Origin of the sequence: Halovenus rubra, assembly GCF_026586665.1 — an archaeon.
Lineage (GTDB): Archaea > Halobacteriota > Halobacteria > Halobacteriales > Haloarculaceae > Halovenus > Halovenus rubra.
This window is the reverse complement of sequence record NZ_JAODIY010000045.1, coordinates 1-45401: the sequence shown is the minus strand read 5'-3', so window position 1 is coordinate 45401 and position 45401 is coordinate 1. Positions and strand designations below refer to the sequence as shown.

Below are 45401 nucleotides of genomic sequence, written 5' to 3'. Positions count from 1 at the left end.
TTTTCGTTGCGCTCTGCCTCCGGGTTGTCATTGCAATCACCAACTATGAGCGAGGAAACGAACCGGGCTGTGAGAAGCTATGAGATGGATTCTATGACAGGCTCATACATAGACCTATGCTTCCCCGGTAGTTAACGTTCGGGACTCCCGTGTTTACAGGAATTACTCCAACAGGAAATGGTCTGAGCAGCTCCACCCTCGTAGAGCAAATCAGCGGATCCGTTGTAACTCAAGGACAATTCTGGGCTGGTGGTGTTTATTGCCCCCGAGAGGGGTGCGGGGGTCACCGAACCGCCCGCGAGCAACGAATGAACGGGAATGTACCTATGGCCAGTTCGGAATCGGTTCCAGTCGCATCGCCAGGTCAGGCTCACCGAGACGCAGTCGAATACGTCGGCTTCCGCGCCGACGGCCAAGCCGTCGTCCTGAACTTCTCGGAGCATCGGCGGCTCTCCCTCGCACGCAGTCTCGACCTCGTTAACCACAGTTCGCGTATCCAACCGAAGCTACTTACGTGATACAGGCGTATCACAGCATATGAGCACTGACAGCGACGCCGGCGGCGACGGTGAAATGGAGAAGATCAACGTCCGGGTGCCACAGTCGCTACTGGCACAGGTCGACGACGTCTGGGAGAAACGTGGCTACGCGAACAAATCCGAGTTCATCCGCGACGCGCTTCGGGACGCTGTCAACCCGCCAACGCAGCTGTCCGAGGAAGCGCTGGAGCATCTGGCCGAAAGCCGCAAGCAGCGGGAGCAGGGCGAGACGGTGTCGCAGGACGACGTGAAGGACCGGCTGGGAATCGATGACTGAGATCGAGTGGACACCGAAAGCACTCGATTTGCTGGAGGGACTCGAATCGGAAGCGCAAGAGCGGTTAGTGAAGAAACTCGACGAGGCGAAAGACTGGACCTCTCATCGTCTCGAAAAACTCAGCGGGTATCCGTACTACAAGCTTCGTGCCGGTGACTACCGTGCGATCATCACGTGGGACCGGGATGAGGATGTCCTGATCGTTGAGGCGGTTGGGCATCGCCGGAATATCTACGACCGTCACCTCCCACCATAACTTGCATTTGAACCGGCGCGAGAATGTGTCGCCGATTCTGACCCCGAAATCGAGCTGATTCTAGCCTGTATACGAACCCTGAAACGGATACAATAGTCAAGGTGTACGTTTCGTAATGCGGTACGCTTGCTCTTCGTATAGGAACTGGGCTGTCCCATCGTCGTAACCAACGGTCCAGTCAGCCGTTCGGTCGTCTGTGCGAAGGACGACACGCTCCACGTCCGAGGCAACAAACGCGAGGGTATTCCGATACCCGCGATAGCGGCGGCGCATCACCTGTTCGGCGATAAGCCGTCGGTTAGCATTGCCTACCGGTTCGAGCACAAGGGACACGCGTGAACGTCCCTCAGAGTCGGGAGCCGTTCGCCAGCGATCCGAGGTCGCCGTCACTGTTCCGCTGTCACGCTGGGTCGTGACATCATCGGTCGGGACGACAGTCACTGGTGGCGCGTCAATCTCGACGAGGGCTCCACTTTGGGCTGTCGCGTGACCGTAGCCCGCGACGGCGGCGTAACGTCCGCCGCCGAGGAACGGATAGCTCTGCGCCTCACACGGAGCCATCTCGGAAGTCGCAGCCCGCAGAGCCCAGGTTTCTGCATGTCCGGGTGAGAGGCGATGGCAGACAGCATCCTGAACGTACGGACCGAGGTGGAACCATTCTCCACCCTGAAGTTTGTAGACGTTCCAGTGGCCACACCCCTCCGCCTCCCGAGCCCGATTAATGAACGTGAACTCGATACGGGCAGGTAAACTCGTCTGCTCGGTGCTTGGGCGGACGAACGTCGGGGAACTCGCGTCAGCGTTGTGGAACCATGCCGTATCGCTGTCACCCGGAAGCGCAGGAACCGACATGCCTGCGAACTGCGAGTCGGTGGCTGGGCCGGGCGAGTCGGTCGGCCAAACAGCCACTCGAAGCGGCCGCTCGCCCGCTCGGGAGAACTCGTAGACGCCTGGTGGCCGTCCACGTCCCACCCCTTCGGCGCGACCGACCAGAGCGTACTCTCCATGGATAGTTTCACCCGGCGAAAGGCGAACTCGCTCGGGGAGTTCCGGGGTTGTATCAGAGGCAAGTCGCCAGTAGCCATCGTCGGCACGCTGGATGTCAGGCGGATCCTCGACGAGATCGTGGTTCGCCGTCGGGGCAAATATCAACCCGACACGATACGTAAAGTCGCCACTCCGTTCTCCCATCGGATGGGGGATATCGCTAAAGAGTCGCCCGAAAGGGGGCGTCCAGTCCAACCGAAATGTGTTCTCGAAGGGGTTCTCGTTGGTGAGCGTTGCTTCGACCGTCGCAGGACCCTCCGATGTCGCCGTCGACGAGAACCGCATCCTGATGCTTGCGCCATCGTCGGAGCGATAGCGGAGAGGCGCAAGTGCATAGGTACGGTTGGCTGTCGTCAGGTCGATGATGCTCGCGGCCCCGAGCTCCCATTCCTCGTTTTCACTGGGATCATTGGAGGTCGGTGTCGGTGATTCAGTTGGCTGTTCGGTTGGTGTCGTAGTCGGTGTCTCCGTTGTCCCGCCGAGCGTTGTACTACACCCGGCAAGTGATCCGATGCCGGCAGTGAGACTTGCGAGGACAGTGCGGCGGCGCATAGTTCCCTGTTTTCAAGCGGCTGATAAATGTTTTCTGGAGAGTCAAAGAGCCGCTTGAACAGCCGCCATTACTGCGGCAGAGAGGTTTATTTCCCCCTTGAAGGGGGCGGGAGTCCCTTAACGGACACTTTCGAACACAGCTATGACAGATGCACATCACCCCTGGCGAGACGAATCGCTCCTCCACGAACTCTACTGGAAACAGGAGCTGAGCACGGTCAAGATCGCGGATGAACTAGGCTGTACACAACAGACGGTCTCGAAGTGGATGCAGAAGTTCGACATTCCTCGTCGAGACCCACGCGAGGCGACCCCGAACCGGCGAGGAGCTCGACGCCGCGATGGCGACCCTCCCGACGATGTCGTCGACCTCCCCGACGGCGGACGGCCGTCGCCGACGCTCCCCGAGAACTGGCGAACCGTCTCCCGTCCGGACCGGCGGGTCTTCCAGCGCGCTGATCGCGACCACTACATCGTACTCGGGGATGGAAGCGACGAGTGGCTGGTCGTGCTCTGCAGTCAGGGCGACCGTGCATATCCTGCCCTGCTCGCACATCGGACGGTTGCCGAGGATGCTGACGTAGAACGGGTAATCTGGGAACTCGCTGGAGAGAGCAACGACCTCATCGAACCTCCGAAGGGGGAGCACTGGTGGAGACGCTTCGACTGGCGCGAGCCACCCACCAGCTCCTCGAACGTGGTGTCGAGGCGCTCGAGAAAATCGGGCGCGAACTGAGCGGTACAACGACCGACAGGAGCGCACCGACGACACTGGCTCGCGACTCTACACAGTCTCTAGACCAAATTCAGAGTGCCTGCTTCCAGTATACCCCCACTCCCGAGCAGATTGCCCGTATACAGAGAAACTGAAGAGCAAAATCTGACCAGATTTGATACAATATTGTGATTTCTTTGGCTTAAACCTATGTTGAAAGAGACACGAGTTGGTAATATGGCGACAAGGATGGCCACCCGGCTCGAGAACTTCTTCGAGCAACGAACTGACGGGAATCTCCGGAGTATCGTGAAATACGAGGGAGACACGTACGAAATCGTCCATCTCAGGGATGACGTCGCTGAGCAATATACGACAGACGAACTCGAATCAGCAATTGACGAGTCCCGAATGGAATCGTTGACGGCGCCAATATACGAGAATACCTTTTCAGAAGATCACGGACAGCTCACCTGCCTTGTGCAGTGCTTCGAGAACGTTATCGAGATGAATTTCGTTCTCGAAGACGGGATTGGAGCCGCCGTCGCTCTTGATGCGGAAGCAATGTCCGATGCCCACGGACTTGTCGCTGAAGCAAGGCGGATCGCCCTCGAAGAACGAGAATAGTCGCGGGCAGAAGGCCATCCAACTGTCTTTTGTGAAATTCGTCACGCCTATCAGCGAAGTATTCGATTAACCAACAATTCCCGGGTTACAGAGGTGATGTTGGTTAATGAGGTGTTATTATTGCGCTCGAGAAAAGGCGCCCAGGGCACCAGACAATGCAATCGCGAATCGGTGGGCGTTGCTGCTTCAGGTGACCGAAACGACAGATCAAGAACCCATATATTCAGCTTCCGAGCCGTAGACCTCTACAAAGGACTGAATCACGCGGTGTAGGACGATTCTATCCGGAGACTTCCCTTATGTTTATGAGATTCGCATTAGGTGGTTGTTATAGATTCACGAATGGACGCTGAAGATCAATTTCTCCAAAACGTGTTTGCGGGCGAGAAGCAGTTCGTCATACCGGTTTTTCAACGGAACTATTCATGGGGACAAGAGGAATTAGAAGCCCTCTGGTCTGATATCCAGAATCTCTTAGAAGCCGACTCAATCTCGGAAGAACACTTCATTGGAACCTTCGTCGTTATGCCCGGCAACCACCGACCCGGGACAGTTCCCGAATATCTCGTGATTGACGGACAGCAGCGCCTCATTTCACTCACGCTGTTTTTGAGCGCCATTCGTGACTACGCAGCCGAAATCGGGGGCGAACAGTACACGAACTTCGCTGAGGAGATCAACAAGAAGTATCTTATTGACGAGTTCAAAGACGGGGTTGAGAAATTCAAGGTCGTCTCCCGCGCTGAGGATCGAGACGCCCTCTTCGCAATCGTTGAGCAGGAATCGGTGGATGGGGATTTGGCGGACACTTCAATCTATAGCAGCTACGAGTTCCTCTATGAACGGATTGACGACCTCAACGGCGACGACGAACTACAAACCTTAGATCGGCTCAAACAAATCATCATCCAGCAGCTTCCACTGGTGATGATTACGACGTCAGAAGATGAGAATCCCTATGCGATTTTTGAGACGTTGAACGAGCGTGGACTCCAGCTTGAGGAATCGGATCTTATCCGGAATCACGTCTTTATGCAGCTATCTCTGACCGAACAGGACCAGTTCAACGATGATCACTGGATGCCATTCGAGCAAAAATTCGAAGAAACAGACCGTCATGGCGGGGTGGATCTCACTGAGTTCTATCGGGATTACATGATGCGAAACGGTGAATACGTCCAGAAGAATGAGATCTATCATCAGTTCAAGCAACGAACCGCAGACCTGACTCCCCACGAATTGGTTGACAAACTATCGTACTATGCCGATCTGTACCTCTGGATCCATCGGCCTGGGACAGCACCCCGTGAGGAACTGACGGATGCGCTAGAACGCATCCAGTATCTGGAAATCGGGACTGCCCACCAATTGATCCTGAATTTGCTTGATCGGTGGAACTCCGATGAGCTCAGCCTTGATGAGCTCCTCGACATCCTTCACGGACTAGAGAGCTTCGTGCTCCGTCGATTCATCTGCGGTCGTAGTACTCGAGGGTACTATCGGACGTTCCCAATTGCGGCCCGTTCAATCGAAGATGGCAACGAGAAAGAATCGCTGTTCGCCTATCTGGAGAGTCAAGGGTGGCCTGATGAGGCAGAACTCTTCGATAATATCAATCGGTTCGATATGTACAACCGGGATAAGAAGAAAACGTGGCTTATTCTCTGGACGCTCGAAGAGCAGTTCGGCCACCAAGAGCCAGTACAGTACGATGAATTAACCATAGAGCATGTGATGCCCCAGACCATCGATGACAACGAGTGGGGTGACGAATGGAAGGATATGCTCGGCGAAGAGTGGGAGCGTATTCATGACCAGTGGTTACACGCACTAGGAAACTTGACTCTCAGCGGGTACAACCCCGAACTCTCGAATCGGCCGTTCGCGGAGAAACGAGAACTGCTTATGGAAAGCCACGTCGAACTAAACAGCTACTTCGAGGATTTGGAACGCTGGACTGAGGACAATATCCGGGAACGTAATCAAGATCTCGCAGACCGCATCGCCTCAATCTGGAGAACTCCAGATATCGACGATTCGTAGCGTCTGTTTTGCGCCTGCGATGGGTGCAGGCGCGATTCGGAACGCATTGCGCCTGTAGGATGGAATCCATGAAAGACCCAGAGACAGCTACGGTTTTCGCAGGACTCGATGGACGCACAGACACAGAACTTCCGAGTTGGTATGCCGACCGAAAGGAAAAAATCCAGCCAGTCAGTTTCAGTAAGGCCGTTCGTGATCTCCCACAAGCTGTCGACACCAAAGTCGCGTACCGCAATCCGTACACCGATGAGTGGGTCGAAACGGATCGATTCAACGCAATCGTCGAGCCATCGCGATTGCAAGCAGAAGCAGACGGTAACGCCGAGACGGAGTCGTTATTTCACATCCCGACTGACAGTTACGCGATCATCAATCCGGTTGACGTCTATAGCCCACTGGAGGAGGTTCTCCGCGAGGAGACCATCGACGGGACGCCGCTGGGCGAGGTGATGTTCGGCGAGATTCGGCGCTACCGGGGCGGCGGCGAGGTCCACATGGACATCATGTTCGACGGCCTCGAGGTACGCCTCCCTGGCCGGTCGGACCCGATCACGATGGGAGTCACGTCGGGGTACGACTTCTTCGGCGAGCACGCCGTCTACGTGGAAGGCTTCGCGCAGGACGGTTACTGTTCGAACACGATGCGCTCGCTCACCGACAAGGAGGTGATCAAGCACGTCGGCGACGTACGGAACTTCCAGACGTGGTGGGAGGAACTCCTCGCACAGGTCGAACTCATCGCCGACGACCTTTTCGAGTTCATCCGGGACGCACAGGACATCGACCTCGACTTCTCGGAGCTCCCGTTCACCGTCACGGAGTTCTACAGCCTGCTTGGTTTCCCGGACTACCTGGCCGAGCGTGCCGCCGGCGATGCAGAAGCAAATGCGGCGTCACCCTTCGAGATCGATATGTGGACGCTGCATTCCGGCGCGACGTACGCGCTCACCCACTTCTTCCAAGGGAAGGAAGGCGCATCCCTCGATCAGTACGTCCGCACAGCCAACGACATCCTGTTCAATCCGGAAGGCACGATCGAGCGCGTCGAACGAGCCTACGAGGAGCAGCTGGAGGCGGACGGAGATGAGGGATCGCAGGCGTCGCTGGCCGGCGAGCGGGCGCTCGCGAGCATCGAGCGTGTGAACGAGGACCTGCAGGCCAACGTTGAGCAGTTCGAGGAGCGTGAGGATGCGCTCCGTGAGCGGTTCCAAGATGCGATGAGCTGATTGTCGGAGCGGCGTTCACTGAAACGATCCTCAAATAGCAGCTTACGTGAGCGGTTCCGGTTCCTCGTTATATTCGACTGCTAATTCGACATCCTCAGGACCGGGTTCATCGCGTTCCGCTTCCAGCGTCTCAAGAGCGTCTTTGACCGGGAAGAAATCCGGCTTCTCGAGTGCATCTTCTGTCGCCCAGGCGTATCGAATCGTTTGCTCGGAATCGATAAGGAACACGGCACGCTGCGGGACGCGCTCGTGGTTCTCCCATTCGTCATAACAGACATCATACGACTCGGCAACCCGCCCGGAACTATCACTAAGTAACGGGAAATTGAGGCCGTATTCCTCGGCGAATGCTCGGTGGGCGTAGACGCTGTCACCAGAAATTGCCCAGACATCGAGCGCCGGCGTCAGCTGAAACCACTCTGCATCGCGAATCGCACACAGTTCGTTTGTACAAACAGGACTGAAATCAAACGGGTAAAATACCAGCAACGCAGCCCGATCATCCGCAGTTGTCTCATCCAGGCTGTACTCGGTTTGTTCTCCGTCACGGAGACCTGGAAGAGTAAATGACGGTGCAGACGCTCCCTCGTTCATCATGCGTCACAGTAGCACACGAAGAAACGATAGTCTTGGGGCTAACACCCCCACCTGAATGGAGGAGCCTCAGATGTGGGATGTAATTCACTGGAGTCCGTATGTCAGGAGTTCGCCGTCGCCCACTCAAGAAGGGGTTCTAATCTCGAACGAATCTCATCCCCCTCGTCAGTTAGCGCGTATTCGACGCGTGGCGGAATTTCGTTGTACTGCGTCCGTGAGACGAGTCCTGCCTCCTCGAACTCGTCGAGACGTTTCGAGATTGTCGAGGTGCTCGCTGTCGGAAGGTGGTCTTCGATCTCCGCGAACCGCAGTGAGTCGTGTGCGCCGATGATGCTGACGAGTTGCATCGCGTATTTTCGGCTCAACGTGTCGATAACTCCTGTGAGCGGACAGTAGCACGTCCCCTCAACATCGCACGTTGGCGCCGGTGAAGTAGTATCTGCCATAGCTTCGTAGCCTCCAACCTACTCCATAGCTTCGGACTCTGGAGTATAAGAACTTCCCGTCATAAAGTATCAGTATAGATGACTCACACCTCCGACTATGATCTCGTGATTCTCGGTGGGGGCGCCGCAGCCTTCGCCGCGATCACTGAAGCGAGCCGACGGGACCTCTCGACGGCGATGGTGAATACCGGCTTGCCCATCGGCGGGACATGCGTGAACGTCGGCTGTGTCCCGAGTAAGCATCTACTCGCCGTCGCCGAGAGTGGCGCTGCAGCGTCGGAGAACCCCTTCGACGCCGTCACATATCCCGAAGAGCCGACTGTCGACTGGGCCGACGCCCTCGACGGCACCAACGAACTCGTCGAGCGGTTCCGGCAGGAGAACTACGTCGACGTCGCCGAGCACTTCGAGACCGACATCTACGAGGGCTACGGCCAGCTGGTGGACGACACGACCATTGAGGTCGTCGACGGCGCCGACGAGGGCGCGCACATTACTGGGAAGAAGGCGCTCGTCGCGACTGGAAGCTCACCGTGGGCGCCACCCATCGACGGCCTCGACGACATCGACTACTACACGAGCGAGACAATCCTCGAGGAGCGCGACCTTCCCGAGAGTATTCTGATAGTCGGCGGCGGGTACATCGCGCTGGAGTGGGGCCAGATCCTCCACCGTGTCGGCGTCGACGTGAGGGTTCTCCAGCGCTCCGGTCACGTGCTCTCAGGTATGGAAGGCCAGCTCGGCCGGGAGATGGAACGAGCCTTCCGCGAGGAAGGGATCGACATCATGACCGGTAACGACTTCCAGCAGGTTCAGGGTGTGGCTACCGACAGTAGTGCTGACTCTGGTCAGCAGGGCGTCGCTGTGGAGACTGTCATTGAGGGCGAGAAACGAGCGTTCACCGCCGAGGCGTTGTTCGTCGCGACAGGCGTCCAGCCCAACAGCGAGGACATCGGCTTGGAAGCAGTCAGCGTCGAGACCGAATCCGATGGCGCGATTCGCGTCGACGAGCATTTCCAGACGACGAATCCCGACGTCTACGCAGCGGGCGACGTGATCGGCGAGCCCGAACTGGAGACGGTCGCCGCCAAGGAGGGCAATCACGCCGTCAAGAACGTCTTCGGCAACGAGGGCGTCAGCATCGACTACGATACAGTCCCCGCAGTCGTGTTCACCAGCCCGGAAGTCGCAGCCGTCGGGACGACAGAACGCGAGTATATGGACGAGCACGGCACCTGTTCGTGCCAGACCATCCAGATGGCGGATGTCCCGCGGGCGAAGGCAGTCAAGAACACGGATGGCCTCGTCCAGGTCGTCAAACACCACGAGACCGACGAGATCGTCGGCGTCCACATGGTCGGACCTCGTGCCGCCGACATGATCATGGAAGCCACGCTGGCGGTGACGTTCGGCCTCACCGTCGACGACATCATCGACACCGTCCACCCGTTCCCGACGTTCAGCGAGGCGTTCAAACACACCTGTCAGGCGTTCCGACGGGACACGTCGACAATGAGCTGCTGTATCGAATGAATCTCACTCCGGGTCGGCCGGCGCAGTACTGCGGAGGAGCATCGTCTTCACGCGACCGACCCCATCGAAATCACGGAGCCGATACACGAGTTCCCGCACCCGCGCCGCATCGCCATGACAGAAGACGGTCTCTAAACACCACTCGCCCTGGTGGGTGTGGCTCATCGTCTCGATGACGTCCTGAAACTGGTGCTGGGCAGTATGGAGATCGTGAATCACCTCGTGGTGCTGGTAATCGAACGCCAGTACAGCGACGACCTCACCCGAAACCGCTTCGAGTTGTGAGTGCCCCTCGATGTATTCCTGCATCGCTTCACGAATCGCCCGCGAGCGGGAATCCAACCCCTCAGCCTGCCACGTCTCGTCGAACTCCTCGAGAATGTCCTCAGACACGTTCAAGCTCGTGCGCATACTCCCCAATTGATCCCCTACTGTCTTGAACGGGACGAGCGGAAGCCCATCTCTTCGGGGGTGGGTCTGAGCGACAGCACGGCCCGTCAGTCTACGCGCTACGATTCATCTGGATGTGCCACGCTTTCAAGTCCTCGCTCAAGCAGTTCGGAGTACGCTTCGGATAGCTCCATCTCCTTGTCCTCGGCGTAGTCTTTGATTCGACCGTGCAACGTGTGGGTGATGTCTATGTTGGGACGCATCGACCAATAGACTTTAAGACGTTGAGACGTAAATAGATACTGTCGTGAGGCGAACCAACACGTTCGCGATCCGCCCACTCTCCGAGGAGGACGAGCACCTGCTCCGCGAGTTGTTGGATGCCTCGGCCAGCCTGTGGAACGAGTTGAACTACGAACGCCGCCAGCGTTTCTTCGACGGCGACAGCGTGTGGGACACCGCCGACTACCGCAAACAGTACGTCGGCGTTCTCGGCTCTGCCACCGCACAGCAGGTGATTCGAAAGAACACATCGGCTTGGCAGTCGTTCTTCGCCGCCCGCGAAAACGGCGAGGACACCGCCCCACCGGGCTACTGGGGTAACGAAGACGATGGCAGGGAATTGCGGACGTACATCCGAAACGACCAATATACGCTGGAAATCAGCGAGCGCTCACGGCTGGAAATCCCGGTCGGCCAAGCCCTCAAAGACGAGTACGGACTTGGCTATCACGACCGCCTTCGCCTCGAAGTGTGCGGCGCTCCGAAATGGGACGGCGAACAGGGCCGCTTGGAGATACAGTACGACGAGGTGACCGACACGTTCAGGGCCTTTCAGCCTGTTACTGTGCCCGATTCTCGACAGGATTCACCACTGGCTTCAGAAGCAGCCGCGCTGGACGTGGGCGCGAACAATCTCGTCGCCTGTACTACCACCACCGGCCAGCAGTACTGCTACGACGGCCGCGACCTGTTCGCCCGCTTCCGCGAAACCACCGAGCACATCGCCCGCTTGCAGTCGAAACTCCGCGAGGGACGGTATAGTAGTCGCCGGATTCGACGTTTGTACCGCAAGCGAACGCGACGGCGTGACCACGCACAGGAAGCCCTCGTGCGAGATTTGATGGAACGGTTGTACGACGAAGGCGTGGCGACGGTGTACGTGGGCGACCTCACCGATGTCCTCTCGACACACTGGAGCGCCGAGGTGAACGAGAAGACCCACCAGTTCTGGGCGTATCGCTCGTTCATCGACCGGCTTGCGACGACCGCCGAGGAGTACGGCATCACAGTCGAAGTGCGATCGGAAGCGTACACGACGGCGGAGTGTCCGATGTGTGGTGAACGCGACGATACAAACCGAGACGGCGACGTGTTTCGGTGTTCGTGCGGCTACAGGGGACACGCCGACCTCGACGCTTCGCGGACGTTCCTCGAACGACAGGCTGGCGAATCGGACGTCGGGCCGATGGCACGGCCCGTGCGCCTCAAGTGGGACGACCACAACTGGTCGGAGGCATCATCCTCTCCCGAGAGGGTACGTCCCAACGAGGAGCGCACAAACCGGAGTACCGGCAACGGGAAACTTGCCTCCATGAGTGGATAGCCACCATCCCCACCGGAGGAATTCCACGGCTTCAGCCGCGGGAGGATGTCAACCCTCGATTATTACGGAATTCCCATTTCGGTCTTAACAACCGCTATACAGCGCAGGGATAGAGAGATAGATGAATGCTCCACGGCGAGGCGTTACCAGTATTGGTCGGCGCGATTGCTCTCGGATTTGTACACGGCATCGAGCCCGGACACGGATGGCCGGTCGCTGCGAGCTATGCGCTCGATCAATCCAACAAGTGGCTCTACGGACTCGCCAGCAGCTTGCTAATCGGCATCGGCCACCTCATTAGCAGTCTGGCGATGGTCGGCGTGTTCTTTTACGCGAAATCCTACTTTCAGTTGACGCAGGTGAACGAGCCGATCTCGATTCTTGGCGGCGTTTCCATCGGCGGTCCGGTCAGCATCGTCGCAGGCATCTTACTCATCGGACTCGGGATTCGAGAGTACACACACGGCCATTCTCACCAGCACGAGGACGACCACGATGGGCATACTGAGGAGCAGTCGACCCACCACAGTCACGGCACGTCACCCACGCACGAACACGCCTCGGATGGGCTTCTTATACGGGTGAAAACTCGGCTTGGAGAAATCGGAGGGGACTCCCACGAGCACAGGACCGATCCGGCTACTGACACCGACCACGGGCTACTCGGAATCGCCTGGTTCGCATTCGTCCTCGGGTTCGCTCACGAGGAGGAGTTCGAGATTATCGGCCTCTGTGCCGGTTCGACGTACTGTCTGGAACTGATGACCGCATATGCGCTGACGGTCATCGTCGGCATCGTCGGGTTAACGATGCTCCTCATCGCCGGCTATCAGGAGTACGAAGAAACGGTGGAGAAGTACACACCGTACCTGCCGCTGTTCTCAGCGATCGTCCTCGTCGTCATGGGACTCGGCTTCATCGCCGGCGTCTTCTGAATCACGCCGAACGCTCTCCACCGTCCCATTCTCAGTGAGGTCTATAAGCGCGCGATTTAGCAGTTCCCGGAGGACGAACTCCTCGTAATGCTGTGTTGCACAGTACTCGCAGGGCTTCATTTCTCGTGCCACCGCTTCGATCTCGTCGCCGTGCTCCCCATAGAGCGTCTCCACGAGTCCTGCTAATTCGGCTGTCGCGGTTTCCTGCGCCCCAGCGAGCGTCTGCTCGGCGTCCTCTGGAAGGTCATACGAGAAAATCCGCGTGTTCGACTTGTAGAACTTCCGCGTTCCGCCGCCAGCTTCCTCAAGACGGGCGATCTCAACCATCCCTGCGTCCTTCAGGACGTTCACGTGGTGGCGCACCGTCGTCTCGGCCTTCTCCTCACCGCGACGATGCAGTTCGTCGTGGATCTCCTCGATCGTCATTTCTTCGGCAGCGAGCATATCGAGGATCTTCGCCCGGACGTTGTTCTCCAACGCTTTCGCTTTCTCCGGGGCCGTCGTCACGACTTCACGAATCGGCACGTCGGATTCGAGGAGCGCCATTCTTGTGAGGACGTATGGGAACAACGATAGTAAGAGTAACGCTACATATTCGATAGCAGTCTTAGTTGTTCGATACCGCTATAATACTAGTCGTAATGGTTATCCACTTCGCTGGGTAACTAGCGACCACGATGGGAACGACACACGAACAATTCGACGTCGGGGGAATGTCCTGCTCGTTCTGTGCCGAGAGTATCAAGAAGGCCTACAGCCGGACCGTTGGTGTCGAGGATGTCGACGTAAGTCTCGCCCACGAGGAGGTTCTCGTTCAGTATGACGACGACCGCCTGAGCGAGGTCGAGGTGAAGGACACGCTTCGGGATCTCGGCTATACCATCCGCGACCCGGACAAAGCGAAGCGATACGAGCAACAGCAGGCCGAGCTCGCCGACGGCAAGCGCCGCCTCCTGCTCGCCGGCGGCGCATCCATCGTCGTTGCTGTGCTGATGGGCTGGATGATTCTCGTAATGGGACGCTTCGAGTCAGCGTCACCGGCGATGGATCTGGTGGCCTTTGGGCTGGCCCTCGGGACGATGTTCGGTCCCGGTCGCTACATCAAACAGAAGGCGTTCCAGAGCCTTCGCCGGGGGATCTTCAACCAGCACGTCCTCCTAGAGGCGGGCGCCTTCGCAGGGCTCCTCGGTGGGTTACTCGGCCTGTTTGTCTTCCCAAGCTTCCCGACCGTCCACTTCTTCGCCGTCTCCGTGTTCATCACCACCTACCACATCCTCTCCGAATATACGAGCCTCATCGTCCGCACACGAACCTCACAGGCCGTGCAGAACCTGCTCGACCTCCAGCCCGACACAGCACGCCGCGTCAGTGATGACGGTGACGTCGAGGAAGTCCCCCTCGACGACCTCGACGTCGGCGACTACGTCCGGGTCAAGCCCGGCGAGAACATCCCCGTCGACGGTGAGGTCGTCGAGGGTAAATCCACAGTCGACGAGTCGGTTGCCACCGGTGAGTCCATCCCCGAGGAGAAGGCGAAGGGCGACGGAGTGATCGGCGGCAGCGTCAACGAGACCGGGACGCTGCTCATCAAGGTAACTGCAACGGGCGAGGACGCGTTCCTGAACCAGGTGGCCCGCGAAATCGAGGAAGCACGCGCTATGAAGCCCGGCATCATTCAGCTCGCCGACCGCGTCCTCAAGTACTTCGTCCCAGGCGTCTTGACGATTGCCGCGCTCTCGTTCCTCTTCTGGGTGGTCGCACCGCTTGCGTGGGGTGCAGCCCCCAACGTCCAGCGCGGGGCGTTCGCAGCGCTGGCGGTCCTCGTGCTCGGCTATCCATGTGCCCTCGGGATGGCGACACCGCTCGCGCTAATTCGGGGTGGCGGGAAGGCGGCGAACCGCGGCATCCTGATGCGCTCCGGTGACGCCTTCCAGATCTTCCCCGACGTCGACCACATCGTGTTGGACAAGACTGGCACGATCACCGTCGGCGAACCCGCCGTCAGTGAGGTCGTCGCCTTCGGTGCCGACGAGGTGGATGTACTCACGACTGCGGCCAGCGCGGAGGCGTTCTCCGAACATCCACTTGCCGATGCGATCCTCGAGGCCGCCGACGAGCAAGGCTTCGAGTACGGAGACCCCGATGCCTTCGATTCCGTGACCGGCAAGGGCGTCCGGGTAACCGTGGCCAGCGACGACGTGCTGGTCGGGAAACCGGGATGGCTCAGCGACGAGGGGATCGACTTGTCGAAGGGAGACGCCGATATTGAGCGACTCCAAGGCCGCGGCCTCACCGTTGCTGGAGTTGTTCGTGGCGGTGACCTCATCGGCCTGATCGGTATCGGTGATGAGGTCAAGAGCGACGCCGCTGCGACCGTCCAGCGGATGACAGAGGTCGGCATTACGCCCGTGATGATCACCGGGGACAACGAGCGCACCGCGAACGCGGTCGCCGAGGAGGTCGGCATCGACCGCGTTATGGCAGACGTGCTGCCCGACGAGAAACGCGAAGAGATCGGTCGCCTGCAGGACGAGGGTTACCGCGTCGCGATGGTCGGCGACGGCATCAACGACGCTCCCGCACTCACGCAGGCGGACATTGGTATCGCCATCGGCGCAGGGACCGATATCGCCATCGAGTCAGCGGATATCGTCCTGATGGGCGACCGGCTTGGTGGCGTGATGGACACCTACGAGATCGGGAAAGAGAGCTACCGGAAGACCCGTCAGAACCTCGCGACGGCCTTCGCGTTCAACGGCATCGGCGTCGCCGCCGCGACCACAGGGCTCGTTCACCCAGTGTTCGCGATGCTTGCGATGGTGTTGTCTGTCTCGGCCGTCCTCGCCAACAGCTTCGCTGGTCAGCTCCTCTCCGGCGAGGGTGTCAACACCAAGTTCGCCCTAGAAGAACGGACCGACCGCGAACGTGGAGACAGCCGAGTGACGGCCGACTAAGCCACTACGTCGTAGCCAGCCTGTTCGATTGCCGCGTTCACGTCGGCGTCTGCGACTCCATCCTCGAGGACCACGTTGACCGTGTCAGCTTCGTGGTCGGCCTCGACCCGACTCACACCGTCGAGGTTTCGCAGGGCGGTCTCAACGTTCTGTTCGCACCCGTTGCACGACATCCCGTTGACGGAAATCGTCTTTCGCTCCATACGGGCCTGTAAACACTCGCGGGGAATGACCATTACGGTAACTATTGTATCGGTTTTATCTCTATTAGAGATGGGGCGTTATCGTCCAGAGAGGTGTTTGTGTCGGCCCCAAAGGGGTGGAGGCTCTTCGAGATGGGGACCACTGACGACGAAGAGAGTAACGAATTCCCTCCAGAGAAGCGTCTCGAAGCATCGAACACGCGTCTGATCAAGGCAGGGATCGCGACGATCCCGGATATGGAAACCCTCCAGGAGTGTGTTGCCTACGAGAACGCCCACCAGAACCGAACGCAGATCCTGCGCCGGCTCAAGGTGAAAGCAGCCGAGTTACGGGCCCAAGAATGACACGTAACTACTCGAAGAAATCACAAAGAGGAGTTTAACTTGTCGTCCCAGAATCTGCGTGCTCATTCCCCGATGCAGCCTGTGGCGGTTTACAATAGCACCCCGTTGCATCGGTATGGATGATTCACCCGTGCGGGTGTACGCGGATTATGCCTGCCCGTTCTGTTACCTCACCCACCACAACGTCGAGACGCTCCGAGCGGGCGGCCACACGGTCGATTTCGACTGGCATCCGTACGATTTGCGGGCTGAGCGGCGAGACACAAGCGGCCGGCTCGACCCGACACGGATCCAGTACCCGGCCGCAGTTGCACAGCGGATCGATCAGCTGCGCAACGAGGCAGGAGCCAAAGAGATGCTCCCCGTCCAGGAGGTACCGAAGGTGGATTCGTTCAACGCGCAGCTGCTCTCGCTGTACAGTCAGGCGGAGCACCCGGATCTGTGGGCCGACATTGACGCGGGACTGTTCGAGGCGCTCTGGCAGAACGGCCGCGACATCGCCGACGCCGATGTGCTGACCGATATCGCGGTGACCGCCGGAGTTGACGCGTCGACGCTGCCCGCAGCCCTCGGTGATGAACAGCTCCGTGATCGACTGTCCGAGCGGTTCGCGGCTGCACGTCGAAACGGCGTCACCGACGTACCGACGTTCGTCACCGAGAGCCGGACTATCGCGGAGTACCTTCCAGCTGAAGAACTACAACAGCTGTTCAGCGCCGAGTAGCACGACTCCACAGCGTGAAAGACAGTTGCTGAACCCCTGCTAGGAGTACCCCGGCTCTGGGGCTCGCCATGCAACCACGATTCCACAGATGGCGAGACCTCCAGCGAGTAGAAAGGCCGTATCGAACCCCGCCTGGTCGACAACAACGCCGCCCGCAATCGGGGCAAGGAACGCCCCCGCTAACCCAACACTCGTCTGGAACGCGACGGCTGTCGCAGCGACCCTCGAATCGACAACCTCCCGGACGTACGTGAAGGACAGCCCCAGCGTCAACTGAACCGCAAACCCGGTGAGCAGCAGCAGCGCAACGAGCAGTGGAAGTGACCGGAACTGAGTGAACACCAGCACGAGCGGAGCCGCAACTGCGAAGGACCCGAAAACGATGGGTTGGCGGCGACCACCGAAGACGCGGTCAGACAGGAGGCCACTACTGATTCTAGAGACGACCCCGATTGCGGGGAACACTGCCACCAGAAGCCCACTCACTGCAAGTGACAAGCCAAGCTCAGTTGTGAGATACGACGCACCCCAGCTATTCACGAACAGGTACAGCGAATAGCCGAGAAACCCGAGCAACCCGACTGACCAGACCTCCCGGTTCCGAAGAACTGCACCGAACTCCTGAACCGAGGGAGCATCTCCTCGGCTCGTCCCGATTCCTCGACTCGCTGGCCAGAATACGACGAGACCGATGACTGTGAGCCCCGTGAACGCGATAAAGATTGTAGGCCACCCGAATCGATGCGCAATCACTGGGCCAGTCCCTTGCCCGAGCGCGAATCCGATCGGGCCACTCGCGGTGAAGATGCCCACAGCCGTTGCCCGGTTCTCGCTGGTCGCTGCTCGACTCACGATATCGATGCCAGCGTTCCACACGACGACGTAGGCGACCCCACCGAGCGCTCGTGATGCAATCACTGATCGATAGTCCCCTCGTCGCCCAGCGATCCATCCCCACGTCCCGGCGACAACGAGTGTCAGCACTGCGAGTGCCATCGCAGTCCTGGAATCCGCCCGATCGAGCGCCGCTCCAGCTGGGAGGCTTGCGATCACCGCGGTGCCGAACATAACCCCGACCAGGAACCCTGCGATCGTCGGTCCAATATTCAGTGCGTCGCGAATGAGCGGGGTAACACTCGCCGGGACGATCTCATAGGCTGCGAGCCCCGTCGAGATTAGACTCGCTCCAGCGACGAGTCTCCACGCCGACTGGCGCTGCTGTTGCGGTTCGTTGCTCGTGCTGTCTTCGGGATGCGTGGTGGGAGGTCGGGTAGTCATTCCTCGAGAGTTTAGTCGGATAGCGGAACGCTGGAATCGGGAAGAGTTGGTCGACCACAAGAATCCCGATAATCGCATTTCCATATACCGTATCGCGCCCCCTATCGCAAGGGGTTAAACAACAAACGTCTTTGGCGCGGGGCGGTTAGATAGTTAACTAGCAATGGACGTACATTCCGATCCGGGCCAGTACCGGAGCTGGAGGCGAGTTCGCATCGGCACCGAGAGGACCATTCGCCGTCCCTCAATGGTCGAATAATGACCGCTACCCCACCCATTCTGGATGCGTCGACGGTGTTGCTCGTCGGGACAGACGACTGGCTCACACAATTCGCCACGACGCTCGAGAAACGGACTGATGCCAGCGTACACCACGTTCGAACCAAGACGGAAGCAATCGACACCATCCGGACGCACTCTACGGACTGCCTCATTACTGAGTACGCACTCGAAGAGACAACCGGACTCGACCTCCTCCGAGAAATCCGCGAGGAATCGCCTGCGCTCCCGGTCCTCCTCGGGACTACTGCCGGGAGCGAAGCCATCGCCAGCGAGGCCATCAAAGCCGGTGTCACCGATTACATCGCGCTCCCGGATCCGCCAGCACAGATGACTGACGAACTCATCGAACGAACCGAGCGTGCGATCCGGGCCGCACAGCGGTCGGCCACGCAACGGGACCGGGCCAGACAGTTCGACGCGATCTTCAACGATTCACGAACTGCGACGTGGGTGCTCGACCCGGATGGTGCACTTGCCCGTGTGAATGAAACAGCACGAGAGATGGTCGATGAAGCCATCGACACGCTCGTCGGCGAACCGTTCTGGACGCTTCCGTGGTGGTCACAAGCTGGTACAACGAACACGGATGTCCAAAAACTCGTGGAGAAAGCACTCGACGGGACGTTCGGCAACGCGGTCGTCCCACAGCTGCCAGACGCCGATGATCCGCGCGTTATCGATCTCTCCGTGCGCCCGGTCGAAAACGAGCGCGGCGATCTCGTCTCTATCGTCGTCGAAGGCGTCGACATCACCGAGCGCGTCGATCTCGAACGGAATCTCAGAGAATCCGAAGAACTGCACCGGGTCACGCTCAACAACATGACCGATACCGTCCTCATCACGGACGAAGCCGGCGAGTACACCTACGTTTGTCCCAACGTCCACTTTATCTTCGGCTACACAGTCGATGAGATCCGGAATCTCGGAACGATCAATGACCTCCTCGGCGACGACCTCTTCGACCGGGAGGAACTCGCAGAAGACGGCGTCCTCAAGAACATCGAGACGACGGCGACCGATAAAGCCGGGCGCGAGCACACGCTCCTCGTCAACGTCCGCGAAGTCTCGATTCAGGACGGGACCCTCCTCTTCAGCTGTCGTGATATCACGAAACGCAAGCAACGCGAGGAGGCCCTCGCCACGCTCCACGAGACAGCCCGCGATTTCCTCTACGCCGAAACCCACCAGGAGATCACCCAGCACGTCGTCGACGACACCTCTGGTGTGCTCAATCTCGATGCGAGTGCGGTCTACCTCTTCGACGGTGAGGCCAACAACCTTCGGCCCGCAGCTCACTCGGCGACGATGACCGAGCTGAACGGGCCACTCCCGACCGTGCACGCCGACGGTGAAACGCTCCCGAGCTACAGTTTCGTCGAAGATGAGGCGCTGTTCTTCGACGACGTTCACGACGCAGATCGGCTCGAAAATCGAGCAACTGACCTCCGAAGTGCGGCCTACATCCCGCTCGGCAACCACGGCGTGTTCGTTGCGGGATCGGACCAAGTCGGTGCGTTCGATGAGGTGACGCGAGAGTTGGCCGATCTGCTCGCGGCCACCGCCGAGGCAGCCCTCGACCGCGTCACACGGGAATCACGGCTCCGGGAACAGGATCGAACACTCCAGACGCAAAACGAGCAGCTTTCCGCCCTGAACCGGATCAACGAGACGATCCGAGAAATCGATCAAGCTCTCGTACAGGCGGAGACGCGCGAGGAAATCGATCACACGGTCTGTGAACTGCTGACCGCCGACGACCGGTTCCGGTTCGCCTGGATCGGGACGATCGATCCGACGACCGATACCCTGGAGCCTCGGGCCTGGGCAGGGACCGAACAGGGGTACTTGGATAGTCAGTCGTTCGCCGTCCAGGCGTCGGGTGCAGAACCGGCCGGACAAACCGCAGCCACTGGCGATGTGACGATGGTGACGAACGTCGCTGCTGGTCTCCGTGACGAGGCGTGGCGGAAAGACGCCATCTCCCGGGACTACCTGTCCGTATTGAGCATCCCGCTCGTGTACAACGACCTTACCCACGGTGTGTTGACGGTGTACGCACCGACCCAGGATGCGTTCGACGAGACGGCGAAGGCCGTCCTGGGAGAACTCGGCGAAACCATCGCGTCCGCTCTCAGTGCGATCGAACGGAAGAATGCCTTGCTCACGACGTCGATGACACGTGTCGAGTTCACCATCGACGACCCGAAATTTGTCCTCTCACGGCTGGCACAGGACGCGGAGTGCACCCTCTCGTATCAGGGTGGCGTCCAGCAGTCCACGGAAGGCAGCTACGTGTTCGTGACCGTCGAAGACCGGCCGGTAACTGACGTGGCAGACGCGGCCTCGCAACTGGTCGGTATCGACGACGTGCAGCAAATCAGCGCGGACGGCGAGGGGGGTGTTCTACGGCTCCGGCTCACACAACCGTTCCTCGCCTTGGAGCTGGCCGATCACGGTGCCGTCTTCCGCGAAGCGACCGCTGATCCAACCACGACGACGCTCGTCATCGATATCCCGGACAGCATCGACGTCCGAACGATCACGCAGCTCGTCCGTGAGACGTTCGCTGGCGCTGAACTCCGTGCCAAGCAGACGCTCGATCAGACCGCAGAACACAATCTCTACTCGAAGTTCCTCGATTCAGTGACGGAGCGGCAACTGGAGGTGATCCAGACGGCGTACTACAGTGGGTTCTTCGAGTCGCCCCGTGAGAGCACGGGCGAAGACGTAGCGGAGACACTCGGCATCTCCCCACCCGCGTTCTATCAACACGCGCGGACCGTCCAACGGAAACTGTTTGCTGCACTCTTCGAAGAGAACAATCTCCCGGTGGCGGCCCAAGCGGAGACAGTTCAATAACAAACCCACTGGTTGGAGTGCTGTTTGGTAGTCAACAGCCGAGTATTACCTTATACACTTATTACACCTTATAGAGTGCGCCACTCCACCTGGCGGCACTCGTGAACTCACAATGAAAGATGTCGACCCTGAATCAGACGAAGAAACCCCCTACGAGTGCTTCGAATGTGGCAAAATCATCATCGCGGAGGATAGCCCGGGCCAGTGTCCCGACTGTAGCGGCCCGATGCGAAACCGTCGAATGCCGCTCGAATGACCATGGCATCGAAATCTGATAGTACCCGCGACGAGTCAGACGACGAGGCGGCAGATTCGACCGAACCCGAATCTGCGCTCGAAACCGCCCGCCGCCAGTTGTACCATGCTGCTACTCATCTCGATATTGATCAGAACATCGTCGAACGGCTCAAACACCCAAAGAAAGTCCACGAAGTCACCGTTCCTATCGAACGTGACGACGGGACGGTCGAGGTGTTCACGGGCTACCGAGCCCAACACGACAGTGTTAGAGGACCGTATAAAGGGGGGCTCCGGTATCACCCCGAGGTGACGCGGGACGAGTGTGTCGGCCTCGGCATGTGGATGACCTGGAAATGCGCCGTTATGGATCTCCCGTTCGGGGGTGCCAAAGGCGGCGTTGCGGTCAATCCGAAGGAGTTGAGTTCGGCTGAGAAAGAGCGGCTCACCCGACGGTTTGCCCAAGAGATCCGCGGAGCGATCGGCCCGACAGTAGACATTCCCGCGCCAGATATGGGGACAAATCCACAGACGATGGCGTGGTTGATGGACGCCTATTCGATGCAGGAAGGCGAGACCATTCCCGGTGTCGTCACGGGGAAGCCACCTGTCATCGGGGGCAGTAAAGGCCGTGACGAAGCGCCTGGCCGGAGCGTTGCCATCATCGTTCGGGAGGCAATCAAGCACTACGAGAAGGATATTAACGAAGCGAGTGTCGCCATCCAAGGATACGGAAGCGTTGGCTCGAATGCTGCACGGTTACTCGACGACTGGGGAGCGAACATCGTTGCGGTCAGTGACGTCAACGGTGGTGTCTATGACACGAACGGCCTCGATACCCATTCGATTCCATCACACCACGAAGAACCCGAGGCTGTGATGGGTCACAACGCTCCAGAAACCGTCACCAACGCGGAACTGCTTGAACTTGACGTAGACGTTCTCGTGCCTGCCGCCTTGGGGAACGTCCTTACAGCCGAGAACGCCGAGGATGTGCGGGCGGATATCATCGTCGAGGGAGCGAACGGACCAACGACGAGCGAAGCTGATCGTATTTTTACTGAGCGAGGGATACCTGTTATTCCGGATATATTGGCGAATGCCGGTGGCGTCACAGTGAGTTACTTCGAGTGGCTACAAGATATCAATCGCCGTACGTGGTCGTTGGAACGGGTACACGACGAACTCGAAGAAGAAATGTTGACGGCATGGGATGTGGTCAGAGACGAGTTCACCGATGGTGAGGTGACGTGGCGAGATGCTGCCTATATTGTTGCTCTCTCACGAATCGCTGAAGCCCACGAGGCGCGGGGGCTCTGGCCGTAGGGAGATGGATCATCGACCATTCAGACGGATTCGACAGCCAACTACTCCGCTTGAACGAGGACTGTTTCGACTGTATCAACTTGTTAGTCCCGGGACTCTGTTCGTTACTATCTGCTTTATTGGATACGTTGTCATCGGCTTCAGCTTATCCTTCGTTGGAATCTATGAACCAGCGTACCCCGTGATGGGTTTCACCGACCCATTCTTTACAATCTTGTCATTTTTGACTGGGCTTTTCATCAGTACGATGTCGGGAACGCTCGCGGTGCTTACGCTCCTGCTTAGCCCCAACGATTCGAAGGCTAATTTCGTTGTCATGGTGAGTTTCATTGCTCTTGGATTTGGGGCCGCTACGATGCGAGTTACATTCGGGGCCGTCCAAGCATGTCTCGCTGAGATAGTAATCAGTCTTCAGTAGAAGTAAAAAATTATATTTATGTAATGCAAAAAAGATTAGTTACGACGTTCGCTCTTGAGAACTGCTCAAGTGGGTCCAAACGCTGGGTCTGCTACCGATGGCCGGTCGGTTCACCGCAGAGGATACTGATTCGTCCACGGCCGGCATCGTTCAAGCGCTGCAGCGACGCTCAAAATATCTGCTTCAGCAAACCGCCGCCAACAATCTGTAATCCAACTGGAAGCCCGTTGTCGGTAATCCCAGCAGGAACTGACGCCACAGGGTGGCCAGTCATATTGAACACCCATGTCAACATCACGTCTGTCGGAACACCAATCACGGATTGACCGTTGATTTCCGTTGGATAGCCGTCGGTGGGATGCTTGCTGAACGGTGGGACGGTAAGAGTGGGTGTCACGAGAACATCGTAGCCCGTCAGCGCATCCTGAATGCCATCGTATGCATCAGTCCGTGGCGCGTTCTGTAATCGATTGTCGGCAGCGTCGGTCTCTGTTCCTAAGGCGATCGTCGATCGAACCGTGTCTTCGACATCTGCCGTCTCGAAGTCGATGCCGTACCGGTCTTCGACTCGTTGAGCGAATGCACTGAAGAAGACGCCAACCTGCGTGACGTACGCCATCGAGAGCTCTTCATACGACGGGAGCGAGACGTCCACAGTATCGACTGTCGCACCGCCGGCCGCTAGGTCCGTGACGGCAGCATCAACTGTTTCACGCACCGTCGGTGCAACTGGTTGTAAATCCATATTCGGACTGTACGCAACCGATAGCTCAGTAGTCGGCCGGTTAGTGGCCTTGACGTATTCCGTCTCTGGACGGGGCACACTAAATGGGTCTCGGTCGTCGTAGCCTGCGAGGGCATCGAGTAAGAGCGCTGTGTCCTCGACTGTCCGGGCCATCGGCCCACCCACAAAAAACGGAGAGTGGGTGCCGAATCTGTCGAACGGGATACGTTCGGGAACGAGCCCGCACGTCGGTTTTAGCCCGATGACGTTACAACAGGAGGCTGGGACCCGGAGCGAGCCACCGATATCCGATCCGGTGGCAAGCGGTACTGCACCCGCCGCAAGCGCCGCTGCCGAGCCGCCGGATGAGCCGCCAGCAGAATGATCGGAGTCGAACGGGGTCGGAGTCGCACCAACGAGCCGATTCTCTGTCTTAATAGTGTGACCGAGTGCCGGTGTGTTGGTCGTACCGACGATGACAGCACCGGCAGCTTCCAGCCGTTCGACTGTGATGGAATCCTCGTCGGCCACGTTATCGGCCAATGGAGCGAGTCCCATCGTATTCTTGACACCCTCTTTCCGGCTCCGAAGATCTTTGATTGCGACTGGCACACCGTGGAGTGGGCCGAGGTCTTCTCCACGGGCCGCTGCAGCGTCGGCCGCGTGAGCACGCTCGCGTGCCGATTCCTCAGTGACTGTGATGAACGCGTTCAACGCATCGATTGCTCCAATACGCTTTAGGGTTGAGTCGAGGAGGGTTAGCGCAGACAAACGTCCAGTACGGATTTCAGATGCGAGTTCCCGTACTGATTGTTGCGTGAAGCCGGTCATATCTGGTGGACATTTGGGCTGGTAAATCCTATTTATTCTCGACTCAGTTGAAATACTCAGAAGGTTACAGGTTCGACCGCTAGTCTGATTGCATGCAAACTCTCCCACAATCGCGGGTACTTCGGTTCGTCAAGCAGGCATTTCACTTGGCCCAGCGAGCTGTCGCTCACTATACATCGTTCCCGAAACGCCCGTACACGTGAGTAGGTCGTACTCACTCGCTGAAAGCACCCGCGACAAGCAGTGGGAAGACGAGCGTCGCTTCTGCCTCGACCTGCGTGTAATTCGTCCGCTCATCGTCTTTGATCTTCCCCCACGATACTGCCTCGTTCGGGGGTGCTCCAGAGAGTGAGCCATTCCCTTCCATACCAGTCGAGATGTAGACGACGTAATCCGCCCCGCCACGGAACAGATTTGTCATAATCGCGTGGTGTTTCGGGACGCCCCCGCCGACTGCTATCAGACCTGTCGTGTCAGCGAGCATCCCATCTTCGATGAGCGAATCATAGTCGTCGAGGATCTCGATACCAACCTTCGAGTCGTATCCCTGTCTGTAATAGTAGAGGAAGTTCCCAATCTCGGCGTCTGTCAGCGCCGGACAGTACACGGGAACGTCGTTGTCTGCTGCTTGCTTGAGGACCGAATCCGGATCGTCGAGTGTCTCTCCTAACTCGCGGGCAAATGCCGTCGGCGTCCGAACCTTTTGGTCGGCGAAGAACTCCTCGAAGAAGTCGTACAGGTATTCCTCCAACCAGACGTATCGGTCGGAAGGAACGAAGAGATTCCCTAGACGGTTGATTCCCTGTTCCCGGAGCGCGGCTTCGTCCGCATCCCAGTCCCCCATTTTGAACGGCTTCGCCGTTTTGATAACATCCTCAGCCAGCGAGCCCGCGGTCGTGATAAGCACGTCGACGTACCCTTCGCGAACGAGGTAAGCGACAACTTCACGCAGCCCTGACGAGATGATATTCGACGTGTACGTAAGGTATATCGTAGCATCGGCGTCTTGCATTTGCTCGACGATGCCGATAGCCTCCGCGAGTTGCGTTGCCTGAAAGCCCGTCGTCGCATAGGCTTCCAGCATCTCCTGAAAATCGAACTCTCCACGGAAATCGTAGCCCTGTACGTCTGGTGTGGCCAACTCTTCATCACTTCCGGGAACAACGTGGTCATGAGAGTCGTCGTCCATACCGGCAATTAGCAGGATACCGGTTTGAATCGTTCGAGATTGGTCGCTGATTCTCGATACACACAAGTCCAACATCTGCTAACTGTCTAGTATGTCCCAGCCCATGGTGGCTGTTCTCCGGCCCGACGACAGCCGTATCGTTGAGGCGGTCGAGTATCTCCAGTCACTCGATGTCTCCCCGGTTCCAGACCCAATGCTGGCAATCACACCGACCGATCAGGTTCCCCAACATGCGGACTATTGTATCTTCACGAGCGAGACCGGCGTTGACTTAGCTGCGACAGCAGGATGGGAACAACGAGAAACCACTGTTTGTGCCGTCGGAGATCAGACCGCGACCGCATTACGCAGTCGGGGCTATGCAGTCGATATCGTTCCATCAACGTTCACGTCCACAGGACTCGTCGACGAGTTATCTGCCGATGTCGAGGGCCAAACCGTTGAACTCGCCCGGAGTGCACACGGCAGCGATGTCCTCGCTGAGGGACTGGAAGCAGCAGGTGCAATTGTCAGCGAAACGCACCTGTATCGCTTGGAACGACCGGAGACTGCGGGACAATCGGTTACACTTGCGGGAGACGGTGAGCTGGATGGAATACTGTTCACCTCGCCAAAGACGGTGGAGCACTTCGTTCAAACTGCAACTGAACGTGACGCTGTCGCTGCACTACAACCCGGGCTAGAGGAGACGGTTGTTGGAGCGATAGGAGCACCGACAGAGCGTGCCCTCAACAAGTATGAGATCGCTGTCGATGTCATACCGGACACAGTGGATTTCACACAGCTTGCCGAGGTCACCGTACGTCGAATTCTGGAGATCCAACAGTAAGCACATTCTGTTTCCAATTTGCTAGGCGGCTTTGAGTATTCACAGACGTCTCACCGTGAACCACATTGCTCTGATGAGGATGGCAGCGGCACCAGAGGCTAACAGGGTTTGACGATAGCCGAACAGCGCTGCAGCCCCGACAGTGAGCGGTGGACCGATGGTTGTGCCGAGTCTGAGAACACTCGTCCGAATACTCATAATGCTCCCGCGAAATTCGTCCGGTGCTCGTTCGTTGAGTGCCGTATCCGTAATCGGTTCAGCCAGCCCTTGACCAAGTCCGAATAGAAAAAGTGCGCCAGCAACCACATATATGGAATCCGCGAGAGCTACGACGGCGAGTCCGATTCCGTAACTCACGAACCCAAGTGCGATTGATTGGAAGCTCGTGAGTACTTGAAGCACGCGATCACCTTGCATTGCGGTCAGTCCCATCGTAACCGCGGGTAATCCCACGAGAAGGCCGATACCCGCTGAAGAGAGGTGATACTCGTTGGCAAGCAGGAACGGAACGGCAGTGAGTTGCGCGCCATAGAGTATGACGAAGATACCGAAGATTGCGAGATAGAGTATGACGAAGGGAGTCATCGGTGTGGATCCGGTGAGGAGCTCACGGATACTCGAATTCGGGTTGTTCTCGTCCCGATGTGGCTCCTCGAGCAGGGTTATGCCGGGAATCGCGACGAGCAGGGCGAGGAGAAAACACGCGAAGGGAGCCGACCATGCGAGCGCACCACCGAGCAGCGGATATCCGGCAGCACCAACCGCGAGAATCGCCGCGTTGGTGCCAATCAACACCCGCCGTTGTTCACCGGTGTAGAGGTCTCACAGAAGCGTAACTGTGAGCATCGCAATCGCACTACTCGCCGCCCCCTGAATCGCTCGTAGTACCAGAATCAGGGTAAAATCGGAAATGAAGATGATACCGCCCCCACTGAGTCCGAAGACAACAAGCGCCGGGATTAGAATTGGTTTTCGACCGATGCGGTCGGTTAGCAGTCCAATCGGGAGGGTGAGAAAGATCCCGGGGAGCGTGAACGCCGACAACAAGAGGTTGGCCTGTGCCTCCGAAATGTTCCACGCCTCTTGGACCGCTGGGAGTATAGGTCTGATGAGTGAGACACCCATGACAGCGACAAGCTTACTCGCGAAAATCACGGCTGCTGCTGGCTAGTTCCGGAGCTTCCATCCATTCCATCCGTTCTATTACTCTCTCGGTAAGTGCACCCCGTAAGTCATCCGCTACAGGGCGATGGTCACGTTGATCGGTGTTGGAGGATTAGTTCTAATCCTATTGTCACAAGTACTGAAGTGGTAGTTCCTCTCGATATTGGCTGTAGATTCCAATTCAATGTACGACACGTCGAATCACGCTACGCTGAGAACGAGTTTCCCTTGTACGTGTTCTGTCTCACCTACTTCGTGTGCATGAGGTGCATTTTCGAGTGGGAATTCGGCACTGATCGTGGGCCGTACCTCCCCGGCGTCAATTAATTCGCTAATGGTGGTTAGAAGCGACGGGGAATTCGACCGCCCACTTACCACCTGTACATCAATGTCGTGGTTGGTGGTGAGCGCTCCGGATGGTTGCCCAACGACTGAAACGAGCACCCCATTTTTCCTGAGCACGTCAACTGAGCGTGCTGGGGTTTCACCCCCGACTGTATCTACCACGATATCGACATTGTCAATCACTGACTCGAAGCGCTCTTCGCGGTAGTTCACGAACTCGTCGACGCCTAACTCCCGGAGATAGTCTTCGCTGTATCCCGACGCTGTGGCAATTACGTCAGCCCCCTTCCATTTCGCCAGCTGGACGGCCATATGTCCGACACCACCGGCTGCGCCGTGGATGAGAACTCGCTGGTCGGCCGTGCAATCAGCATACTCGAATAACGCTTGCCAGGCGGTCTGCGTGACGACTGGCACGCCAGCTGCCTCCTCGTAATCGAGCGATTTGGGCTTCGGGGCGAGTTGTTCGGCAGGTGTGGCCGAATACTCCGCATAGGAACCTAACTCCGGGAACCCATTGACACCGAACACTGCATCGCCCGTCTCAAATTCGGTAACTGACGCGCCGACTTCCTCGACGACGCCTGAAACGTCCATCCCGAGAACGAGGGGAAACGGATTCTCGGGCAGCATCGACGCCATCGACATTCCCTGACGAATCCGCCAGTCGACTGGATTGACACCCGCTGCGTGAACCCGAACGAGAACGTCATCATCGAGCAGGTCCGGGCGGGGCGCATCCTCGTACATGAGAACATCCGGCGAACCGAACTCATGCATACGAACAGCATTCATTCTATCCGTCACTTGGAATCATTCCTCAGTACGTAACTCCGAGCTACAGAATCTTAACCGCTCTTCATCAGGACCACTCGATCTCAGAGAATCTGTTGTCAGCAATATTTATAAACTGACTATTCTCGTTTGATGGCCGCGCGTTGGCCTTTCTCGATCGGTGCCCCGACTGTGTTACCCCACTCGACCCACGACCCGTAGTAGTTCCGGACGTCTTCATACCCGAGTACCTCGTGGAGAACAAACCATGTCAGTGCAGACCGCTCACCGATGCGGCAGTACGTGATCACATCCGCGTCTGCATCAATACCGTGTTCTTCGTACATCGAACGAAGTTCGTCTTCGGGTTTGAAGCAGCCGGTACTCTCGACGACCTGATTCCACGGAATATTACGCGCACCGGGAATATGCCCACCACGCTGGACGCCCTCATTCCACCCGGGCGGGGCGAGTATCTCACCACGGTACTCCTCGGGTGTTCGCACGTCGACGAGTGCCGTTTCCCTCTCGATCGCATCCATGACATCGGGACGGTCAGCTCGGATGTCCAGCTGGTTCTCATCGACCACGTACGACTGCGACGTAAACTCCGGCACCTTGGTCGTGAGCGGCGCATCGCGCTCCCCCCAGAAATCTCGTCCTCCGTCAAGCAGACGGACGTCCGCGTGCCCGTAGTACGTGAAGAGCCAGTAGGCGTGCGCGGCGAACCAGTTCATCATATCACCGTAGATGACGACCGTCGAATCGGGGCGAATGCCAAATCCACCCAGAAATTCTTCAAACGCCGCTTCGGATGGCACATCGAAGGTCGTCGGGTCCTGAAGGTCGGTTCGCCAGTCCACCTTGCTCGCACCGGGGATATGTTCGTGCTCGTAGTTGCTGGGATCGATGTCGACTTCAAGTAAACGTATCGACGGGTCATCTTTCTGCACCTCGTCAAGTCGGTCGACGAGCCACCCGATGGAGACGACTGCGTCAGTGGAAGAAGTAGTCATATCCATGGATTAGTCGGCGTACGCATTAATCTCCTGCTGTCACACACCGACGTAGCTACTCGAGCCACCGCGTGGTTTCGTTTCGATCGACGTATCGGTGGATGAGAGTCGACTCGGCTTGCCGGAGCCGATAGGAGAGCGTCGACCGGGGGATGCTGAGTTCGACAGCGAGTTCGTCGAGCGTCGTTTCCCGTGGGGGATCGTAATACCCCGCCGAGACAGCTGTGCGGAGTGCAGTCTCCTGTTCCTCCGGGAGATTGAGGCCCGCCATCTGCTCCCGTCGCCATTCGCTGGCATCCCGGAGATGGCCCATTCTGAACGAGAGCCCGTTGTGGAGTCTCGCCCCGAGTTCATCGTAGAAGATGCCGATTTGCTCATCCGAGCGCATGAGAACACGCCACCAGCACGTCTCTTCTTGTCGCCGGGTCTCGAAAATCAGTCCATCAGGCAGATGCTTCCCGGCGAGCGTGTGAACGGACTCACACTGACGGATATCCGCCAGGTACGAGTACAGGACGAGTTCGTTCGTTGAACGTTCCACGACATCGTGATGACGTTCCGCCGCGCACCGCTGTTCGGTAATCGCTTCCCCACAGCAACTGTCGTCGAACCGGATGTCTTCGAGACGGTCAAGAGCCGTCTCAGGACCGGTCACGTGCTCCATCCGCCAGAAGGCGTGTTCGTCAACGACCGCGTCGAGCGAGTGCGCGCTAAGCGTCGAGTGCTCAAGAAAGACATCCATCACAGGGTCGACGCCCTTCTCGTAATCGATAGCAAACGTGAACTCCCGCATTGTACGTCGATAGTTGTCGCTCGACAATAGCGCTCCCGGTTTCTCAGAACAGCGCCTGGACGACGAAGAGCATCACCGTCGCGACGATCGCGAGGCCGGTGAGCACCACGAGAACTGGTTTGTACCCCGTGGATCGGAGATCTTCGAGTTGAATTTCGAGCCCGAGACCAGCGAACGCGGTGAGGAACGCCCAGTCGGAGAGATTCGACAGCGAAGTGGTCTGCGCGCTGTTCAGGAAGCCAAGGTTTGCGACAACCATCACGGCGAGAAAGCCAAGAACGAACTTCGGAAACGTGTCCCAGAGGAACCGCCACCCGACGGCATTTCCAGCAGTTCCACCGTCCGTCGTGACACTCTTCGATTCGATCTCAGCGGTTGTGCGGGCGTAGTAGATGGCATAGGCGATGGCCACGAGACCGATGAGCGCGTTCCGGGCGAGTTTTACGAGCAGCGCCCACTCACCAGCGGTGTTAGAGAACGCAAAGCCAGCGGCAGTGACAGGGCCGGTGCTGAACATCGTGAGGCCGGCCCAGATGCCGAAGACGATCTCAGAGAGACCGAGTGCATGGCCGACGAGCGGATAGACGAAGAGAGTCGTCGCATCGAAGAGGAGGACAGTCGCAGCGGCGTACGCGATACGGCTATCGTCAGCGGCGATGCTCTCGGCGATGGCGACGACAGCCGACACGCCACAGATACCCGAACCGGCGGCGAGAAGCGAGCCGGTTTGCTCTTGGATGGCGAAAACGGACCGTGCGAGGAGTTCGATGACGACAATAGTCGTAACGACAGTGGCGACGACGAGCAGGAGGATCGTCGGTCCGGCCGCGATGACACGGTCGAGCGCCACACTCGCACCCATGACGACGATGCCGAGTTCGAGCCAGAGTTTGTGAGTTCCGACGGCAGTCTGTGCCCAGTCCGGAATCCCATACAGATTCCCGATGAGGAGACCGAGGGCTATCGTGATGATGAGGTGGTGCACCGGGATGACAGTGGCAACGAGCCGTCCGACGAGCCCGATCGTGAGAAGGAGCGCGAGTCCTGGGAGGAACGTTCGGTTCATTCGGTCACCACGGGATCGGAACGCCAAGAGAAACGACAAGGAGTGCGAGGAAGCCGAGTAGGACTGCCTGCCAGCCGGTTTCAAGGGTCATCCACCACTGGGTGAGCGTTTCGAAGACGTTGTCGGTGTTGGTCACTGTATCATTTTCTCGGAGGAGACATCGAATGAGAGTTTGGTTGTCGTAGGACAAAAATTGTCGAGCGATAATGATCGAATTCTCGAACCCGTTCAGGAGGAAGTTCCTCGGTATCACACCCACGATGCACGATTTCTGGAATCACGAAAAGAGAGATCGTCAATCCAAGCAGATTCAATACCTGAAGAGTACGGCAATGTTTGGAGGGACAATCATGCTCCTTACTCTAGCTCGATCTGGAGCCATCGCTGACCAAGACGAGGAGGTACGAATGTCAATCCATTTCGGGTTCTGTCACAACATTCAACGTCGTCACTATTCGACAGATGGGGGCAGTCGACAGGAGTCACCTCCGTCCTGCCGACACGCCAAATCGCCGTCCAAACAAGTTTCCCACCCACAAAGACTACTATACAGTTATGACTGCTCCCGACTTCGACGAATTCAATCACGACGCACATATGCGCGAGGGCTTCGAACTCGCGCGTGAGGCCGCCGCTCGGGGCGACGAACCGTTTGGCTCCGTGCTCGTCCGCAACGATACGGTCATGATGAGTGATTCGAACCGTGAGATCACGGAAGATGACATCCGACACCATCCCGAACTCCATCTCGCGTACCGTGCGTGCCGAGAGTTCGATCCTGATGAACGTGCTGAGATAGTGATGTATACGAGCACTGAACCCTGTCCGATGTGCGCTGGCGGGGTGGCGACAGCTGGATTCGGGCGCGTCGTTTACAGTGTCGGGAGCGATGAAATTGCGGCGTTCACTGGGAACGAGCCAACGGTCCCTTCCGCGGACATCCTAGATGGTGTCAGCGACGTTGTCGGGCCAGTTTTGAACGACGAAGGGCGTCAGATCCACCAGGAATACGACTGGTGACCATGCCGGACTCCAGTCAGTGAACCGTCGCTAGTGGCCGCCAGAGACGAGGTGGAGGCCGACAATTCCGAAGACAATCACGGAGATGAAGAGGAGGCGGGCACACGTCGCCGGTTCGTCGAACAAGACGATACCGAGCGAAGCGGTCCCGACCGCCCCGATCCCCGTCCAGACAGCATACGCGGTCCCAATCGGCAGGTCTTGTATCGCTATTGCGAGTAACACCATACTGATGACGAGCGCGATGACTGTGCCCGCTGTCGGGATCGGTTCTGAGAGGCCGTCAGAATACTCCAGGCCGATCGCCCAGCCAATCTCGAACAGGCCAGCGATGAAGAGCAATATCCACGACATTCCCCTAGCTCTTGTTCACAAATTGGACTATAGCTTTCGATATCGACGGACAGCCGTCGATTCGATATCTGCTGGACGAGGGGGCTCCATTCAGCCTGCACCCTGCAGCACTGCGTCAATCTGCTGGGAGAATCAATGTGAGTGTCCTGCCTGCTGGACGGCCACCTGACGGCATAGGCCGACCGTCTCCCCGACTTTCGCGATATCATAGTAACCCCGCCAGGCAGGGACGGCACAGACATCCACCGGGAGGTTGACTACGCTGGATGTCGAACTGCCAAGATAGAGATCATCTCAACCTCCGACCTCCTCGAGGATACGGACGTCGCAGCACTGCAGCATGACTCGTTGACGTTCCCGCGAAGGCAACACTCGTGGACGTGGTTCGACGGCCAACCGGCTGGTTCAGAGCGACGATCGACGAGAACTACCCGGCACTCGGTCCAGCCCCAGACCTCCTCGACGAGTTCAAACAGCGCCACGAGGATTTCAGAATGCAGGGGCTGTGTGATGAAGGCGCCCATAATGCTGCCTGGGACGAGGTCGGATTCGAAGACCGGTACCGAACACATCTCACTGAGGTCGCGAATGCCCAAGACGCAGTCGCTGAATTCATAGACCGGGTTCGTGCGGAGGAACAGATCGTCTTCGTCTGTTTGGAGAACACCGACCAGAAACGATGTCATCGAACGCTTGTTAAAGCCCATCTCACTGCACGGCTGTAGTCTGTCATTCAGCCGGGTGCGTACCGCTCGTTGAGTTTCTCGATCCGGGTATTGATTTCGGTGAATCGCTGGATCCGTCATCGTCATTGATATCGTCGGCAGAATCCGGCAGTACGCTGAAGGGCCGCATCATGTCGTGGTCCTCGTGTTCGAGCATGTGGCAGTGCCACATATACCAGCCGATTTGGTCGTTGAATAGCCCCTCGAACTCGCCGAAGTGCACGAGCACGTGGGTTACCTCCCCTGGGTTCGCCGTGACGACGTCGTTCCAGCCAGTTTCTTCCGGTGCGGGGGGTTCGAGGGCCTCGACATCGATCGTCTCCGCTTCGGGGTCGTACTCACTGAACGGCTGTCGCCCGAGCACCTGGAAGTGCACGAGGTGAAGATGCATCGGGTGGGACGTGCCTGTCTGATTCGCGAAGCTCCAGATTTCCGTGTCGTTAAGGGTGGGCTCCTCGGTAACTGGGTCGTACAGCCTGTGGGGCGAGGACTCCGCATCCGAACCCAGGAGGTGCAATCGTCGTCCGTACTCGTCGGTACTCATGGTCAATGGGAGATACCGTTCCTCGGTAACCGAGTCGACGGGGATGTCGGGCACGTCCGTCAGCGTATTCGGAACCTGGCTAGGGTCGTCGATATCACCGACGGCGACGTCGATGAGCATCACTTCCGGCAGCGGCTGTTGACCCCCGGTATTGATGTTCGGTCCACGGTAGGGCGCCGCGGCGTCGTTGTGTACCAAGAGTGTCTGTCCGGCGTAGTCCGAGAAGTCAACGACGACGTCGGCACGCTTGCCCGTGCCGATCTCCAGTCGCTCCTCGATCGTGACCGGTGAGGCCAGTAGCCCACCGTCGTTGCCGACGAGGGTGAACGGTGGCCCGCCCGTGCCGGTCGTTCCGTCCGACTCGTCGTACTCGAACAGCTTGAGGTTATAGAATCGACTGTTCGAGCCGTTGAGGATGCGGAATCGGTACTTCCGGGGGTCGACCGAAAGCCGCGGCCAGGCCTTCCCGTTGACGACGGACGTGTCGCCGAAGAACTGCGGAACGATGCTCGGGTCGGGGTTCGGCGGGTCGCTGTCCGTCCCGGAGATGGCGGTCGGGTAGAACAACGAGCCGTCCTCGTTGAAACTGCGGTCCTGGAGCACCAGGGGAATCTCGTACTCGCCCGACGGCAGACCGAGAGACTCCTCGTGATTGTTCCGGAGGAGGTAGAGTCCGGCGAGACCGGCGTAGACGTTCAGTCGAGTGATGCCGAGCGAGTGGTCATGATACCAGAGCGTGGCCGGGGGCTGGTCGTTGACGTAGTAGTAGTCCTTCTTCTCGAACTTCGGGCCGGTGTGCTCGAAATCCCGCGTGAACCACGCCTTCGGCTTGCCGTCGCTCGTGTGCTCGACGTTCCCGCCGTGGAGGTGAGTCACGACCCGCACGCCGGTACTGTCGTAGGGAATCGTGCTGCTGTGTATGGTCGTATCGACCGGCAGGAGATGCTCGTCCGGCAGCTTGTTCTTCCAGCGCACGTAGATTGGGTCACCCTGCCGAGCCTCGATCGTCGGCCCCGGGCACTGGCCGTCGTACCCCCAGACAGTCGTTGGGGGAAGATCAGGGTGGATCTGCTGCTCGATCTCGCGCATTTCCACCTCGTAATAAGGGTTCCCGTTTTTCGTCCCGACCGGTTCCACGACACCTGGACGGGGGACTTCCGCAACCCACTTTTCGAGCTCGGGCGACGAATGGTCAGTCGGGGTTGGCTGTGAGGGGGGTTCTGTACTCTGGTCAGTTGGGTGTGAAGGGGTTCCTGTACTACCGGTCGGGGCTGCACACCCTGCGAGACTTAGCGCGCCAGCACTGCCCGCCGCTACGATGAATTCTCGCCGTGAAATGCCGGTGCCGGGCGCTCTAAGGCGATCACTCATTGTTATGGGTGGAATTTCGAGAGTGGTGACGGTCAATCGACGGCGGAATCCCGAGCGGTGGGAATCCGCCCAAGTGGTCTATCAATGGCGTGCCGACGGTCAGGTATGGAGCGTCGACAGGTACTAAAAGCAGGTGGCGTCGCGGCAACCGCAGGTCTCACCGGGCTCGCTGGCTGTAGTAGCTCGAACCCCGACGCAAGCGGTAAGACGGATACACCATTCGAACGGGGATACGAACACGGTACTAATGGTCACTAAGGGAAGCGAGTATTACTTCGATCCAATCGGGCTCTTCGTCGAATCCGGTCAAACCGTCACGTTCGAGAACAATAGTGGCAGCCACTCTGCGACAGCATACAAGAAGGGGAACGGACAGGCATCAGTCACACGCATCCCCTGACGGGGCCGAAGCCTTCGACAGCAGGATACTCAGCGAACAGGGCGCGACCTTCGAACACACCTTCGAGACTGCAGGAACATACGACTACTTCTGTACCCTGCACAAGGGCCTCAATATGGTCGGTCGTATCGTTGTCGGCGAGCCCGGTGGTCCCGCGGGGGGAAGTATGCCGCCAGACGGAGAGGTCCCCGAGAGCCAGACAATCGTCGACCAGGGTGCGGTGTCGTACAGCGACTTCTCTGGGTGACGACAGCACACCAGATACTGGCTGAAACTTTGCGAAGAGACACCTTTCAACAGCGAGAGAGTCCCGCCGTTCACGGCGGGCGTGAATCGCGTAAGCTCCGGTGGGAAACCGTCGTGTTACTGCTGGTTCTGAGTCTCCAACGCTTCCAGACCTGCTTTTAACACCTCTGCATAGCCTTCCGAGAGGTCCAAATCGTTCGCTTCTGCGTAGTCTTTGACTCGGCCACCGAGCGTGTGTGAAATATCGATGTTGGGACGCATGACGAAAAGACTTAAAGACTAAAAGTATAATAATCTGTCGTCGTGAAGCGTACCAACACGTTCGCCGTGCGACCGCTCTCCGATACCGGAGAGCAACTGCTACGCGACCTGTTGGACGCTTCCGCTGCTCTCTGGAACGAAGTCAACTACGAACGCCTCATGCGGTACAACGACGAAGGCGGATACGAAAACGAAGACGTGTGGGACGCCGATACAGGCCGACTCGAAGGCAAATACAAAGGCGTCCTCGGTGCGTCCACCGCCCAACAGGTGATACGGAAGAACTCCGAAGCATGGCGCGGATTCTTCGAGAACAAGAAAGCGTATCACGACGATTCGGATACGTCCGTCACTGAATACCCGGAACCACCGGGATTCTGGGGCAACAAAGACGAGGGCCGCAAACTCCATACCGTCATCCGCAACACGTCGTACACCGTCGAATGGGGCGAACGCTCCCGACTCGAAATACTGGTCGGGAGTGAATTGAAAGACCGATACGACCACACTGGGCGTCTCCGTTTGGAAATCACTGGCGACCCGAACTGGCCCGAGTACGAGAAACAGGGTCGGTTAGACCTGTGGTACGACGAGACTGATAGCACGTTCAGGGCTTCGCAACCCGTGACTGTTTCTGACGAGACACGGGATACTCCACTGGCCGAAGAGACGGCCGCTCTGGACATTGGTGCAAACAATCTCGTCGCCTGTACCACTACGACCGGCGAGCAATACCTGTACGAAGGCCGCGAGTTGTTCCAGCGATTCCGCGACACGACGCGAGAAATCGCCCGGTTACAGTCGAAACTCGAAGAAGGCCGATACAGTAGCAAGCGTATCCGGCGACTGTACCAGAAACGGACTCGTCGCCGGGACCACGCTCAGGAAGCGTTGTGTCGTGACCTGTTGGAACGACTGTACGCCGAAGGCGTGGACACACTGTATATCGGCGGGTTGACCGACGTACTGGACACGCATTGGTCGGTCGAGACAAACGCCAAGACCCATAACTTTTGGGCATTCAAGCAATTCACCGAGCGACTGGTCTGTACTGCCGAAGAATACGGTATCACGGTCGAAGTCCGGTCAGAGGCGTGGACCAGTCAGGAATGCCCGCAGTGTGGTTCGACAGTCCGAACGACACGGCATCAGGACACACTCACCTGTCCGTGTGGGTTCGAGGGGCACGCCGACCTTACAGCGTCGGAAACATTCCTAGAGCGGCACACAGAGGAAGCGGTCAGGCCGATGGCACGGCCCGTGCGGTTTGAGTGGGACGACCACGACTGGTCGGAGTCACCACGCTCTCACCGTCCCAAAGAACAGCGCACAGACCCGAGTACCGTCCACCGTGACGGGAATGTTGCCTCCGGCGAGTCGTAGACCGGTTGAGACTCCCCCGGAGGAAACCCCGGCGTTCACGCCGGGGAGGATGTCATGCAGAAAGCGGGGGCTATGCGTGATGACCGAGCACGCAGAATCGCGTCACGAGAAGGAAGCGACCGCTGGCCGAGCAACGGATGTGATGAGTGAAATTGGTCGAGAACTCGACCAGGAAGTCCTCGCCATACTCGGCGCGGAGTCGCCGCTCCATGTCATGGATATCGCCCGCACTGCAGATCGCCATCCGATCACGGTCGACCAAACGTGCGCCCGACTCCATGAGCACGGCCAGATCCATCCAGTCGGTCGAGGCCTCTACAAGATTACTGACGATGGAAAACGGCAGACCGGAGACGACTCCGAATCGTAATATCTGGAGGATGACAGCGTTTGCAGGCTGGTTCCACTCCCGGCCTGGGAAATCGTAATCGCATAGCATATCCCGAGTACCTGCCAAATTCAGACAATGGTGCGTGATTCAGCGTCATCTGAGGACTCGCCATCGCTGCAGGCTGTCCTTGATGCGCTGGACGACGCCGACTGTCGGGCCATCCTCCGTGAAACAGCTGAACCCATGACTGCAACCGAACTCATCGATACCTGCGACATCCCCAAATCGACGTTGTACCGAAAGCTCGAACTCCTCAGCCAAGCCTCACTCGTCCACGAACAGGATACGATCAATCCCAGCGGGGGTCGAACCACGAAATACGAACGCGACTTCGACGACGTGACGATCTCCATGTACGAGGATGACGACTTCTCGGTGACCGTCGAGCGGCCGCCACGGAACGCCGACGAACGGCTTGCAGACATCTGGTCGAAGATGGGGGACGAACTATGATCTGGGTGGAACCAGCCATCGTCGTCGTCAAGACGGTGATCCTACTCCTCGGAAGTGGGATTACGTATATCGCGTTTAGAGCCTATCAGAACACAGGGACACCATCGCTTCGCGTTCTCGGTATCGGATTTGGCGTCATCACGTTCGGCGTGCTGCTTGCAGGGATCGCCCATCAAATCCTCTCGGTCTCCCTGGAGATGGGGATCCTGATCAATAGCATCCTCGTGGCAATTGGCCTGGCGATCGTCTTGTACTCGCTCTATCTCGAACGCGGATGAGACCGCGCAGAGCGATTGATACGACAGTGCTGTTCATCGGAAAACAGGTGAATCCTTCAGCACAATCTCGTCTCTGGGGGGATTCGGGGCCCAGTATCGCTGGGAGAGGAAACCGTGACAACTAGTATACCAACGCCGTACGGACGCCGGTGGTGGATGCACCGATCAATCCTCACTCTGCTGAATCCACTGGAGTGCGTCGAGTCGCTCCTCGAGGTCGAAATATCGCATTGTCTCCGGAGCGACCGGCCAGATCGGCCGAACCGCTCGCCACCAGTCGTAGAGAAGTTTCGCCCACCTTGTGTCCCCGACTGCAGCGTAGCGAGCAATCGTGAAGTCTGGCCCATATCGGAAATCGGGTACAATTCCATGGAGATGTGAGAGAAATGTCGAGAACGTCCAATCCGGAACTTCCTCGTAGACTTTGATAGTACCGTATTGCTCAGACTTCTCGACCAACAACGAGTAGAGGTCCTCGTACCCCTGTCGCGTCCCACGTCCAACGCGGATGGCGACGAGGTTGTCCTCGGTTTCGTCCAGTACCTCAAACATCTGTGTGGAGTCCATTGGGGGCAGGCCTCAGTGCGTATGGGGTGTTTGATCGGTCTGTTCACTATCCGCCTCGTCGACGTCGAGACACTCGACAGTCGCATGGTCGATACCGCGCTCAGTCAGGTGGTCGTGAACTTGCAACCTGATTTCCCGTCGTTCCTCCAGCGATGTTGCTCCGTCGACGAGTCGGACCGTTCCCACCGTCAGCTGGCTACAGACCTGCCAGACGTGGAGATCCTCAATCCGCTCCACACCGTCGAGAGCAGTGAGCTCCGTTTTGAGCTCGTCCGAGTCAATGGGACTTCGTTGGAGGAGAATGGACGTGCTTTCTCGCAGCACTGTCCCCGCAGACCACAGAATCAACAGCGCAATGAAAACTGCCGCGACGGGGTCTGCAACCGGGAGGTCAAACACTGCGACGGCAGCCGTCGAGACGATTACGGCGATCGACCCACCAGCGTCTCCGAGCAGGTGGTAGAATGCACCTCGCTCGTTGAGGCTCATTTCGTCGCCCTGTAGAATATACACTGAGCCGAGATTGACGAGCAGTCCGCCGGTTGCGATGATGATCGTCAAGAAGGGATCGATACTGACCGGATCAAGAAAGCGCTGGTACGACTCCCAGACGATGTATCCGACCATCGGAATGAGAAGAATCCCGTTGAAGAATGCCGCGACGGGTTCGAGGCGGTGCAGTCCGTACGACCACGTCCCACCGCTCTCGAACCGCTCCGCCGTGTAGCCGGCGCTGAACGCCATCACGTAGGCCAACATATCGAACAGCATGTGGAGTGCGTCGCTGATGAGCGCGACAGAGCCGAACAGAAGTCCACCAGCTAACTCCACGACGAATCCGACGAAGTTAACGACCGCAACGAGCGCCAGCTTCCGCGTACTCCTGCCGGAAGCTGTCTCGCTACGTGCCGTCTCCTGCTCGTGAGCGTGGCTCATGTGTTTGTCGGACCGGTGGAGCGGGCGGGTTGCTTGGTTCCAGCCTCGCAACCCATTCCCATGGGAGTTCCGAAATCCATCAGCCGGGAACTGAATAACACGAAAACGCGGCGGCTGTCTGATTAACCAACGAAGACGAGGATTTGCCGGTCGTGTTGGTTACGTGGCGTTGTTTATGCGCCCGCGAGAGGGGCGCAGGGCGCACGATGAGAGCGCAGTCGCGATAGATGAATTCGATTCGAGGTGACCGACATGAAGGATCCCGAATCCAGCACCGTGTTCGCCGGCGTCGACGGACGAACCGACACTGAACTACCCGCCTGGTACCGCCAGAAGAAATCAGTCGACGAACCAGAGTCCTTCGCCGAGGCGGTTCGAGATCTTCCGCAGGCCGTCGAGACGACCGTGGCCTACCGGAACCCCTACACCGACGAGTGGGTCGAGACGGAGCGCTTCAATGCCCTCGTCGAGCCGAGTCGGGCTCGCGACCAAGCGAAGGACGACGAGCCCGAGACGGACCCGCTCTTCCACGTCCCGACAGACAGTTACTCGATCATCAATCCGGTCGATGTCTACCAGCCCCTCGAGGACGTCCTTCGCGAGGAGACCATCGATGGCAGGCCGCTCGGAGACGTGATGTTCGGCGAGATTCGACGCTACCGCGGCGGTGGCGAGGTCCACCTGGACGTCATGTTCGACGGTCTCAAAGTCCGGCTTCCCGGCCGGTCGGAGCCGATCACGATGGGGGTGACCTCCGGTTACGACTTCTTCGGCGATCACGCCGTCTACGTCGATGGCTTCGCCCAGGACGGCTACTGTTCGAACACGATGCGCTCGCTCACCGACAAGGAGGTGATCAAACACGTCGGCGACGTGCGGAACTTCCGATCCTGGTGGGAGGAGATCCTCGCCCAGGTTGAACTCGTCGCCGACGACCTCTTCGAGTTCATCCGAGATGCCCAGGACATCGACCTCGATTTCTCGAACCTCCCATTCGCCGTCACGGAGTTCTACAGTCTCCTCGGATTCCCGGACTACCTGGCCGAGCGTGCTGCCGAGGATGCCGAGGCGAACGCGGCGTCGCCGTTCAAGATCGACATGTGGACGCTGCTTTCCGGCGCGACGTACGCTCTGACCCACCTCTTCCAGGGGAAGGAAGGTGCGTCCCTCGATGGCTACGTCCGGACAGCCAACGACATCCTGTTCAATCCCGAGGGCACCATCGAGCGTGTCGAACAGGCCTATGAGCAGCAGCTGGACGCCGAGGATAGCGATGGGTCGCAGTCCTCGCTTGCCGGCGAGCGGGCGCTCGCGAGCATCGAGCGCGTCAGCGACGACCTGCAGGCGAGCGTCGAACAGTTCGAAGTGCGTGAAGAGGCGCTTCGCGAGCGGTTCCAGCAGGTAACGAACTAGCACCGCCGTCCGATTTTGCGTTTTCTACAAATGGCAAACGAGAATGCGGACCGGCAGTGTCCGGTCTGTGATCGCCGAATCGCGAGCGTGACGATCGTCGGGCCGAGTGAAGCAGTGGTCGCTCCGTGCAGTCATCGAGTGCATCCACACCGGCTCGGCTGACCACCGGACTCGACGCTGAATGGGACCGGTGACACACGTTGTCTCCGAATTAACCAACACCATGCTGGTATCGGAGGGTTGTGTTGGTTAACGGCTGACAGCAGCTGCGTTTTTCGTCCCCTGAAAGGGTGCAGGGCGGCCGGATCCACCCTCGCACAACCCTACTCATGTCGCTCGAAATCAGTACGAGCAGCAGCACTGAGCGCGAGATTACCGCTGCCCGACAAGCTGACAGCGTGGCGTTCCTCCATCGAGCACCGTTCGCAGTCGACGCGTTTCAGCTCGGATTCCTACCTGGATTCCGAGAGGACTGTGGGTATCAGCAGACCCAGTATCAGGACCTGGACATCCCCGTCGGGATGCTTGACAACGATTTTCGGAATCCCGACTTGGATCGATACATCGCCCAGTTTTTCGAGCACGAACCCCAGGTCGGAGTGATCGGCGATGCGTACGAGGTGGACGACGTCGACGAGTACGTGGCCGCCGCCCGCGAAATTCGGGCGAGTTACCCCGATTCAGAACTCGTCATCGTCCCCAAGTGTCGGGCAGTGATCGACGCGATTCCTGACGACCTCGTGCTCGGCTACTCGCGGGGGTACGCCGACCGATTGGCACACGAGTTCTCCGAGCCAACCGACTGGAGGGGGCGGCGTGTACATATCCTCGGTGGTAGCCCACCGAAACAGTGGGACGTTATCCGGCAGCTGACCCGACCGACGCTCACGGACGAGCAACCAGCCGACATCGTCGGCCTCGACTGGAACGGCCTCCATCGGGGAGCACAGTTCGGCGAGTTCTGGACGGCCGACGGCTGGGACGACAGCGGTCGCGATGCAGACCACGTCACGGTTCGCAAGACGGTCCGTCACAGTCTCGCCCGCCTCAAGACCTTCTGGCAGTCTCACGGTGTCTGGCCCGACTCGACACCGCACGACGACACCCTCGAGATCGAGTACGAGGGACCGTCACCAACCGATCTCAATAGTGCTGCGTGTACTGAATGCGGAGCGAACGTCTGGACGACCCGGCGCGGTCCATTCGTCGCCGAGTATGATACCGGCGCAGTCTGTGGATACTGCAGTTACGACTGCTACTTTGCCCACCGCCATCGAAATAACCTTGAGGAAATCGCCGGCGAGCAGAGCGTCTACCTCCCGCCGGCGTGACGCAGCGAGCTGTTTTTCGTGCCCTCCAGAGAGGGCGAGGGCTCGATCCAGAGAGTCCTCAGAGATGGTGATTTTCCGTGAGTCAACAACAGCGTCCGAACAACGTCTCGATCGACGACATTCCAGTCGACGTATCGAACACCCAATCAAGCGAGGTCGACCCCGCTGAGGTACCCGAGGAAATCCGGTCGGTCACTCGTGGACTCGCAAGCGAGCAACCGCCGACGAATCCGCTCGTCGTCCTGAAGGCCGGTGGCTGGTGGTATATACATGGCAAGGGCGGGACCGATCCCGCGTTCCAGTGGGCCATCGAGTGGGTGCGACATCTCGCGACGGACACACCCAGTGATGTCAACCAGTTCGATGCGTTCCTCGAATATCTCGTCACGATCGGGTTCGCTGACGAGAAGGCAGCGCTTCGATAACCAGGCCCCATTCACACTACGGGGTGTTTGACCGGGCACTATCTCGAACAGAAACGAGTCTGACCGCAACCTGTCCAGATAGGAGGACGGTTACTTAGAACCGGTAGCATGCAACGTCTTCTCCACCACAGGTCGGACACGTTTCAGCGTCCTCGGAAAGGGTCGTTCCGCAGTGTCGGCACTCATACAGGGTGGATGTCATGGACATACGAGTCCCAACGACCCCGCGGAGCGTTTCGACGAGACCCATCCTCCCTGTGCTTGTGTCGCACTGGTTGTTAATCCCAGCTTCCGATAGCAACCCCGGCATAAACCCCGCAGTCGCGCCGTCGTTTATTGTGCGCACCCGAGGGGTGCGGCGCGTCCTGACTTCTCGGAGACATCGTCGTACTCGATGTGATGCAATCCATGCTGACAACCAGTGAGTCGGAGGTCTCGTTCGAGGAGACCGACACCCGACACGACGAGATGCACAGTACCATCGAAGACTGGATCGACGAGCTCATTGCAGACGTCGACGAGGCAAAAGCCAGCCAACAGTTCCAGGAGTGGCTCGATGTCCAGTCCCGATTCCACGACTACTCCCATCGCAACACCCTCTTGATCAAGCTCCAATGTCCCGAGGCGACCCGCGTGGCGGGCTACAATACGTGGAGATCGGAGTTCGACCGGCACGTCCAAGAGGGCGAACAGGCGATCTGGATCTGGGCACCCATTATTACGAAGCAGTGCCCCGAGTGCGAGAACTCACCGAGCTACCACAAGCAAAGCGACTGTGACTATGACGAGACATCGCCCGAGGAGTGGTCGAAAGGACTGGTTGGATTCAAACCAACGGCAGTCTTCGATGTGTCTCAGACCGAGGGCGAACCGCTACCCGAGCTGGAAACCGAGGCAGCTGGTGACGCCGACGACCTGGTGCCAGCGCTCCTCCATGCGGCAACTACTCTCGATATCGACGTCCGTGTCGTCGACGCTGCTGAGTGGGAGCATGGCGACGCAAAAGGCGTCTGCAAACACCGGAACCTCCACGAATGCCAACCCGTCGTCGAATAGCCTGTTGCACGGTTACAAATTCAACTCAGACCTATCTGACAGCGTTCACTAGCGATAGAAATGGTCACTTTAACTAGATAGGAAGTCGGATTCAAGGTATG

47 protein-coding genes and 5 pseudogenes are annotated in these 45401 nt (G+C 58.4%); 31 read left to right on the top strand and 21 right to left on the bottom strand.

Translation table 11 applies throughout. From position 1 onward, the window contains the following. Positions 1-326: 326 nt before the first annotated feature. The 3 genes from N5098_RS16470 to N5098_RS16460 are packed head-to-tail and all read left to right on the top strand — an operon-like array spanning position 327 to position 1072. Positions 327-518, top strand: coding sequence for a hypothetical protein (locus N5098_RS16470; protein ID WP_267638928.1), 192 nt, complete (start codon positions 327-329; stop codon positions 516-518). Positions 519-537: 19 nt separating this feature from the next. Beyond that, on the top strand, positions 538-816 hold the full coding sequence (locus N5098_RS16465) for a ribbon-helix-helix domain-containing protein (RefSeq protein ID WP_267638927.1): 279 nt from the start codon (positions 538-540) through the stop codon (positions 814-816). After that, positions 809-1072, top strand: a complete 264-nt coding sequence (locus N5098_RS16460; protein ID WP_267638926.1) for a type II toxin-antitoxin system RelE family toxin — start codon at positions 809-811, stop codon at positions 1070-1072. Before N5098_RS16465 ends, N5098_RS16460 begins: the two co-directional genes overlap by 8 nt. 96 nt (positions 1073-1168) lie before the next feature. On the opposite strand, the gene N5098_RS16455 is transcribed toward N5098_RS16460, so the two are convergent. Then, positions 1169-2671, bottom strand: a complete 1503-nt coding sequence (locus N5098_RS16455; protein ID WP_267638925.1) for a hypothetical protein — start codon at positions 2669-2671, stop codon at positions 1169-1171. Between the two features lie 317 nt (positions 2672-2988). Here N5098_RS16455 and N5098_RS17740 point away from each other — a divergent pair. The 4 genes and pseudogenes from N5098_RS17740 to N5098_RS16435 all read left to right on the top strand — a co-directional run. Further along, positions 2989-3320 (top strand): annotated as a pseudogene (locus tag N5098_RS17740) (DUF6166 domain-containing protein); the annotation flags it as partial. A gap of 303 nt (positions 3321-3623) precedes the next feature. After that, entirely contained in the window at positions 3624-4013 is a 390-nt protein-coding gene (locus N5098_RS16445; RefSeq protein ID WP_230892497.1) for a DUF7522 family protein, read from the top strand. Positions 4014-4355: 342 nt separating this feature from the next. Further along, the gene (locus N5098_RS16440; protein ID WP_267638924.1) at positions 4356-6056 is read left to right on the top strand and encodes a DUF262 domain-containing protein; all 1701 of its coding nucleotides are present in this window, start codon (positions 4356-4358) and stop codon (positions 6054-6056) included. 68 nt (positions 6057-6124) lie between these two features. Next, a complete protein-coding gene (locus N5098_RS16435) occupies positions 6125-7282 on the top strand; it encodes a hypothetical protein (RefSeq protein ID WP_267638923.1) in 1158 nt (385 codons plus the stop codon). A 42-nt stretch (positions 7283-7324) separates the two neighbouring features. Here the strand turns inward: N5098_RS16435 and N5098_RS16430 are convergent, their stop codons facing one another. Further along, positions 7325-7879 (bottom strand): peroxiredoxin, encoded by a 555-nt coding sequence (locus tag N5098_RS16430; RefSeq protein WP_230892500.1) that lies wholly within the window; start codon positions 7877-7879, stop codon positions 7325-7327. A gap of 101 nt (positions 7880-7980) precedes the next feature. Further along, entirely contained in the window at positions 7981-8325 is a 345-nt protein-coding gene (locus tag N5098_RS16425; RefSeq protein ID WP_080505578.1) for a winged helix-turn-helix transcriptional regulator, read from the bottom strand. A 78-nt stretch (positions 8326-8403) separates the two neighbouring features. On the opposite strand from N5098_RS16425, the gene merA reads away from it, so the two are divergent. Beyond that, entirely contained in the window at positions 8404-9858 is a 1455-nt protein-coding gene (merA, locus tag N5098_RS16420) for a mercury(II) reductase (protein WP_230892501.1), read from the top strand. A 3-nt stretch (positions 9859-9861) separates the two neighbouring features. Here the strand turns inward: merA and N5098_RS16415 are convergent, their stop codons facing one another. Together N5098_RS16415 and N5098_RS16410 are read right to left on the bottom strand one after the other, a co-directional pair. Further along, positions 9862-10269 (bottom strand): CopG family ribbon-helix-helix protein, encoded by a 408-nt coding sequence (locus N5098_RS16415; RefSeq protein WP_230892502.1) that lies wholly within the window; start codon positions 10267-10269, stop codon positions 9862-9864. Between the two features lie 98 nt (positions 10270-10367). Continuing rightward, positions 10368-10511 carry a hypothetical protein gene (locus N5098_RS16410; protein WP_267638922.1) on the bottom strand — a complete coding sequence of 48 codons (144 nt, stop codon included), beginning with the start codon at positions 10509-10511 and terminating at the stop codon, positions 10368-10370. 44 nt (positions 10512-10555) lie between these two features. On the opposite strand from N5098_RS16410, the gene N5098_RS16405 reads away from it, so the two are divergent. After that, the gene (locus tag N5098_RS16405; protein WP_230892503.1) at positions 10556-11854 is read left to right on the top strand and encodes an RNA-guided endonuclease InsQ/TnpB family protein; all 1299 of its coding nucleotides are present in this window, start codon (positions 10556-10558) and stop codon (positions 11852-11854) included. Between the two features lie 125 nt (positions 11855-11979). After that, the gene (locus N5098_RS16400; protein ID WP_230892504.1) at positions 11980-12789 is read left to right on the top strand and encodes a hypothetical protein; all 810 of its coding nucleotides are present in this window, start codon (positions 11980-11982) and stop codon (positions 12787-12789) included. Here N5098_RS16400 and N5098_RS16395 read toward each other — a convergent pair. Continuing rightward, on the bottom strand, positions 12736-13335 hold the full coding sequence (locus tag N5098_RS16395) for an ArsR/SmtB family transcription factor (RefSeq protein ID WP_267638921.1): 600 nt from the start codon (positions 13333-13335) through the stop codon (positions 12736-12738). The genes N5098_RS16400 and N5098_RS16395 overlap by 54 nt on opposite strands. Positions 13336-13466: 131 nt before the next feature. Here N5098_RS16395 and N5098_RS16390 point away from each other — a divergent pair, with 131 nt between their 5' ends. Continuing rightward, entirely contained in the window at positions 13467-15743 is a 2277-nt protein-coding gene (locus tag N5098_RS16390; RefSeq protein ID WP_267638920.1) for a heavy metal translocating P-type ATPase, read from the top strand. Here N5098_RS16390 and N5098_RS16385 read toward each other — a convergent pair. Beyond that, the gene (locus N5098_RS16385; protein ID WP_267638919.1) at positions 15740-15946 is read right to left on the bottom strand and encodes a heavy-metal-associated domain-containing protein; all 207 of its coding nucleotides are present in this window, start codon (positions 15944-15946) and stop codon (positions 15740-15742) included. The genes N5098_RS16390 and N5098_RS16385 overlap by 4 nt on opposite strands. Positions 15947-16078: 132 nt before the next feature. Between N5098_RS16385 and N5098_RS16380 the strand changes: the two genes are divergently transcribed. Together N5098_RS16380 and N5098_RS16375 are read left to right on the top strand one after the other, a co-directional pair. Beyond that, positions 16079-16291, top strand: a complete 213-nt coding sequence (locus tag N5098_RS16380; RefSeq protein ID WP_267638918.1) for a DUF8129 domain-containing protein — start codon at positions 16079-16081, stop codon at positions 16289-16291. A gap of 115 nt (positions 16292-16406) precedes the next feature. Further along, positions 16407-17015 (top strand): DsbA family oxidoreductase, encoded by a 609-nt coding sequence (locus N5098_RS16375; RefSeq protein WP_267638917.1) that lies wholly within the window; start codon positions 16407-16409, stop codon positions 17013-17015. 39 nt (positions 17016-17054) lie between these two features. Here N5098_RS16375 and N5098_RS16370 read toward each other — a convergent pair whose 3' ends face one another. Then, a complete protein-coding gene (locus tag N5098_RS16370; RefSeq protein WP_267638916.1) occupies positions 17055-18293 on the bottom strand; it encodes an MFS transporter in 1239 nt (412 codons plus the stop codon). Positions 18294-18551: 258 nt separating this feature from the next. Between N5098_RS16370 and N5098_RS16365 the strand changes: the two genes are divergently transcribed. The 4 genes from N5098_RS16365 to N5098_RS16350 all read left to right on the top strand — a co-directional run bounded on the left by N5098_RS16365 (position 18552) and on the right by N5098_RS16350 (position 23415). Beyond that, a complete protein-coding gene (locus tag N5098_RS16365) occupies positions 18552-21434 on the top strand; it encodes a bacterio-opsin activator domain-containing protein (protein ID WP_267638915.1) in 2883 nt (960 codons plus the stop codon). A gap of 112 nt (positions 21435-21546) precedes the next feature. Then, positions 21547-21690, top strand: a complete 144-nt coding sequence (locus N5098_RS16360; RefSeq protein ID WP_135806867.1) for a rubrerythrin-like domain-containing protein — start codon at positions 21547-21549, stop codon at positions 21688-21690. Next, on the top strand, positions 21687-22997 hold the full coding sequence (gene gdhB, locus N5098_RS16355) for a glutamate dehydrogenase GdhB (protein WP_368408037.1): 1311 nt from the start codon (positions 21687-21689) through the stop codon (positions 22995-22997). Before N5098_RS16360 ends, gdhB begins: the two co-directional genes overlap by 4 nt. Positions 22998-23001: 4 nt before the next feature. Then, positions 23002-23415, top strand: a complete 414-nt coding sequence (locus tag N5098_RS16350; RefSeq protein ID WP_267638913.1) for a hypothetical protein — start codon at positions 23002-23004, stop codon at positions 23413-23415. Between the two features lie 110 nt (positions 23416-23525). On the opposite strand, the pseudogene N5098_RS16345 reads toward N5098_RS16350, so the two are convergent. Then, a pseudogene (locus N5098_RS16345) lies at positions 23526-24970 on the bottom strand (amidase). Positions 24971-25062: 92 nt separating this feature from the next. On the opposite strand from N5098_RS16345, the pseudogene N5098_RS16340 reads away from it, so the two are divergent. Continuing rightward, a pseudogene (locus N5098_RS16340) lies at positions 25063-25170 on the top strand (IS5/IS1182 family transposase); the annotation flags it as partial. A 14-nt stretch (positions 25171-25184) separates the two neighbouring features. On the opposite strand, the gene N5098_RS16335 reads toward N5098_RS16340, so the two are convergent. Beyond that, positions 25185-26159, bottom strand: coding sequence for a deoxyhypusine synthase (locus N5098_RS16335; protein ID WP_303651959.1), 975 nt, complete (start codon positions 26157-26159; stop codon positions 25185-25187). Positions 26160-26250: 91 nt separating this feature from the next. Between N5098_RS16335 and N5098_RS16330 the strand changes: the two genes are divergently transcribed. Further along, positions 26251-26988 (top strand): uroporphyrinogen-III synthase, encoded by a 738-nt coding sequence (locus N5098_RS16330; protein ID WP_267638911.1) that lies wholly within the window; start codon positions 26251-26253, stop codon positions 26986-26988. A 39-nt stretch (positions 26989-27027) separates the two neighbouring features. Here the strand turns inward: N5098_RS16330 and N5098_RS16325 are convergent. From N5098_RS16325 to N5098_RS16300, 6 genes and pseudogenes are all read right to left on the bottom strand, one after another. Further along, a pseudogene (locus N5098_RS16325) lies at positions 27028-28143 on the bottom strand (MFS transporter). 210 nt (positions 28144-28353) lie between these two features. Then, positions 28354-29277 carry an NADP-dependent oxidoreductase gene (locus N5098_RS16320; protein ID WP_267638910.1) on the bottom strand — a complete coding sequence of 308 codons (924 nt, stop codon included), beginning with the start codon at positions 29275-29277 and terminating at the stop codon, positions 28354-28356. A 134-nt stretch (positions 29278-29411) separates the two neighbouring features. Continuing rightward, entirely contained in the window at positions 29412-30287 is an 876-nt protein-coding gene (locus N5098_RS16315; RefSeq protein WP_267638909.1) for a sulfurtransferase, read from the bottom strand. A gap of 55 nt (positions 30288-30342) precedes the next feature. Beyond that, positions 30343-31080 carry a helix-turn-helix domain-containing protein gene (locus N5098_RS16310; RefSeq protein ID WP_267638908.1) on the bottom strand — a complete coding sequence of 246 codons (738 nt, stop codon included), beginning with the start codon at positions 31078-31080 and terminating at the stop codon, positions 30343-30345. A gap of 43 nt (positions 31081-31123) precedes the next feature. Next, positions 31124-32146 carry a YeiH family protein gene (locus tag N5098_RS16305; RefSeq protein WP_267638907.1) on the bottom strand — a complete coding sequence of 341 codons (1023 nt, stop codon included), beginning with the start codon at positions 32144-32146 and terminating at the stop codon, positions 31124-31126. 4 nt (positions 32147-32150) lie between these two features. Further along, entirely contained in the window at positions 32151-32282 is a 132-nt protein-coding gene (locus N5098_RS16300) for a hypothetical protein (protein WP_267638906.1), read from the bottom strand. A 419-nt stretch (positions 32283-32701) separates the two neighbouring features. Between N5098_RS16300 and N5098_RS16295 the strand changes: the two genes are divergently transcribed. Beyond that, complete coding sequence (locus N5098_RS16295) at positions 32702-33166, top strand: nucleoside deaminase (protein ID WP_368408038.1); 465 nt, start codon at positions 32702-32704, stop codon at positions 33164-33166. Positions 33167-33196: 30 nt separating this feature from the next. Here the strand turns inward: N5098_RS16295 and N5098_RS16290 are convergent, their stop codons facing one another. Continuing rightward, on the bottom strand, positions 33197-33520 hold the full coding sequence (locus N5098_RS16290) for a DMT family transporter (RefSeq protein WP_267638904.1): 324 nt from the start codon (positions 33518-33520) through the stop codon (positions 33197-33199). 374 nt (positions 33521-33894) lie between these two features. Between N5098_RS16290 and N5098_RS16285 the strand changes: the two genes are divergently transcribed. After that, positions 33895-34245, top strand: a complete 351-nt coding sequence (locus N5098_RS16285) for a DUF488 family protein, N3 subclade (RefSeq protein ID WP_267638903.1) — start codon at positions 33895-33897, stop codon at positions 34243-34245. Positions 34246-34249: 4 nt separating this feature from the next. Here the strand turns inward: N5098_RS16285 and N5098_RS16280 are convergent, their stop codons facing one another. Further along, a complete protein-coding gene (locus N5098_RS16280; RefSeq protein ID WP_368408036.1) occupies positions 34250-36160 on the bottom strand; it encodes a multicopper oxidase family protein in 1911 nt (636 codons plus the stop codon). 105 nt (positions 36161-36265) lie between these two features. Here N5098_RS16280 and N5098_RS16275 point away from each other — a divergent pair, with 105 nt between their 5' ends. Both N5098_RS16275 and N5098_RS16270 read left to right on the top strand, forming a co-directional pair. Continuing rightward, positions 36266-36418, top strand: a complete 153-nt coding sequence (locus tag N5098_RS16275; RefSeq protein WP_267638901.1) for a twin-arginine translocation signal domain-containing protein — start codon at positions 36266-36268, stop codon at positions 36416-36418. 74 nt (positions 36419-36492) lie between these two features. Then, entirely contained in the window at positions 36493-36807 is a 315-nt protein-coding gene (locus N5098_RS16270; RefSeq protein WP_267638900.1) for a plastocyanin/azurin family copper-binding protein, read from the top strand. A gap of 116 nt (positions 36808-36923) precedes the next feature. Here N5098_RS16270 and N5098_RS16265 read toward each other — a convergent pair whose 3' ends face one another. Continuing rightward, a complete protein-coding gene (locus N5098_RS16265) occupies positions 36924-37067 on the bottom strand; it encodes a hypothetical protein (protein ID WP_229121881.1) in 144 nt (47 codons plus the stop codon). 42 nt (positions 37068-37109) lie between these two features. Here N5098_RS16265 and N5098_RS16260 point away from each other — a divergent pair, with 42 nt between their 5' ends. The 4 genes from N5098_RS16260 to N5098_RS16245 all read left to right on the top strand — a co-directional run bounded on the left by N5098_RS16260 (position 37110) and on the right by N5098_RS16245 (position 39572). Beyond that, a complete protein-coding gene (locus N5098_RS16260; protein WP_267638899.1) occupies positions 37110-38450 on the top strand; it encodes an RNA-guided endonuclease InsQ/TnpB family protein in 1341 nt (446 codons plus the stop codon). A gap of 79 nt (positions 38451-38529) precedes the next feature. Next, on the top strand, positions 38530-38820 hold the full coding sequence (locus tag N5098_RS16255) for a transcriptional regulator (protein ID WP_267638898.1): 291 nt from the start codon (positions 38530-38532) through the stop codon (positions 38818-38820). Positions 38821-38916: 96 nt separating this feature from the next. Then, positions 38917-39294 carry a winged helix-turn-helix domain-containing protein gene (locus tag N5098_RS16250; RefSeq protein ID WP_267638897.1) on the top strand — a complete coding sequence of 126 codons (378 nt, stop codon included), beginning with the start codon at positions 38917-38919 and terminating at the stop codon, positions 39292-39294. Beyond that, positions 39291-39572, top strand: coding sequence for a DUF7521 family protein (locus tag N5098_RS16245; protein ID WP_267638896.1), 282 nt, complete (start codon positions 39291-39293; stop codon positions 39570-39572). The genes N5098_RS16250 and N5098_RS16245 overlap by 4 nt, the downstream gene beginning before the upstream one ends. Positions 39573-39737: 165 nt before the next feature. Here the strand turns inward: N5098_RS16245 and N5098_RS16240 are convergent, their stop codons facing one another. Further along, the gene (locus N5098_RS16240; RefSeq protein ID WP_267638895.1) at positions 39738-40139 is read right to left on the bottom strand and encodes a SpoIIAA family protein; all 402 of its coding nucleotides are present in this window, start codon (positions 40137-40139) and stop codon (positions 39738-39740) included. 12 nt (positions 40140-40151) lie between these two features. Next, entirely contained in the window at positions 40152-41075 is a 924-nt protein-coding gene (locus N5098_RS16235) for a cation diffusion facilitator family transporter (protein WP_267638894.1), read from the bottom strand. 252 nt (positions 41076-41327) lie between these two features. On the opposite strand from N5098_RS16235, the gene N5098_RS16230 reads away from it, so the two are divergent. The 4 genes and pseudogenes from N5098_RS16230 to N5098_RS16215 form a co-directional block, all read left to right on the top strand. Further along, positions 41328-42488 (top strand): hypothetical protein, encoded by a 1161-nt coding sequence (locus N5098_RS16230; protein ID WP_267638893.1) that lies wholly within the window; start codon positions 41328-41330, stop codon positions 42486-42488. 329 nt (positions 42489-42817) lie between these two features. Next, complete coding sequence (locus tag N5098_RS16225) at positions 42818-43819, top strand: DUF6610 family protein (protein WP_267638892.1); 1002 nt, start codon at positions 42818-42820, stop codon at positions 43817-43819. A gap of 77 nt (positions 43820-43896) precedes the next feature. Continuing rightward, the gene (locus tag N5098_RS16220; protein WP_267638891.1) at positions 43897-44244 is read left to right on the top strand and encodes a DUF8013 domain-containing protein; all 348 of its coding nucleotides are present in this window, start codon (positions 43897-43899) and stop codon (positions 44242-44244) included. Positions 44245-44652: 408 nt separating this feature from the next. Beyond that, positions 44653-45297 (top strand): annotated as a pseudogene (locus tag N5098_RS16215) (ArdC-like ssDNA-binding domain-containing protein); the annotation flags it as partial. Between the last annotated feature and the right edge of the window lie 104 nt (positions 45298-45401).

Excerpts from the sequence above, each read along its gene's own strand:
- N5098_RS16290 (WP_267638904.1), bottom strand. The coding sequence starts at position 33,520 with ATGTCGTGGATATTGCTCTTCATCGCTGGCCTGTTCGAGATTGGCTGG.
- N5098_RS16435 (WP_267638923.1), top strand. The coding sequence starts at position 6,125 with ATGAAAGACCCAGAGACAGCTACGGTTTTCGCAGGACTCGATGGACGC.
- N5098_RS16410 (WP_267638922.1), bottom strand. The coding sequence starts at position 10,511 with ATGCGTCCCAACATAGACATCACCCACACGTTGCACGGTCGAATCAAA.
- N5098_RS16280 (WP_368408036.1), bottom strand. The coding sequence starts at position 36,160 with ATGAGTGATCGCCTTAGAGCGCCCGGCACCGGCATTTCACGGCGAGAA.
- N5098_RS16265 (WP_229121881.1), bottom strand. The coding sequence starts at position 37,067 with ATGCGTCCCAACATCGATATTTCACACACGCTCGGTGGCCGAGTCAAA.
- gdhB (WP_368408037.1), top strand. The coding sequence starts at position 21,687 with ATGACCATGGCATCGAAATCTGATAGTACCCGCGACGAGTCAGACGAC.
- N5098_RS16455 (WP_267638925.1), bottom strand. The coding sequence starts at position 2,671 with ATGCGCCGCCGCACTGTCCTCGCAAGTCTCACTGCCGGCATCGGATCA.
- merA (WP_230892501.1), top strand. The coding sequence starts at position 8,404 with ATGACTCACACCTCCGACTATGATCTCGTGATTCTCGGTGGGGGCGCC.
- N5098_RS16235 (WP_267638894.1), bottom strand. The coding sequence starts at position 41,075 with ATGAGCCACGCTCACGAGCAGGAGACGGCACGTAGCGAGACAGCTTCC.
- N5098_RS16365 (WP_267638915.1), top strand. The coding sequence starts at position 18,552 with ATGACCGCTACCCCACCCATTCTGGATGCGTCGACGGTGTTGCTCGTC.
- N5098_RS16390 (WP_267638920.1), top strand. The coding sequence starts at position 13,467 with ATGGGAACGACACACGAACAATTCGACGTCGGGGGAATGTCCTGCTCG.
- N5098_RS16330 (WP_267638911.1), top strand. The coding sequence starts at position 26,251 with ATGTCCCAGCCCATGGTGGCTGTTCTCCGGCCCGACGACAGCCGTATC.
- N5098_RS16245 (WP_267638896.1), top strand. The coding sequence starts at position 39,291 with ATGATCTGGGTGGAACCAGCCATCGTCGTCGTCAAGACGGTGATCCTA.
- N5098_RS16275 (WP_267638901.1), top strand. The coding sequence starts at position 36,266 with ATGGAGCGTCGACAGGTACTAAAAGCAGGTGGCGTCGCGGCAACCGCA.
- N5098_RS16305 (WP_267638907.1), bottom strand. The coding sequence starts at position 32,146 with ATGAACCGAACGTTCCTCCCAGGACTCGCGCTCCTTCTCACGATCGGG.
- N5098_RS16310 (WP_267638908.1), bottom strand. The coding sequence starts at position 31,080 with ATGCGGGAGTTCACGTTTGCTATCGATTACGAGAAGGGCGTCGACCCT.
- N5098_RS16425 (WP_080505578.1), bottom strand. The coding sequence starts at position 8,325 with ATGGCAGATACTACTTCACCGGCGCCAACGTGCGATGTTGAGGGGACG.
- N5098_RS16430 (WP_230892500.1), bottom strand. The coding sequence starts at position 7,879 with ATGATGAACGAGGGAGCGTCTGCACCGTCATTTACTCTTCCAGGTCTC.
- N5098_RS16295 (WP_368408038.1), top strand. The coding sequence starts at position 32,702 with ATGACTGCTCCCGACTTCGACGAATTCAATCACGACGCACATATGCGC.
- N5098_RS16370 (WP_267638916.1), bottom strand. The coding sequence starts at position 18,293 with ATGACTACCCGACCTCCCACCACGCATCCCGAAGACAGCACGAGCAAC.
- N5098_RS16230 (WP_267638893.1), top strand. The coding sequence starts at position 41,328 with ATGAAGGATCCCGAATCCAGCACCGTGTTCGCCGGCGTCGACGGACGA.
- N5098_RS16460 (WP_267638926.1), top strand. The coding sequence starts at position 809 with ATGACTGAGATCGAGTGGACACCGAAAGCACTCGATTTGCTGGAGGGA.
- N5098_RS16440 (WP_267638924.1), top strand. The coding sequence starts at position 4,356 with ATGGACGCTGAAGATCAATTTCTCCAAAACGTGTTTGCGGGCGAGAAG.
- N5098_RS16255 (WP_267638898.1), top strand. The coding sequence starts at position 38,530 with ATGACCGAGCACGCAGAATCGCGTCACGAGAAGGAAGCGACCGCTGGC.
- N5098_RS16470 (WP_267638928.1), top strand. The coding sequence starts at position 327 with ATGGCCAGTTCGGAATCGGTTCCAGTCGCATCGCCAGGTCAGGCTCAC.
- N5098_RS16250 (WP_267638897.1), top strand. The coding sequence starts at position 38,917 with ATGGTGCGTGATTCAGCGTCATCTGAGGACTCGCCATCGCTGCAGGCT.
- N5098_RS16465 (WP_267638927.1), top strand. The coding sequence starts at position 538 with ATGAGCACTGACAGCGACGCCGGCGGCGACGGTGAAATGGAGAAGATC.
- N5098_RS16360 (WP_135806867.1), top strand. The coding sequence starts at position 21,547 with ATGAAAGATGTCGACCCTGAATCAGACGAAGAAACCCCCTACGAGTGC.
- N5098_RS16375 (WP_267638917.1), top strand. The coding sequence starts at position 16,407 with ATGGATGATTCACCCGTGCGGGTGTACGCGGATTATGCCTGCCCGTTC.
- N5098_RS16320 (WP_267638910.1), bottom strand. The coding sequence starts at position 29,277 with ATGCATGAGTTCGGTTCGCCGGATGTTCTCATGTACGAGGATGCGCCC.
- N5098_RS16400 (WP_230892504.1), top strand. The coding sequence starts at position 11,980 with ATGCTCCACGGCGAGGCGTTACCAGTATTGGTCGGCGCGATTGCTCTC.
- N5098_RS16315 (WP_267638909.1), bottom strand. The coding sequence starts at position 30,287 with ATGACTACTTCTTCCACTGACGCAGTCGTCTCCATCGGGTGGCTCGTC.
- N5098_RS16415 (WP_230892502.1), bottom strand. The coding sequence starts at position 10,269 with ATGCGCACGAGCTTGAACGTGTCTGAGGACATTCTCGAGGAGTTCGAC.
- N5098_RS16240 (WP_267638895.1), bottom strand. The coding sequence starts at position 40,139 with ATGGACTCCACACAGATGTTTGAGGTACTGGACGAAACCGAGGACAAC.
- N5098_RS16335 (WP_303651959.1), bottom strand. The coding sequence starts at position 26,159 with ATGGACGACGACTCTCATGACCACGTTGTTCCCGGAAGTGATGAAGAG.
- N5098_RS16225 (WP_267638892.1), top strand. The coding sequence starts at position 42,818 with ATGTCGCTCGAAATCAGTACGAGCAGCAGCACTGAGCGCGAGATTACC.
- N5098_RS16445 (WP_230892497.1), top strand. The coding sequence starts at position 3,624 with ATGGCGACAAGGATGGCCACCCGGCTCGAGAACTTCTTCGAGCAACGA.
- N5098_RS16350 (WP_267638913.1), top strand. The coding sequence starts at position 23,002 with ATGGATCATCGACCATTCAGACGGATTCGACAGCCAACTACTCCGCTT.
- N5098_RS16380 (WP_267638918.1), top strand. The coding sequence starts at position 16,079 with ATGGGGACCACTGACGACGAAGAGAGTAACGAATTCCCTCCAGAGAAG.
- N5098_RS16395 (WP_267638921.1), bottom strand. The coding sequence starts at position 13,335 with ATGGCGCTCCTCGAATCCGACGTGCCGATTCGTGAAGTCGTGACGACG.
- N5098_RS16385 (WP_267638919.1), bottom strand. The coding sequence starts at position 15,946 with ATGGAGCGAAAGACGATTTCCGTCAACGGGATGTCGTGCAACGGGTGC.